A 57,671-nucleotide genomic window follows, 5' to 3' on the forward strand; every position below is an offset into this window, starting at 1 on the left:
TTACTCGATGCTTTGTTTTCTTTGTTTTTTTTACAAAATACAACATCACAACCACCCCGGGGGGGGGTGGGGGGGCCGCCCCCCGGGGGGGGGGGGGGGGGGGCGCGGGGGGGGGGGGGGCCCCCCCCCCCCCCCCCGGGACGTCCGAAGAGGACGAGCTGCATGAGTAGGGCCACCCGGGCCGGGGATGCGATCGGCTCGGTGCCGAAGGAGCGGCCGAGATCGACTACCAACGCGAACGCCGCATGAACAAGGAAGCGGGCCTCCGCGGGCGACAGCTCGCCGCGCACCTCGCGCACCAGTCGAGCCCACTCCTCCACGCTGAGCCGCTGAATATTTCGCAGCACCGCTCGTTCCTCCGCCGGAACATGCTGGAATTCCGTGTAATACACGAACGTCAGCGCACGCTCGGCGAACGAGCCTGCCACATACTGCTCGATCAGCGCGGTGATGGCCGCCTCGGCGTCGGGCGCGGCGGCCACCGCGGGACCGATCGCACCCGAAACCCGATCGGCGGCCCGCCGAAATGCGGCGGCCAGCAGATCGCTCTTGCCGCGGTAGAAGCGATACACCGCGGAAGCCGCCGAAAGTCCTGCGGCAGTGGCGATCTCTTCGACGCTGACATTCGGGTAACCGCGATCGTGGAAGAGCTCGACCGCCTTGCGCAGCAGCAGCTCGTGTTTGAACGAATCCGGGATCTCCACCGCGGGCACCGGGTCCGCCACCGCCTGCTCCGGCGGCAGTTCCGCTGCGCTGATCGCCATACCGGCCGAATTCAAAAGGCGGGCAAGAGATTTCGCGGGCAATGTCGCGTGATGGTCGGCGATGCTCGTGATCGCGCTCAACATGGCCGCGCGCAGCACTCTGACGTCGTTGTCGCTGAGCGCGGGGCGCACTGTCGCGAGCTGACCGCCGAGCGCGCCGACGACGGTCAGCTGCTGTTCGGTGAGCACCTCGAGGTCCTCCGGCTCGAGGTAGCGCCCTTCCCAGCGGACCAGGGTCACCGTGGCGCGATTCTCGATCGTCACGGCGATCAGCGAATCGAGCACCTCGCGCAGCCGCTGCTCGGGCGAGGTGTCCGCGGCAGCCTCAGGCAGCTCGACGGACTGGGTCATCGCGGTGCCCACCCGCAGCAATTCCTCCCGGAATAGCGCGTACTTGCTCGGATAGTGCCGGTACAGCGCCGCCGAGCTGATGCCGAGCCCGGAGGCGATGTCCTCCATGCTGACGCCGTGATACCCCAGCGCGCCGAAAGCCGCTGCCGATGCCGCGGCGATCTGGGCGCGCCGATTCTTCGGTCGACGCCGGATCTCGCGTGGTGCCGGGTCGCCGCTGACCGCCTTGCGCGCCGTACGGCGATTGTCGACACTCATGCCGACAATGGTAACGACCTGGCGGTCCCCATGATTTGCCCAGGTCGCGGTCAGACATCAGGCCCAGCGGACGCTAATGGTTTAACGTTTGATTTCTGCTTGATGTGGGAGGCTGAGCAATGAGTGCTCAACAAATCGCGATCGTCCTCTATCCGGGGATGACCGCGCTGGATGCGATCGGGCCGTACGAAGTGCTGCGGTTCGTGCCCGGCACCGAGATCAGGTTCGTCGGACACGAGCCGGGGCCGGTGATCACCGACAGCGGAGTACTCGCCCTCGGCGTGACGCATACCTTCGAGGAAACTCCCGCACCGCAGATCATCGTTATTCCCGGCGGTCCCGCCGCCACTGCCATCGCCAGCGATAAACGTGTCCTCGGCTGGTTGGAGGCGGCGCACGAAACCACCACGTGGACCACATCGGTCTGCACCGGCGCGCTGGTCCTCGCCGCCGCGGGGCTGCTCGACGGAAAACCCGCCACCACCCACTGGGCCGCACAGGGCGCGCTCGGCCTGCTGGGCGCCAAACCCCAGCGTGACCAGCGCATCGTGCACACGGACCGCATCGTCACCGCGGCGGGCGTTGCCGCAGGCATCGACCTCGCCCTCTGGTTGGTCGGTGAAACCCACGGCCGGGAACGCGCCGAAATCATCCAGCTCGACATCGAATACGACCCACAGCCGCCTTTCGATGCGGGCCACCCGAGCAAAGCCTCCGCCGTAGTCTGCCGCAAGGCGTTGGCCGACCAAGCCAGGATGGCCCCAGCCCTGCGGCGCAGCGAATCGTTCGTCCTGACCATCACTGGAGCTCAAAAAGCTCTGTGGCGCAGTACGATTCGACGCATCCGTAGCTGATTGCCCGTCCAGGCCCGAGATGCGGCGCGGCAGGCTGGTGCCGAAACCTCCACCACGCAGACGCTATCGCAGATGGGTCGAGTCCGCGGCGCCAGCGGCGCCGACTTGGGGCGTATTGAACAGGGAGTTCGAGCGTCCGCAGGTGTCAGTCCGAGCAGGACGGTCGGGCCGGTCCGATCCACTGTGATTCGGACCTGATTCGTCTTCCCAAATGTGGCAAAGGGCTTGGCGCGCAGCGTCTCATCGCTCTGCGATGATCACGCGTAGAGGGGCGGTCGACTGAACGCCGTGACCGATCCAGGACTCGAGCGCGACGAGGAGTCAACCGGTTGAGTGCATCGCAATCGAACGCCCAGGCCGCGACCTGTCCGGTTCCGCATCTCGACTCACCGGTGAACCCCGATACCGAACGTGTCCCGCTGTATGCCCCGGAGTTCGCTACCGATCCACATGTCGCCTATCGAGCATTGCGCGACCGCTATGGCTCGATGGTGCCGGTGGACGTCGCCCCTGGCGTGCCTGCCACTTTGGTGATCGGATACCGAACCGCGGTGCGGATCCTGCACGATCCGGAACGCTTTCCTGCCGATCCGCGCACCTGGGAGCGAGACCTCCCCAGCGATTGCCCGGTACTGCCGGTGATGGGCTGGCGTCCGAACGCGCAGCACAGTGCCGGCCTCGAACACCACCGCTACCGGCAGGTCAATACGGCCAGTCTGAATTCTGTCGATCGGCACGCCATGCATGCCACTGTCGAGCAGATCGCCGTGCCGCTGATCGACAGCTTCTGCGAAACCGGTACGGCCGACCTGATCAGCCAATACGCTTTTCCGCTCGTTTTCGATGCCGTCAATGCCTTGCTCGGCTGTCCGCCGGAAATCGGCCGCCGGATCGCGGCGGGCATCTCGGCTGTTATCGAGAGCGTCGACTCCGCGCAGGGCAACGCGATGCTCGCCGAGGCGTTGATGGAGTTGGTCGCGCTCAAACGCGAACAGCCGGGTGACGATGTCGCTTCGCGGGTGTTGCAGCATCCGGCCGCGCTCGATGACATGGAGGCGCTGCATCAGCTCGCCGCCCTCTACGGCGCGGGGAGTGAACCGCTACAGAATCTGATCGTCAAAACCATCCTGCTGATCCTGGTCGACGACCGGTTCGCGGGGGATGTCCTGGACGGCAGACTCTCGACCCGAGATGCTCTCGACGAAGTCTTGTTCAACGATCCACCGTTGGCGAATATGTGCTTTACCTACCCCAAGCAGCCGATTCTGATCGACGATATCTGGCTGCCCGCCAACCAGCCGGTCATCATCAGCATCGCCGCCTGTAATGATGACCCGGCGGTGAATACCGGCGACCGGGTGGGCAACCGCTCGCATCTGGCCTGGAGCATCGGACCGCACGCCTGCCCGGCCCAGTCGGTGGGCTACCAGATCGCCGAGGACGCCATCGACCAGCTGCTCGACGCATTGCCGGAGCTCAAACTGGCCATCCCCGCTGACGAATTGGTATGGCGGCCAGGGCCGTTCCACCGCGCCCTGACCGCGCTACCGGTCACGTTTCCCCCGTCATCGGCGTCGACGACGCTCTAACGCAGCGCGGCGTACCAATCGAGCAGGTCCGGGTTGTCGACGGCGCTGCGCTCGACGACGCGGGCCGGGTCGGCGCCTTGGAAGAGCTTCTTGATCGGGACCTCGAGTTTTTTGCCGGTTCGGGTATGCGGAATGCCGGGGGCGACAAGGATTTCATCCGGTACGTGGCGCGGGGAGACCTCGGTGCGGATGGCGGTGTTGATGCGTGTCTTCAGCTCGTCGGTGAGCTCGGCGCCGGGGGCGAGGACGACGAACAGCGGCATCCAGTAGCCGCCGTCGGGCTGTTCGGCCCCGATGACAAGCGCCTCGGTGATCTCGGGCAGGCGTTCGACGGATTGGTAGATGTCGGCGCTGCCCATGCGGATGCCGTGCCGGTTGAGCGTGGAGTCGGAGCGGCCGTGCACGACGACGCTGCCGCGGTCGGTGATGGTGATCCAGTCACCGTGGCGCCAGACGCCGGGGAACATGTCGAAATAGGCGTCGTGGTAACGGGTTCCGTCGGGATCGCGCCAGAAGCGCACCGGCATGGAGGGCATGGGCGCGGTGATGACCAGCTCACCGACTTCGTCACGGACCGGATTGCCGCCGGGGTCGAAAGCTTCTAGTGCGACGCCCAGGTAGGGGGCGGACAGTTCGCCGGGCCAGGTGGGCACCGTGCGCGCGCCGCCGATGAAGGCGGAGACCACGTCGGTGCCGCCGCTGATCGAGGCGACTTGCACGTGCTCGCCGACATTGTCGCCGAGCCACACGGCCGAGGAGGGCGGCAGCGACGAACCGGTGATGCCGACCTGGCGCAGCGCGGAAAGGTCGTGATCGGTGCGCGGCACCGCACCGGCCTTGATGCAGGCGAGCACATAGCCGGGGCTGGTGCCGAGCACAGTCGCGCCGACCTGAGCGGCGTGGTGCCACAGCGCATCCGGGGTGGGGTAGGTCGGGCTGCCGTCGTAGCAGACGATGGTCGCGCCGACGAGCAGACCGGCGATCTGGAAATTCCACATCATCCAGCTGGGGCTGGTGTACCAGAAGAAGGTGTCGTCGGGCCCGATATCCGCCTGCAGGGCAACGGCTTTGAGGTGCTCCAGCACGACGCCGCCGTGGCCGTGCATGATGCCCTTCGGCAAGCCCGTGGTGCCGGAGGAGAACACGATCCACAGCGGGTGGTCGAAGTCGACGGCCGCGGTCTCGATGACGGCGGCTTCGGTCTCGGCATTGGCGATGGCCTCGCGCCACGACAGCGTTTCCGGGACTTCCAGGCCCAGCTGGGCGACGGCGACGGTGGCCTTCAGCGTGCCGAGTCCGGCTTGCAGTGCCGCGATATCGTCGCGCTTGTCGTGGGCCTTGCCGCCGAAGCGGTATCCGTCGGCCGTGACGAGCACCGTCGGTTCCAACTGGCCGAGCCGATCGAGCGCGGCCTTGGGCGAATAGTCCTGCCCGCAGGCGCTCCACACCGCACCGATGCTCGCGGTCGCCAGGAACGCGATCACCGCCTCCGGGATATTCGGCAGATATCCCGCCACCCGATCGCCCGGCCGCACGCCCAGCGAGCGCAAAGTGCGCGCGAAGGCCGCGGTGCCGTCGATCAATTCGGTCCAGGACACCGCGCGCGGCGAACTATCCTCGGTGATCTGCACGATGGCGGGCCGGTCGGTGCGGAACTGGCGAACAACTTGGTCGACATAGTTCAGCCGAGTACCGGGAAACCACTGTGCGCCAGGCATTTCGGTGCTGGCGAGTACCTCGCCGCCGATCGCGCCGAGCTCGAAGTAGTCCCACACCGCGTGCCAGAAACCGGGCAGGTCGTCGACCGACCATTGCCACAGTGCCCGGTAGTCCGGCGCGGACACACCCGTGCGAGCCGTCACGAACTTCGCGAAGTCGGTGATTCTGGCATCGGCGATATCGCGCTCGGTCGGCACCCATTGTGGTTGCACCGCACTACCTCCTGGCTCGGCTCTTTGTTGAATCAGCTGTGGGGGGCCGCACGCCGCACGATCTGTTCGGCATGGCGCAGCACCGGCGCATCGACCATCCGGCCTTCGAAGGCGAAGACTCCCCGGTGTTTGGGCACCTCATCGAGTACCCGCCTGGCCCAGTCGATTTCGTCCTCGGACGGCGCGTATGCCGCCCTGATGACCGGAACCTGGCTCGGATGAATGGCCACCTTCGCGTCGAAACCGATCGCGACCGCGTCCAGCGATTCCGCCCGCAGTCCGTCGAGATCGCGGAAATTCAGGTACACCGAATCGAGGGCGAACTTTCCGTACGCCTTGGCCGCGAGCAGCGAGGTGGACCGAACATGCCGTGCCACATCGCGATAACTGCCGTCGGCATGCCTGCTCGAGTTCCCGCCGAGCCCGGCGACCAGATCCTCGGCCCCCCACATCACGCCGATCGCATTGCGCGCCATCGCGGCCCGGCCGACCGCGAGCGCGCCGAGCGGCGATTCGATGAGCGCGATCACGTCGTACTCCGACAGTGCGGTGAGTTGTTCGGCGGATTCGCATTTGGGCAGCATGATCCGTCGATACGCGGTGCGTTGCAGAGCCGCGAGATCCAAGTCGTGGTCCTCGGTGCCGACGGCATTGATTCGCACGACGGTGGTCTCGGGATCGAGCGGGGTCTCGGCCAGTGCCTCGCGCGCCGCCGTCTTGTCACCGGCGGCCACGCCGTCCTCGAGGTCGAGGATCACCACATCGGCTGCGGCCGCGGCCTTTTCGTAGCGTTCGGGGCGATCGGCCGGGCAGAACAGCCACGCCGGACCCGACATCTCCCAGCTCATGCCCGGCTCGGATCTTTGCGTACCAGCGTCTTGCGCACCGCCGTCGCGACGATGTCGCCATGCTGATTGCGTGCGGTGTGCGCGAAGGTGGCGATGCCCTCGCCGGGGCGGCTCTTCGACTCCCGCTTGTCGGTAACCACCGTCTCGGCGTACATGGTGTCGCCATGGAACAGCGGCTTCGGGAAGGCGATCTCGGAGAAGCCGAGGTTGGCGACGATGGTGCCCTGCGTCAGTTGCGCGACCGAAAGGCCGACCAGGGTGGAGAGGGTGAACATCGAATTCACCAGGCGCTGGTGGAACGGCGGCAATTGCTCGCTGAACGCCGCATCCAGGTGCAGTGCCTGGGTGTTCATCGTCAGCGTGGTGAACAGGACATTGTCGGCCTCGGTGATGGTGCGGCCCGGCCGGTGTTCGTACACCACGCCGGTCTCCAGCTCCTCGAACCACAGGCCACGCTGCACAATCCTGCGCGGCTGCGCCGGTGCGTTCACAGCCCCAGCTCCCGCCCGATCAGCATCAACTGCACCTCCGTTGTGCCCTCGCCGATCTCGAGGATCTTGCTATCGCGATAGTGCCTTGCCACAGCGTATTCGTTCATGAACCCGTAGCCGCCGAAGATCTGGGTGGCGTCGCGGGCGTTGTCCATCGCCGCCTCGCTGGCCACCAGCTTCGCGATCGCGGCCTGCTTCTTGAACGGCTTCCCCGCGAGCATCAGCGCGGCCGCGTCGTAGTAGGCGGTGCGTGCGGCGTGCGCGCGCGCCTCCATGCGGGCGATCTTGAAGGCGATGGCCTGATTGCGGCCGATGGGCCTGCCGAAGGCCTCGCGGTCCTTCGCGTAGCGCACGCTTTCGTCGACGCAGCCCTGCGCGGCGCCGACCGACAGCGCGGCGATGGCGATGCGGCCCTCGTCCAGGATGCGCAGGAAGTTCGCGTAGCCGCGGCCGCGTTCGCCCAGCAGGTTCTCCGCGGGCACCCGCACGTCGGTGAAGCTCAGGGGGTGGGTGTCGGAGGCATTCCAGCCCACCTTGTTGTAGGCGGGCTCGGCGACGAAACCGGGGGTGGTGGTCGGCACCAGGATGGTGGAGATCTCCTTCTTGCCGCCCGACTGGCCGGTCACCGCGGTGACCGTCACCAGTTCGGTGATGTCGGTGCCGGAGTTGGTGATGAACTGCTTGCTGCCGTTGATGATCCATTCACCGCTGTCGAGCGTGGCGGTGGTGCGGGTGCCGCCCGCATCGCTGCCCGCGCCGGGTTCGGTCAGCCCGAACGCGGCGAGAGCGCGGCCGCTGGTGAGCCGAGGCAGCCATTCCTGCTTCTGCTCGTCATTGCCGAAGCGGTAGATGGGCATCGCGCCGAGCGACACTCCGGCCTCGAGTGTGATGGCCACGCTCTGGTCGACCTTGCCGAGTTCCTCCAGCGCCAGGCACAGCGCGAAGTAGTCGCCGCCCATTCCGCCGAACTCCTCGGGGAACGGCAGGCCGAACAGGCCCATCTCCGCCATGCCCGCGACCACCTTGTAGGGGAAGGTGTGGTTCGCGTCGTGTTCTGCCGACACCGGCGCCACCACCGACTGCGCGAAATCACGCACGGTCATGGCAAGGTCGCGATAGTCGTCGGGCAGTGTGCCAGTGGACAGGAAGTCGGTCATCGGGTGTTCGGCGCGGATACTCCCTTGTTCATGGGGGAGAGGAAGCGCCATTCTCCTTTCAGAGGTTGGGTCGCGAGGATTTCTCGGTGGCGTCGGTCAGGTTGTCGAGTCGGCGGTATTGGTCTCGGTAGGCGCGGCGGGCGCGGCCTCGGCAGGCGCCGCGGTGATGCGCGCGAGGGGCTGGCCGAGTCGCACCTGGTTACCCGGCTCGACAAGCAGTTCGACGGTGCCCGCGATCGGCGCGGTGAGCGAATGCTCCATCTTCATCGCCTCCACGACCACCACCGGTGCTCCGGCGGCCACGACCGCGCCGGATCGGACCGGCGCCGCGATCACCGAACCCGGCATGGGGCTGACGATCTCGGCGTCGCCGACATGTTCATCGCCGCCGCGGACCTTGACCTCCGCCAACTCCCGCAGCGCGGTGACGCCGCCGGGTCCGGCCACCCAGAGCTGTTCGTCGTGTTCGGCGACGCGGTATTCGCGCCGCAGCCCGGCCAGTGTGAGGGTGAGCGCACCGGCGGTTGCCGAGCTCTGCGCGACGAAAGCGGCGGACAGCGAGGCCGATTCGCCGTCTCCGACCCGCACCACCGCCGCATCCGGCGTCCCGGTCAGGTACACGTGCTCGATGCGATCGCCACCGGCCAGCCGGATCGGTGTCGGCGCGGCAGCACCGATCCGCCACCCGGAGGGCACCGCCCATGGGTCGCCCGCCGTGCTGGGCCAGCGCCGCAGCCAGTGATAGGTCGCTGCCGCGATGAGGTCGTCATCGGTGACCGGCGCGGGGTGGAAGTCGGTGACCCGGCGATCGAGCAATCCGGTGTCGAGCTTGCCCGCGACCACATCCGGATCGGCCAGCAGAAAGCGCAGGAACTCGATATTGCTCGTCACGCCGAGCAGCACCGTATCGGCAAGTGCCCGATCCAGTTTCGCGAGTGCCGCGCCCCTGTCGCTGCCGTGCGCGATGACCTTCGACAGCATCGGGTCGTAGTCGCTGCCGACCACGGTGCCGATCCGCAGCCCCGAATCCACCCGCACGCCATGGCCTTCCGGCTCCGACAGGTCGAGCACGGTGCCGCCGGTCGGCAGGAATCCGCGGCCGGGGTCCTCGGCATACACCCTGGCCTCGATCGCATGCCCGACGAGCCGAATCTCGTCCTGCTCGACGATGAGCTTCTGCCCGGCCGCGATGCGAACCTGGCATTCCACCAGGTCGACGCCGGTCACCAGCTCGGTGACCGGATGCTCCACTTGCAGGCGGGTATTCATCTCCATGAAAAAGAATTCGTCCGGCCGGTCGGCGGAGACGATGAACTCGACAGTGCCCGCGCCGACATAGTTCACGCTGCGCGCCGTATTGCACGCGGCGGCGCCGATACGGGCGCGAGTGTGCGCGTCCAGCAGCGGCGAGGGGGCTTCCTCGACCACTTTCTGATGGCGGCGCTGCAGGCTGCATTCCCGTTCGCCGAGATGGATCACCTGGCCGAACTGGTCGGCGAGGATCTGCACCTCGATGTGCCGTGGTCGCGTGACGAACCGTTCCAGGAACAGGGTGTCGTCGCCGAACGCCGCACCCGCCTCGCGACGCGCGCTCGCCAGCGCGCTCGGAAGCTGTTGCGGCGCTTCGACCAGGCGCATGCCCTTGCCTCCGCCGCCGGCCGACGGCTTGACCAGCACCGGATATCCGATATCCGTGGCCGCGGCGATCAGTTCCTCGTCGGTGAGGCCGGGCCGGGCGATACCGGGCACCACCGGCACGTCGAAGGCCGCGACAGTGTTCTTGGCCGCGATCTTGTCGCCCATGATCTCGATGGCCCGCGCGGGCGGGCCGAGGAAGACGATGCCCGCCTCCGCCAGCGCCGCGGCGAAGGCGGCATTCTCCGAAAGGAATCCGTAGCCGGGGTGCACGGCCTGCGCTCCGGTACGCACGGCGGCCGCCACCACCTTGTCGATGGCGAGATAACTCGCCCTGGCCGGGGCCGGACCGAGTCGCATGGCGACATCGGCCTCGTGGACATGCCTGGCGTCGGCGTCGGCGTCGCTGTACACCGCGACGGAGCGAATTCCCAAGGCGCGCAGGGTACGAATGACCCGCACCGCGATCTCGCCGCGATTGGCCACGAGCACGGTGTCGAATTCGACGGGTTGAGAATTGTTCAGCATCGCGCTCACATCCGGAAGACGCCGTAGGAAACGGGTTCGAGCGGCGCCTGCGCGCAGACCGAAAGGGCAAGTCCGAGCACGGTTCTCGTATCGGCGGGGTCGATGACACCGTCGTCCCAGAGCCGCGCCGTCGAATAGTACGGATTGCCCTGGTGCTCGTACTGGTCGCGAATCGGCGCTTTGAACGCCTCCTCGTCCGCCGCCGACCACGGCTGTCCGCTGCTGTCGAGTTGATCGCCGCGGACCGTCGAGAGCACCGAGGCCGCCTGTTCGCCGCCCATCACCGAGATCCTGGCGTTCGGCCACATCCACAGGAAGCGGGGCGAATACGCGCGTCCGCACATCGAGTAGTTGCCCGCGCCATAGGAACCGCCGATCACCACCGTGAGTTTCGGCACCCGCGCGCACGCCACCGCGGTGACCATCTTGGCTCCGTGCTTGGCGATACCACCCGCCTCGTAGTCACGGCCGACCATGAACCCGGTGATGTTCTGCAGGAACAGCAGCGGGATCTTGCGCTTGTCGCACAGCTCGATGAAATGCGCGCCCTTCATGGCGGACTCGCTGAACAGCACGCCGTTGTTGGCGACGATGCCCACCGGATGCCCGTGGATGTGGGCGAACCCCGTCACCAGTGTCTTGCCGTATTCGGCCTTGAATTCATGAAAGCCGCCGTCGCCGTTCGATCCGCCGTCGACGAGCCGGTTGATCACCTCGCGGACGTCGTAGGGTGTGCGCAGATCGACCGGCACCACGTCATAGAGCTCGGATTCCGGCGCTGCGGGCGCGACGGTGGGCAGCACTTCCCACGGACCGGCCGGGCGCGGGCCGAGCGTGGCCACGATGCGGCGCACGATGCGCAGCGCGTCCTGGTCGTCCTCGGCCAGGTGATCGGTGACGCCCGAAGTGCGCGAGTGCAATTCACCGCCGCCGAGCTCCTCGGCGGTCACCACCTCACCGGTCGCCGCCTTCACCAGCGGCGGCCCGCCGAGGAAGATCGTGCCCTGATTGCGCACGATCACCGCCTCGTCGCTCATCGCGGGTACATACGCGCCGCCCGCGGTGCACGACCCGAGCACCGCGGCGATCTGCGGGATCGCCTTGGCGCTCATGGTCGCCTGGTTGAAGAAGATGCGGCCGAAATGCTCCCGATCGGGGAACACCTCGTCCTGGTGCGGCAGATACGCGCCGCCGGAGTCGACGAGATACAGACAGGGCAGCTGGTTCTGCAGCGCGATCTCCTGTGCGCGCAGATGCTTCTTCACCGTCATCGGGTAGTAGGTGCCGCCCTTGACGGTGGCGTCGTTGGCCACGATGACGCACTCGCGCCCGGACACCCGTCCGATGCCGGTGATGATTCCGGCGCCGGGGGAGTCGTCGCCGTACATCCCGGTGGCGGCCAGCGGGGAGAGTTCCAGGAATGGGCTACCCGGATCGAGCAGCTGATCCACCCGTTGCCGGGGGAGCAGCTTGCCGCGTGCCACATGACGTTCCCTGGCCTTCGCGGGCCCGCCGAGCGCGGCTGTCGCCAGCCGTGCGCGCAGGTCGTCGGTCAGCGCCTGATGCGCCGTGCGGTTGTCGACCGCCGTTTCTACTGCCGTCATCACGCTGTCCTGCCATCCAGTTAGTCGCCGATAACTGGAATTCAGGTTAATCTTGATTAACCGAGATGTCCAGGTCGGCCGAAAGGAGCGCGTGTGACCAGCCTCGAACCTGTCGCGCTCACCCGCAGGGAGCAACTGAAAGCGCAGCGCCGCGCGCAGCTGAAGGAGGCGGGCGCGCGGCTCATCGCCGAGCGTGGGTTCCTCGGCATGCGCCTCGACGACCTCGGCGCGGCCGTCGGCATCAGCGGTCCCGCGGTCTACCGTCACTTCCCCAATAAGGAAGCGCTGCTCGTCGAACTGCTCGTCGGTGTCAGCCAGCGGCTGCTCGACGGCGGGAAGGCGGTGGTGGCGCAGACGGGATCGGCGGACGAGGCGCTGGCCGGCCTCGTCGACTTCCATCTGGATTTCGCGCTCGGCGAGCCCGAGCTCATTCGGATCCAGGACCGCGACCTCGACAACGTGCCCGCCGCCGCGCGCCGCGAACTGCGTCGCACCCAGCGGCTGTACGTGGAGATCTGGGTCGCGGTCCTGCGTGACCTGCATCAGGATCTGCCCGAGGAGACCGCACGCGTACAAGCGCACGCGGCCTTCGGCCTGATCAACTCCACCCCGCACAGCGCGACCTCCGCCACCTCGACCCGCGCCCGCCCGGTTCTGCGCCGGATGGCGCTCTCGGCGCTGGGGTGAGGATTCACCGTGCGCTCCACCCGCCGTCCATGGTGTAGGAAGCGCCGGTCACCATGCCCGCGTCGGCGCAGGCGAGCCAGCCGACCAGGGCGGCGACCTCCTCCGGTTCGACGAGACGTTTGATCGCGCTCTCGGTCAGCAGCACCTGCTCGAGCACCTGCTGTTCGGCGATTCCGTGCGCCTTGGCCTGATCGGCGATCTGCTTGTCCACCAAGGGTGTTCTGACATAACCGGGATTGACGCAGTTACTGGTCACCCCGTGCCCGCCGCCCTCGAGAGCGGTCACCTTGGACAGCCCCTCCAGCCCATGTTTGGCCGTCACGTACGCGACCTTGTATTCGGACGCGCGCAGACCGTGCACCGACGAGATGTTGATGATCCGGCCGAACCCCTGCCGGTACATGTGCGGCAGCGCCGCGCGAATGAGCAGGAACGGCGCTTCGACCATGAGGGTGAGCAGGTCACGGAACCGCTCCGGTGCGAAATCCTCGATCGGGCTGATGCTCTGCACCCCGGCGTTGTTCACCAGGATGTCCACCTCGAGCGCCAGGTTCTCCAATGCGGCGACATCGAGAAGGTCCACCGCCCAGGCTTTTCCGTCGAGTTCGGCGGCCAGTGTTTTCGCGCCGACGTCATCGATGTCGGCGATGGTGACCCGCGCGCCGCGTGCGGCCAGTGCTCGGGCGCACGCCGCGCCGATGCCACTGGCGCCGCCGGTGATCAACGCCGAACGTCCTGTCAGATCGGTCATGAGGCCTCCACTCGGGTGGTTTCGGCTGGGGTCGAAGTGGCCGGCGCTGCTGCCGCCTCGGCCGCGAGGGTTTCGGCGTCGGCGAGGTCGACGCTCTCCAGGTCGATGCCGCTGGTCTCCCTGGCGAAGTAGACGGCGATCGCGGTGACGGCGGCGGCACCGGCCAGATACCAGGCGATCGGGACGGCGGAACCGAACGTGTCGAGCAGCCGCACGGCGATGATCGGCGCGAGCGACCCGGCCACGATCGAGGTGACCTGATATCCCAGTGACACACCGGAATAGCGCATCCGCGTCGGGAACATCTCCGCCATGATGGCGGGCTGTGCGGCATACATCAGTGCGTGGAACACCAGGCCGATGATGATCGCGGACATGATGACCGCGTTGTGCCCGCTGTCCATCATCGGGAACGCGAAGAAGCCCCAGGTGCCCGCGGTGATCGCGCCGACGAAGTAGACAGGCCGCCTGCCGAATCGGTCGCTGAGCCTGCCCGCCAGCGGGATGGCGAGCAAGTGCACCGCGTGCGCGGCAAGCAGCCACCAGAGGATCGTCTTGGTGTTGATGCCGACATGCACCTTCAGATAGGTGATCGTGAATGTGACGACCAGGTAGTACATGATGTTCTCGCCGAAGCGCAGGCCCATGGCGGTGAAAACACCACGCGGATAACGCTTCAGCACCTCGAGGACGGTGAACGAGCTGGCCTTGATCCGCTCGACCTGCTGCTGTGCCTCGACGAAGATCGGCGCGTCGGTGACCTTCGTCCGGATGTAGTAGCCGACGAGCACCACGACCGCGGACAACCAGAACGCGACCCGCCAGCCCCAGCTGAGGAACGCCGCGTCCGAGAGCGTCGAGGTCAAGGTCAGCAGCGCGACCGTGGCGAGCATGTTGCCCGCTGGCACGCCCGCCTGTGGCCAACTCGCCCAGAAACCGCGGCTCTTGCTTGGACTGTGTTCGGCGACGAGCAGCACCGCGCCACCCCATTCACCGCCGACCGCGAAGCCCTGGATGAATCGGAGCGTGACGAGCAGCGCGGGAGCCCAATAGCCGACTTGGCCGAAGGTCGGCAGGCAGCCCATCAGGAACGTCGCGCTGCCCACCAGCAGCAGGCTGAACTGGAGCAGCTTCTTGCGCCCGTAGCGGTCGCCGAAGTATCCGAAGACGATGCCGCCGAGCGGGCGCGCGGCGAAGCCGACCGCGTAGGTGACGAAGGCGGCGAGGATGGCGTCGAGGTCGCTGGTGTCCTTCGCGAAGAACACTTTGCTGAAAACCAGCGTCGCGGCGGTGCCGTAGAGGAAGAACTCGTACCACTCGACGACCGTGCCCGCCATCGACGCGGCCACCACTCGCCTGAGACCCGCCGGCACGCCGCCGGGATCGCTGCCCGTCGGCCGCAACGCATTTCGCACGCTCATCGAACTTCTCCTTCATGACCGGGGCCACATCTGGACGTCAAATGTGACGGCCCCCACAATTTCATGGTCAGACCGAGTATTCGTGCAGATATCTAGGACCGCAATGCCCAGATGTGCACGAGGTATCTGCGAGAATGCAGATATGAACCCGGTGCCTTCGGGACCCCATCGCCCGAGCGCGGATGATCTGCTGGTTCTGCTCGCGGTAGGCAGGTCCGGTCGCTTCGTGTCGGCGGCCGAAGAACTCGGCATCAACCACACCACGATCTCGCGCCGAATCGCCGCGTTGGAGCAGACACTGGGCGGGCGGGTGCTCGCCCGCGCCACCGGCGGCTGGGAGCTCACCGACCTCGGGCGGGAGGCGCTGGCCGCCGCCGAGGTCGTGGAGTCGGCCGTCAAGTCGCTCACGGTCGACGCGGGCGGTGCGCGGGTGCTGGAAGGCGTGGTCCGGCTTTCGGCGACCGACGGTTTCAGCGCCTACCTCGCCGCGCCCGCCGCCGCCGAAGTACGGCGGCGACATCCGAAGATCGCCGTCGAGATCGTGGCGACGACACGGCGCGCGTCCCAGCAGCGTTCGGGACTGGATATCGAGGTGGTGGTGGGTGAGCCGCAGGTGCATCGCGCGAAGGCGATGCGCCTCGCCGACTACTGCCTAGGGCTCTACGGATCCAGGGACTATCTGCGGGAACGCGGAACGCCACTCGACATCGATGATCTGGCGCGTCACCCGCTGGTCTACTTCATCGATTCGATGCTGCAGGTCGACGATCTCGATGTGGCCTCCAGCTTCGTGCCCGCGATGCGCGAATCGGTGACATCCACCAACGTTTTCGTGCATGTCGAGGCGACGCGGGCGGCGGCGGGGCTCGGCTTGCTGCCCTGCTTCATGGCCGACCGGCACGACGACCTGGTGCGCGTGCTCCCCGACGCGGTGTCGATTCGGCTCACGTATTGGCTGGTCACCCGCACCGAGACGCTGCGACGACCAGAAGTGGCCGCGGTGGTCGACGCGATTCGAATACGGGTGCGAGAACAGCGCGACGCACTGCTCGGCGTGCGGTGAAATCACCAGTCACAGCCGCGGCCCGATTCCGTTGTCAGGCAACGCGGGTGATGGTGCGGTCGATGTCGAGGGCGCCGTCGACCATGCGATAGACGGCATTCATCTGATGCAGGTGGGTGCGGTCGTGGGTGACGAGCAGGGTGGCGGTGCCGTGGTCGTGGACGGCGGTGAGGATCAGGTCGATGATGGCGGCGCCGCGTTCGGTGTCCAAGGCGCTGGTCGGCTCGTCGATGACCAGGAGCGCGGGGTCGTTCATCAGCGCGCGAGCGATATTGACACGCTGGCGTTGGCCGCCGGAGAGCTGAGCGGGGCGCTTGGCGTGCTGGTCGGCGAGGCCGACGGCGTCGAGGAGTTCCATTGCCTTGGTGCGGGTTTCGCGACGACGGGACGGTGGGGTGACAAGGCGCTGGCCCAGGCGTGACATCACCTCGAGTTGTTCGGTCGCGGTGAGGGCCGGGATCAGATTCGGCTGTTGGAAGACGATGCCGATGGACGAACGGCGCAGCGCGGCAGCCTCGCGTCGGCTCAGTGTTGCGAGATCGACTGTGCCGTCCGCTGTTTCGAGATGGATCTGGCCGGAGTCGGGCCGGATCAGTGTCGAGACGGCCGCGAGGAGGCTGGATTTGCCCGAGCCGGAGGGCCCGGTGATGGCAGCGATATCGCCGCCTGCCACGTTCAGGTTCACGTGGTCGAGCGCGGTGAGTCTGCCTGCGCCGTCCGGGTAAGTGAGGGTGATGTCGTCGACGGTGAGTGCGGTGGCGGTCATCGGGTGTTCGGCGCGGATACTCCCTCGTTCACGGGAGAGGAAGCGCCATCCTCCTTTCAGAGGTTGGGCTGGGAGGATTTGTAGGCGACGGGTGAAGCGGATTGCGCTGAGAATCTCCCGCCTTCACGCAGGAGAAGCGTTGCGGGTCTAGCGGCTTCGTGGGTCAGCGCGCCGCGTTGAGCGCGGTGAGCGGGTCGGTGGTGAACAGGAAGCGCAGGGCGAAGGCCGCGCCGAGCAGGCCGAGTGCGATCAGGGCCACCGCGGGCAGCAGGGTGGTCGTGAGTGCGAGGACAAACGGCAGCGCATCGCCCATGAACGCGGCTGCGGCAACCGTGATTCCGAGGCCGATCGCGACACCGGCGGCCAGTACTGTCGCGGCCTGCGCGAGTGCGTCGCGAACCAGGGAACCGGATGTCGCGCCGAGTGCTTTCAATGTCGCGATATCGGGAGCGCGCTGGACCGTCCACACAGTGAAGAAGGCCCCGATGACCAAGGCCGAGATGGCGAATAGCAGCACCGTCATCAGTGTCAGAGAACCGTTTTCGGCTTGGTATGCGCTCAATGCCGACAGCGACCCGGAGACGGTGGTCGTGCTGGTGTGGGCCGTGGTGTCGACAGCGGACATATTCGGGATGCCGGACACCGCGAGCACCGTGGCGGCGCCGCCGCGCGGGCTCACCGACTGCCAGTCCGCCAGCGTCGTCCAGACCACCGGAGTGTGGCTGTACCAGTCGTCGCCGCCGACGGACGCCACGGTGAAGGTTCCGGTGCCGAGGGTGACGTTGTCACCGGCCCGTGCGTCGAGAGCCTCGGCCGCGCCGGAGCTGAGCACCACCGTGCCCGGCTCGGTTGCGACACGATTGCCGAAAGCGGCTCCCGCGGCGCCGAACAGGGCAACCTGTGCGGACTCGGCGTCGCCGCGGCCGGTCACCGCCGCCTCGGCATGACTGATGCCGACCGGGTCGACGGCGCCGTCCCGGCCCGCGGCCGCCCGCCAGGTCTCGACCTGTCGGCTGGTCAGCGCGGAGGCGTCGAACGAGGGATCGGACCCGGTGTCGGCGAACACGATGGCGTCGGCGGAGATCGCCTCGATGGCCGAGATGTTCTGATGCGCGAGCCCGGCCGTGAGCCCGCTGAGGAAGCTCACCAGCACCGCCACCAAGGTGACGACCAGCGTGATGAGCAGGAAACGACCGCGTGCGGCCCGCAGATCCCGGAGTGCGACGAACATGCCTCCACCCTGCTGTGCGCCGGTCCCGCTGCCATCGCGCACGCGATGGAGCACGGGCCGATCGAACGTTGGCTGGTGTTTTACGCCTTTCGATGGATGCCGTTCAGGTTGCCGCACATAAGCTGGCAACGTGCACTCGTCGCCGCTCACCCCTGTCTTCACCGCGCTGCGGTTGGGGCTGCATGTGCTGGTGACAGCGTTGGCGGTGTTGACAGCCGTGCGGGCGCTGCTGCCGGGCGCCGAGCATCCGGCCGCGGTGCTCACGCTGACCGTGGCATTCCTGGTGACCTACTTCGCGGGCGCGCTACCCGGCTCCAGTCCTCGGGCGATCCGGCTCTGGCTGCTGACGCTCACGGTGCTGTGGCTCGGTCTGGTCGTGGTCGCGCCCGATGCCGGATACCTCGCCTTCGGTATGTTCTTCCTCTACCTGCACCTGTTGCCGCGTGCGTGGAGTCTGCTCGCGGTGGCGACCGCGGATGTGGTGGCGGTGGTGGGTTTCGGGCTGCACCGTGGCTGGTCGGTGGCGGGCGTGATCGGCCCGATCCTCGGCGCGGCCGTTGCGGTGGGGATCGGGCTCGGCTATCAGGCGCTATTCCGCGAGTCCGCCGATCGTCAACGGTTGATCGACGAATTGCTCAGCACCCGAGCGACTCTCGCGGATCAAGAGCGCACCGCGGGCAAGCTGGCGGAGCGGGAACGATTGGCGCAGGAGATCCACGACACGGTCGCGCAAGGGCTGAGCAGTATCCAGCTGCTGCTGCACGCGGTGGAACAGGCATCGCCGGATCATCCTGCACTGCACCGGATTCAGCTCGCCAGAGAGACGGCGGCCGAGAATTTGGCCGAAACGCGAAGGCTGATAGCCGAATTGACGCCCGCCGCGCTGGAGGGGCAGTCGCTGGCTCAGGCGTTGGAACGAATCTGCCTGCGGGCCGAGGGGCCAGGGCTGACCAGCCAGATGGTGATCGAAGGCGTCCCCGAACGGCTGCCCATGCCCGTCGAGGCCGCGTTGGTGCGCATCGCCCAGGGTGCTGTTTCGAATGTCGTCCGCCATGCCGCCGCGAGCCGGATGCGGCTCACCCTCACCTACGCCGACACCGACGTATATCTCGACGTGGTCGACGACGGCACGGGCATCGACCCCGACGTACTGGAGCGGGCCCCGTCGGGAACCTTCGGTTTGGCGGCTATGCGCAGCCGGGTGGAGCAGCAGGGCGGCACGCTGGCGGTCGAGTCCGAACCCGGCCATACCGCCGTCACGGCCTCGTTCCCGCTCGACCCGGGCCCAGTCGAGTCGAATTCCACTACGTCCCTGGCAGATTCAGCCGAATTCGGTTCGGCCGACCAGCGGGATCGCTCATGATCAGACTGCTCCTGGCCGACGACCACGCCATCGTCCGCGCCGGACTTCGTGCCCTGCTCGAGAGCGGTGACGAAATCACCGTTGTGGGTGAGTCGCCCACCGCCGAGGCGGCCGTCGCCTTCTGCACGACAACACCGGTCGACCTGGTGCTGATGGATCTGAGCTTCGGCCGAGGTCGCTCCGGCGTCGACGCGACCACCGAACTGCGCGCCCTGCCCACCCCGCCGAACGTCCTGGTAGTCACCAACTATGACACCGACGCCGACATCCTCGGCGCGATCGAGGCGGGTGCCTGCGGCTATATCTTGAAGGACACCCCGCCCACCGAATTGCTCGCCGCGGTCCGCTCGGCGGCCGCGGGGGAGAGTGTGCTGTCGCCCGCAGTGGCCTCCAAACTGATGACCCGGGTCCGCCGAGCCGACACGACGCTGAGCCCACGCGAGATCGAGGTGCTGCGCCTCGTGGCCGACGGCCGATCCAATCGGGAAATCGCCAAGGAGTTGTTCCTCAGCGAGACCACCGTCAAGTCCCACCTCGTGCACATCTACGCCAAACTCGGCGTCCGCTCCCGCACCTCCGCCGTCGCCCGCGCCCGCGAACAGGGCGCGATCTAGTCCGGGGTGTGTGGACAGCGGCGAGGTCGGGGCAGGGGCTTTAAGGTGTGATTCATGGCCTCACTATCGGATCCTGATGTGCGCGAATTCCTGTCCAAGGGCACCAAGACAGCGAAGGTGGCGTTGGTCGCCGCTGACGGTCGTCCGATCGTGACGCCGGTCTGGTTCGTTCTCGAGGGCGAGGAGATGGTGTTCAACACCGGCAAGGGCTCGGCCAAGGGCAAGGCTTTCGCTCGCGATCCCCGGATCGCCGTGTGCGTGGACCTCGAGGAGTCGCCCTACGGCTCGGTCCAGATTCAGGGCACCGTCACCCTGTCGGAGGACCTCGACGAACTCGTCCGCACCGCCACCGAAATCGGCGGCCGCTACATGGGCGCCGACCGGGCCGAGGAATTCGGCAAGCGCAACGGCGTCCCGGGAGAGCTCGTGGTGCGGGTGCGGCCGACCAAGGTCATCGCGCATTTCGACGCGACTGCCTGAGTCATGAGGGCCGAGGAGGCTGCATAGACTCGGCCGCATGACCGTGCACTTCATCGGGGCCGGACCCGGCGCCGCCGACCTCCTGACGGTGCGCGCCGTGCGGCTGCTGCAGACTTCACCGGTCTGCCTGTACGCGGGCACCTATCTGGACCCGGAGGTGCTCGCGCACTGCGCGCCCGACGCCGAACTGGTCGACACCCAGCATCTGGATATCGACCAGATCATCGGCCACCTCGTCCGCGCGCACGAAGCAGGCAAGGACGTCGCCAGGCTGTGCTCCGGTGACCCTTCGATCTACTCGGCGCTCACCGAGCAGACCCGCCTCCTCGACGCCCACCACATCCCGTGGGACGTCACCCCGGGCGTTCCCGCCTACGCCGCGGCGGCCGCCCTGCTAGGTGCCGAACTGACCGTCCCGGAACTCGTCCAATCGGTCGTGCTCACCCGAACCCAGGCTCGTTCGACGGCGATGCCCGAATCCGAGGCCTTGGCGAACTTCGCCCACACCGGCGCGACCGTGGTTCTGCATTTGGCCATCACCAGGATCCGCACGCTCGCGGCCGAACTGGTCGCCGACTACGGCGCCGACTGTCCGGCCGCGGTGGTGTATCGCGCGAGCCAGCCACAGCAATTGATCCTGCGCGGCACCCTCACCGACATCGCCGACCAGGTCGAAGCGGCGAATCTGAGGCAGGCCGCGATCATCCTCGTCGGCAGGGCCCTCACCGAAGCGCCGCTCTGCGCACGTTCACACCTCTACGATCCAGCACGCAGCCGCCCGGTCTCGAGTTGATCGACGGTCTATTCGTCGTCAGCGTCGAGCCAAGCCCCGTTGAGCAGATCGGCGGGTAGGTAGTCGGACTCGATCTCGATCGACATGCCGACAGCGCGAGCGAGGATCGCGATGGCCAGGGGTGCGGTCGCGACGAAGCCCACGGGATTTTCGGCGAGCTCCGGCACTTCCCAGTAGGTGCGGTGCATGGTCAATGCCTCGGCGAGAGCGTTGTTGAAATTCTCCGCGTCGCGCCGAAGCAGGTAATAGAACATCTGCACGGGGGGAAACGCGATGAGCAGCATGAAGTCCCGGGGTGCGTATCGCGCTGCCTCGGGCTCGGTCAGCCGCATGACCGTCTTGAACAATTCGGCCGGAACTTCCTCGTGCCGGAGAAATCGCTGCACGGTTTCCAGCCAGGGGTAGATATAGTCGTCGACCTGGACACCACTGGCGCGAATCGTGTACTGACCGACCGCGCACAGCTCCTGAATACGCTGCTGGTTCTGGGTGATGACCGCGAGCCACGCCGCGCCGATCCAGTCGGTCGGGCCGCTGCGGCGATTGGGGCCGAGCGCGGGCAGTTCATGCGGCGCGTCGAGGGTGTAGCGCACCGTGCCATCGGAGATCCGGGAGGCGGCGAAGACCGCGTTCGCCGCCTGCGATGCGAGTACGGCCGCATGCCACGTGTCTTCGTCGCAGGCTCGGGGGTCGACAGCCAGCAAGTACCGCAGCCGATCGGCCGTCCGGCGACGGACAGCGCTGAGCGCGTCGGCGTCGTTGTCGATGTCCTCGAGTGCCGAGGAAATCAACGTTCGACCGGTTTCGGCCTTGCGGCGGGCAAAGTCCAGGTCGATGTGGTGTCTGGGAACACTGCGCATCCCGCTGTACATCCTCACTCGAGGGGGAATCGTGGCTGGTAGTCGTATCCATCGAAGGGTCGGTACTTCCAGCCGTCGAACTCGTGATCTTGTCCGCTCTCATCGACCTGTGAGCGGACTTCAAGATAGTCCAGACGTCCGTCGCGTTTTGCTTTCCGCAGTTCATCCGCCAGCAGCGCCTCGTCGTCGGTTCGGCGTTCCATCGCCTGCAACGTGTCCTCGAAGTAGTCGGGATGGCCTTGTTGCACAACTCGAATGCCGTCATCAGTGTGCAAAGTCCGCTCACTGGCAGGGCCGGCGGGGGCCTTGGCTTCGTGGATGACGTAGTCGGGCGGATTTCCGTCCTGATAGTCGAGCTTCCATATCTGATCGAAGTTGCTGTTGCCCGGGGTGCCCTCCGAGTGCATCGGCTCGATCTCGGCGAACACCTTGCCGGTTTCGGCGTCGTAGGCCTGAACGGTTTTCCTGCTCGTATGGCTCGGGTCGAACTCTCCACCGTCGGCATGCCTGAACTCGATGCGCGTATCCGGGAACAGCGCGGCGAATTGGCCGTGCACGCGCTCTCGGATCGCGTGCGCGGAGACTTGTTCACCGAACCGTTCGGAGACTTTCGTCTGCGTGCGGATGGCGTCCGACCGTTCCTGGGAACCATCCGGGGTGTCTCGACGGGCCTTGGCCCAGGCCTCCATCGCTTCTTGCCGTCTCGATAGATGGCTGTCGATCTCGCGATAGTCCGCCGGACGCCAGCCCTGAGTACCTAGGTAGCCGCGGGGCGCGGCGTTGGTGTTGACGGGCTGCGGTCTGAGAATTCTGGACCGCTCTTCGTCGAATCCGAGCGACTCGGCCGGCGGGCGATCCGACTTGAACTTTGGCAAACCTTTCTCCAGATCGACCCGCGGCGGGCGCATTCCGTCGGCATCCGGACTGCGATTGGGATTGACCGCCAAGCTGACGCGACCGTCAGCTTCGGTGCGCAAATAGTAATGGCGCGCGATGTAGTCGGGGTCGGCGATTTTCTGGTTCGGTGACATGCCGGTCACCTGGCCCGGCCGTTCCCGCCAATCGAGGTCTCTCGTCGGCCTGAGATGTGTGACGACGCTCAGATGATCGATAGCGTCGTTGGTGTTGCGCGCGTCGTCGAACGAGTCCCGGAGCATGCGATCGGCTACGAGCCCGTCGGCCGCTTCGTGTCGGCCCGACCTCAGCGGCGTGCTGATGTGGTTTATTGCCCGCGCCGACCCACCGGTCGACGCGTTGGCGGCACTGCGCATGCGCTCGAGCACATCGTCCATCGTCTTGATGATGGCTCTGTTCACCATCATCTGATTGCGCCGAGATCGGTGCGAGCACCATGATTGCGCCGTGTACGTCGCCCTCGGCTGTACACCACGTTCGCGCCCCCGCAATTCCCCACGTTGGAAGGCTAATTGTGTCGATCCTTCGAGGACCGCGCCGATATTCCCAGCAGGGGGAAATTAGATTGGGCAAGGCGGTGTAAAGGAGGCTGACACGGTCGAACTCTGGGCGTGGGGGTCCTCGGCGTCGCCCGCTGCCGGTCGCCCTGGGCGTCGCCGTCACGTGCTCTTCGCAGGAAGTGTGAGAACGGCGACAGTGGGCTAGCAAACTTGCGATGAGCCCACTGCCTGGGGTGATGTGGTACCGCTATGGGTAATGGTTGGTCGGGTGCGGTGAGCGACGGTAGATTGTCTCGGTGATCAGCAGCGGAGTTCCCGGCAAGGCCGGTCGGTGGGTATCGGGCACGGTCGGGCCTATGTAACAAGATCGGCCTGATCGACAGATAGTGCCCATGGACATTTTGCCTGATTGATATGAGAACTGAACCCGGTGACGTAGGCGCCACGCTTGGAAAAGCGGGCGCCTTGTCCCGGTGTCGTCTGGGAGCGCTTGCGTGGTGTTCCGGAAGCGAGGTTACGGTTGGACCGGCTGGATTTCGGCGGAAACGGCGAAACTGAGGACGCACAAGGGAACGCTTCGCAGGCCGCTGCGGACTACTTCCCGTTGTCGCCCGCACAGCTGGGCATCTGGTACGCGCAGCACGTGGACCCGCAGGTCCCGATCAACATCGCCCAGTACGTCGACCTGCGGGGTGATCTCGATCTGGACGCGCTGCTGCAGGCGAGCATCGACGCGGCCAACGAGTCGGAGTCGGGATGGCTGCGGATCGTCGAGCGCGACGGTCAGCCGATGCAGGTCGTGGACAAGACCTTGTTCCCGGAGATCGGCTACCTCGACTTGCGCGGCGAAGCGGACCCCGAGGCCGCGGCCGCGGAGTGGATGCGGGCGGAGTACAGCCGGCCGCTCGATATCGTCAACGATCGCCTGATCGTGGCCGCCGCATTGCAGATCGAAGACCAGCGCTGGTTCTGGTACGCGCGGGTGCATCACATCGTGCTCGACGGCTTCGGCGCGATGACCTACATGACCAGGACGGCGGAGTACTACACCGCCGTGGTGAACGGGACCGAGGCGCCGCCCGCGAAGGCCACCGACCTGCGCGCGCTGTACGAGCTGGAGATGTCCTACCGGGACAGCACCCGCTTCCAGGGCGATAAGGAGCATTGGGCGCAGCGCGTCGCCGGTCTGGAAGAAGGATCGAGCCTCGCTGGGCGTTCCGCGCCGCCTGCCCCGGTCAATACGGTGTCGAGCGCGGCGTTGTCGCCGGAGCAGGACGCACTGCTCGCCGACGCCGTAGCACGCCACGACAACTCGCCCGCCGGTCTGCTGATCGCGGGCTTCGCGGCGTATCTCGCACAGCTGACGGGCACCCAGGACGTCATCCTGAGCCTGCCGGTGACGGCGCGAACCACAGCGGCAATGCGGCGCTCGGGTGGCGTGACCTCGAACATCGTGCCGCTGCGTTTGCAGGTCGGCTACGACACCACGGTCACCGACCTGCTGCGTTCGGTGACCGTCGAGGTATCGGGCGCGCTGCGTCATCAGCGCTACCGGCACGAGGACATCCGCCGCGACGCGGCGAGCTCCTCCGGTGTGGTGAGCACGGAGTTCTTCGGTCCGTGGGTGAACATCATGCTGTTCCACAACGAGGTCGCACTCGGCCCGATGGTCGGCGAGTTCAATGTGCTCTCGACCGGCAGCATCGAGGACCTCGGCGTCAATTTCTACCAGTCGGTCGCGGGCACCCGTTCGCACATCGACTTCGAGACCAACCCGAACCTCTACACCGAAACCGAAGCCGCGCAGCATCATTCGCGGTTCTTGGAGTTCTTCGGAAGGTTCCTCGCCGCCGACGCCGATGCGAAGGTGTGGCGCCTGCAGGCCACCACCGACGCCGAGCGCACCCGCACCCTGCACGAGTGGAACGACGCCGAGCAGCCGCTGCCGGAAACCACCCTGCCCGCCCTGCTCGACGCGCAGATCCCGCTGACTCCCGACAATGTGGCGCTCGATTTCGAGGGCGCGACACTGACGTACGCGGAGTTCGCCGCGCGGGTCAACCGACTCGCCCGGTTCCTGATCGCCGACGGCGTCGGCCCGGAATCGCTTGTCGCGCTCGGCATGCGCCGCTCGCTGGAACTGGTCATCGGCATGCACGCGGTGTTGAAGGCCGGTGGCGCGTACGTTCCGATCGACCCGGACCATCCCGCCGATCGCACCGCCTACATCCTCGACAGCGCGGACCCGGTCTGCGTGCTCACGCTGTCCAACGACGCGCTCGACCTGCCCGATTCGGTGCGCAGGGTCGAGATCGACACCCTCGATGTGGCCGCGTACTCCGATGCGCCGGTGACAGATTCGGACCGGCTCGCGCCGCTGCGCCCGGGCAACACCGCCTACGTCATCTACACCTCCGGCTCGACCGGCCGCCCCAAGGGCGTGGCGGTCACCCATCACGCGATCGTCAACCAGCAGCTGTGGATGCTGGACGAGTACCGGCTGACCGCCGACGACGTGTACCTGCAGAAGACCGCGACCACCTTCGACGTGTCGCTGTGGGGCTACTTCCTGCCGTTGCTCGTCGGTGCGAAACTGCTCATCGCGGCCCCGGACGGGCATCGTGATCCGCTGTATGTCGCGGACATGATCGAGCGGCACGGCGTCACGGTGACCGACTTCGTCCCCTCGATGCTGACGGTCTTCGTCGCGCACGCCACCGCGGCCCAATGTGCCACGCTGCGTAATGTTTTCGTGATCGGCGAGGCGCTGCCGCCGGAGACCGCCGCGGGCTTCCGCGCGATCACCTCGGCCGGACTGCACAACCTGTACGGGCCGACCGAGGCCGCGGTGTCGGTCACCTACTGGGAGGCCACCGCCGCCGACACCGTGACGGTGCCGATCGGCATTCCGGAGTGGAATGTCGAAGTCTACGTACTGGATTCGCGATTGCGGCCCGCCGCGATCGGTGTGCCGGGCGAGCTCTATCTCGGTGGACGTCAGTTGGCTCGCGGCTACCGCGGCCGCGCCGACCTGACCTCGGACCGCTTCGTCGCCAACCCGTTCGGTCTGCACGGCGACCGCATGTACCGCACCGGCGACCTGGTGCGCTGGAACTCCGTCGGCACGCTGGAATACATCGGCCGCACCGACTTCCAGGTGAAGTTCCGTGGTCAGCGCATCGAGCTCGGTGAGATCGAAACCGATCTGCTCGCTCATCCCGCGGTCAGCCAGGCCGCGGTGCTCGTTGTCGATACCGCGACCGGTCAGCAGCTGGTCGCGTATGTCGTGCCCGCGCCGGGTCATACGATCGATCCCACCGAGCTGACCAGGTTCGCCGCCGGACAGCTGCCCAGCTACATGGTGCCCGCGGCGATCATGGTGCTGGCGGCGTTCCCGCTCAACACCAGCGGCAAGCTGGACCGCAAGGCGCTGCCGGAGCCGGTGTTCACCGCCGACGCCGCCGGATTCCGGGCCCCGCGCACCCAGGCCGAGCAGGTCGTCGCCGGCATCTTCGCCGATGTGCTGAGCCAGGACCGGATCGGCATCGACGACAACTTCTTCGACCTCGGCGGCAACTCGCTGGTCGCCACCCAGGTGGTGTCGCGGATCGGTGCGGCGTTCGGCATCCAGTTGGGTGTGCGTGCGCTGTTCGAAACGCCGACCGTGGCAGGCATCGCCGCTCGCGTCGAAACCGCGACGCCCACCGAAGGTTCGCGGCCGGTGCTCGTCGCCCAGCAGCTGCCCGATCGGGTGCCGCTGTCGCTGGCGCAGCAGCGGATGTGGTTCATCAACCAGTTCGATCCGACGGTGCCGACCTACAACCTGCCCTTCGTGGTCCGGCTGCGCGGTCGTGTCGACGTCGACGCGCTGCAGCCCGCGCTCACCGATGTGCTGGCCCGCCAGGAATCGCTGCGCACCATCTTCCCCGAATTCGGCGACAGTGCCTACCAGCAGGTGCTGCCGATCGAGGACATCGACCTCGGCCTCACCGTGGCGCCGATCGAGGAGTCCGAACTTCTCGGCGTGCTCACCGAATTCGCGTCCACCGGCTTCGATGTCTCCCGCGAGCTACCCATCCGGGTGCGCGCCTATCAGATCACCGGCAGCTCGCGTAACGGCACCGCGGACTATGTCCTCGCGTTCGTCGTGCATCACATTGCGGCGGACGGCTTCTCGTTCGGGCCGCTGGCCCGCGATGTCGCCACCGCCTATCTGGCCCGCGCGGCCGGGGAGCCGCCCGCCTGGGCTCCGCTGCCGGTGCAGTACCGCGACTACTCCCTGTGGCAGCGCGAATTGCTCGGCGCCGAAACAGATCCCGACTCCATGGCCGCCCGCGAGATCGCCTACTGGCAGGGCGCGCTGGCCGGTCTGCCTGATCAGCTCGAGTTGCCCACCGACCGGCAGCGGCCGCCGGTGCAGAGTTTCCGTGGCGCCCAGTTCGGTTTCGAGATCGACGCCGAACTGCACGCCAAGCTGACCGGACTGGCTCGCGCTCAGGGCGCGACCCCCTTCATGGTGCTGCACGCCTCGCTCGCGCTGCTGCTCGCCCGGCTGTCCGGCACCACCGACATCGCCATCGGCACCCCCATCGCCGGACGTGGCGAGCAGGCCCTCGACGACCTGATCGGCATGTTCGTCAACACCCTCGTGCTGCGCTCGGAGGTCGAGCCTGCGCTCTCGTTCGCCGAATTATTGTCGCGGACAAGGGAAACCGACCTCGCGGCCTTCGCGCACGCGGATGTGCCGTTCGAGCGACTCGTCGACGTGCTCAACCCGACCCGCTCCCAGGCCCGGCACCCGCTGTTCCAGGTGATGCTGTCGTTCCAGGAGATGTCGCACGGCGCACTGGAGCTGCCAGGTCTGTCGGTCTCGGCCGATGAGCTCGAGGTCGACATCGCCAAGTTCGACCTGCTGTGGACGATGACCGAGCAGCGGGGCGCCCACGGCGAACCCGACGGTGTGTCGGTGGTCGTCTCCTACGCCACCGATCTGTTCGACGCCGACACCGTCTCATCGTTCGCCGATCGGCTGCTGCGAATCCTGCGGCAGATCATCGTCGAACCGGCGGCGGTCGTCGGTGATATCCAGCTGCTCGACGAGCGCGAATCCCAGCTGTCGCTGGCCGACTGGCACGGTGCGGTCCACGAGATCGATACGGCGGCAACGATCGTCGACCTGGTCAATGCCCAGGCGGCGGCGACCCCGGATGCGATCGCCGTGGTGGACCGTTCCGCCGAAGGCGCCCTGGACACTCCGGCGTCGCCCGCTGGCGAATCGCTGACCTACGCCGAATTCGGGGCACGGGTGCACCGCCTGGCCCGCCGCCTGATCGACGCCGGTGTCGGCCCCGATGTTCCGGTGGCGCTGGGGATCCGGCGTTCGATCGACCTGATGGCCGCGATCCACGCCGTGCTCGAGGCCGGTGGCGCCTATGTGCCGCTCGACCTCGACCAGCCGGCCGAACGCATCGCGCACATCCTCGAGACCGCCGCGCCCGCGGTAGTGCTGACCACCTCGCGGGATTGGTTCCGGCCCGAGGGGCTGCCGGTCCTGGTGATCGACGACATCGAGCTGTCCGGGTATGCCGATGCTCCGGTGACCGATGTCGAGCGCACCGCGCCGCTACGGCCGGAGCACCTGGCCTACGCGATCTTCACCTCCGGCTCCACCGGCCGCCCGAAGGGCGTCGGGGTGTCGCACGCCGCGCTGATGCACCAGATGCGCTGGCTCATCACAGAATTCGGTATCAATGCCGACGACGTCGTGTTGTTCAAGACGCCGTCGACCTTCGACGCCTCGGTGTGGGAGCCGCTGGCGCCGATGGCCAACGGCGCCCGGACGGTCATCGCGATGCCGGACGGTCATCGCGACGCCCAGTACCTTGCCGACGTCATCGCCGCGGACCGGGTGACGATCGCTTCGTTCGTGCCTTCGCTGCTGACGGTGTTCGCCACCAGCGTCGATGCCGACGCGTTGACCTCGCTGCGCACCCTGCTCGTCGGTGGTGAGGCCTTCACCAGCGATGCGGTGGACGCGTTCCGCAGGCTCGGCGTTCCCGATGTAGCGCTGGTCAACCTGTACGGCCCCACCGAGTTCACCGTCAACGCCACGCACGCGATCGCCGCCGACGAGGTGCGCGGTGCGGTCCCGATCGGCCGCCCGGTCTGGAACACCCAGGCCTATGTGCTGGATTCGCGACTGCACCCGGTGCCCCCCGGTGTCGCGGGAGAGCTCTATCTCGCGGGCGCGCAGTTGGCGCGCGGATATCTCGGCCGGGCGGATATGACGGCGGATCGCTTCGTCGTGAACCCGTTCGGCCCCGATGGAACGCGCATGTACCGCACCGGTGACCTGGTGAAGCGCGACGCCGGTGGTGTCATCGAATACATCGGCCGCACCGACTTCCAGGTGAAGCTGCGCGGTGTCCGCGTCGAGCTCGGCGAGGTCGAGTCCGCACTGCGGTCCTACCCCGAGGTCGCCCAGGCTGTGGCACTGGTGCGTTCGGACAACCGGCTCGGTGACCAGCTCGTCGGCTATGTCGTGCCCGTCGATGGCGGTGCGCAGGACCGAGCGGCATTCGATGTGGCCCTGCGCACGCATCTCGCCACTCGACTGCCGTCGTACATGGTGCCGGCCGTCATCGTGCCGATCGATGCCATTCCGCTCAGCCCGAACGGCAAGCTGGACCGGCGGGCGCTGCCCGCGCCGGTGTTCGAGGTCCGTGCCTTCCGCGCGCCGAGCACGCCGATCGAGGAGATCGTCGCGCAGGTGTTCGGCGAGGTGCTCGACCTGCCTCGCGTGGGTGTGGACGACGACTTCTTCGACCTCGGCGGCAACTCGCTGATCGCCACCCAGGTTGTCTCCCGCGTCGGCAACGCCCTCGATACCCGCGTGCCGGTTCGGATGCTGTTCGAGGCCCCCACAGTGGCCGCGCTCGCCGCCCGCGTGGAGTCGCAGGCCGGTGACGGCGCGCGCAAGGCGCTGGTGGTTCGGGAACGGCCGGAAGAGATTCCGCTCTCCCTCGCTCAGCAGCGCATGTGGTTCCTGAACCGGTTCGACACGCAGTCCGCGGTCAACAACATGCCCGTGGCGATCCGGCTGTCCGGTGATCTGGACGTGGCCGCGCTGCAGGTCGCGGTCATCGACGTGATCGACCGGCACGAGTCGCTGCGCACCGTATTCCCGGAGACCAACAGCGGCCCGGTACAGGTGGTTCTCGACGCGGCGCAGATCGTTCCCGACCTGACGCCCTACCGGGTCACCGAGGAGACGCTGGTCCAGCACCTGATCGACCTCGCGTCGATGGCTTTCGACGTCACCAGCGAAGTACCGTTGCACGCCCGCTTGTTCGAGATCAGCGAGACCGAGTACGTGCTCGGCATGGTGGTGCACCACATCTCGGCCGACGGTTGGTCGATGGCTCCGTTGTCGCGCGATGTCATCGTCGCCTACGCCGCCCGCACCTCGTGGGAGGCGCCGACCTGGGCCGAATTGCCGGTCCAGTACGCGGATTACGCGCTGTGGCAGCGCGAGGTACTCGGGTCGGAGACCGATCCGAACTCACTGATCTCCACCCAGATCCGTTACTGGCAGCGCGAACTCGCCGACCTGCCCGACGAATTGGTGTTGCCGTGGGATCATCCGCGCCCGGCCGCCGCGTCCTATCGGGGCGGTACCTACGCGTTCGTGATCTCCGGTGAGACCCAGCGCGCACTGGTCGAACTGGGGCGCCGCTACAACTCGTCGTTGTTCATGGTCATGCACAGTGCGCTCGCCGTACTGCTCGCCCGGGCCAGCGGAACCTCCGATATCGCCATCGGCACCCCGGTGGCAGGCCGCGGCGAGGCCGCGCTCGACGACCTGATCGGCATGTTCGTCAACACGCTCGTGTTGCGGACGAACGTCGACGGCGCAACCAGTTTCGCGGACCAGCTCGCCAAGGCCAGGGAAACCGACCTGCACGCCTTCGCGCACGCGGACGTTCCGTTCGAACGACTCGTCGAGGTGCTCAACCCGGCCCGTTCGCAGGCGCGCCACCCGTTGTTCCAGGTGATGCTGGCGTTCCAGAACATCAAGCAGGCCACCCTCCAGCTGCCGGGTCTCTCGGTCAACGGCATCGACTACGACGCGCAGCTGGCGAAGTTCGATCTGATGCTGACGCTGTCGGAAACCCAGGACGACCAGGGCGCCGCCGCCGGGATGTCGGCCGAGTTCTCTTATGCGCTCGACCTTTTCGACGAGCCGACGGTTGCCGGTTTCGCCAGGCAGCTCGATCGTATTCTTGCCGCCGCTATCGCCGATCCGGAAGTGCCGGTGGGCGATATCGACCTGCTCGCACCGCAGGAGCGCGCACAGGTGCTGGTGGACTGGAACGACACCGCACACGCGGTGCCCGCCGAAACGCTTGTCTCCCTGTTCGAGAACCAGGTTCGGCGCACCCCGGATGCCGTCGCGGTGGTTTTCGAGGGCGAGCAGCTGACCTACGCCGAATTCGCGGGCAGAGCACGTCGTTTGGCGCGCAAGCTGATGGCGGATGGTGTCGGCACCGAATCGCTGGTGGCATTGGCGATCCGGCGTTCGATCGACTTGGTCGTCGCGATTTACGCGGTGCTGGAGGCGGGCGCGGGATACGTTCCGCTCGATCCCGATCAGCCGGCCGACCGGATCGGTTATGTGCTCGACACCGCCCGACCGGTCGCGGTCCTCACCACCGAGCGCGACGGTTTCACCACCGAGCTGGCGCCGGTGCTGGCCATCGATACGCTCGAGCTGGACGGGTTCGACGCCGCGCCGATCACCGATTCCGAACGGGTGCAACCGATTCGGCTGGCGAACACGGCGTACGTGATCTTCACATCGGGTTCCACCGGCCGTCCCAAGGGCGTGGCGGTGAGTCACGGCTCGGTCGTGAACCGGCTGCTGTGGCTGCAATCGGCGCGTGTCCCGCTCGACCACACCGACGCGGTGCTGCAGAAGACCCCGCTGACGTTCGATGTCTCGGTGCCGGAGTTCTTCTGGCCGTTGCAGGTCGGCGCCCGACTGGTGGTCGCTCGCCCGGACGGTCATCAGGACCCGGCCTACATCGCCGATCTCATTCGGCGCGAAGGGATCACCTCCGCACACTTCGTGCCGTCGATGATGGCCGTGTTCGTCGCCGACCAGGGCGACGTGCCGACGCTGCGGCAGGTGTTCGCCTCTGGTGAGGCATTGCCGGTGGTGACCGCGCAGCGGATGCGCGAACTCACCGGCGCGCGGTTGCACAACCTGTACGGCCCGACCGAGGCCGCGGTCGAGGTCACCTTCCACGAGGTGACCGACGCGGACACCGTGTCGGTACCGATGGGCGCGCCCGTGTGGAACACCCGCACGCTGGTGCTGGACGCCAGGCTGCACCCGGTCGCCGTAGGCGTCGCGGGTGAGCTCTACCTGGCGGGTGTTCAGCTGGCTCGCGGCTATCTGGGACGCCCGGAGCTGACGGCGGACCGCTTTATCGCCAACCCGTATGGCGCGCCCGGTGAGCGGATGTACCGCACCGGCGACTTGGTCAAGTGGACCGCGAACGCGGAGCTGGAGTACCTGGGCCGCACCGACTTCCAGGTGAAGCTGCGCGGCCTGCGCATCGAGCTCGGCGAGATCGAGGCCGCGTTGCTCGCCCTCCCCGGCGTCTCGCAGTCGGTGGTGATGGTGCGCGGTGATGCGCACGCGGGTGATCAGCTGGTCGGTTACGTTGTCGCCGAACCGGACACGGCCGTCGATATCGATGCGGCGAAGGCCGCGCTGGCCACGTCGTTGCCCGGGTACATGATCCCCGCTGCGCTGGTCGTGCTGGCCGAGTTCCCGGTCAATGCCAGTGGCAAGCTGGATCGAAAGGCATTGCCCGCGCCGGTCTTCGAGGCCAAGCGTTTCCGTGCGCCGTCCACGCCGATCGAGGAGATCGTGGCCGACGTCTTCGCCGATCTACTCGGTGTCGCCCGCGTGGGCGTCGACGACGACTTTTTCGAGCTCGGCGGCAACTCGCTGGTCGCCACCCAGGTCATCGCTCGGATCGGCGCGGCGCTGAACGCCGAGATCGGTGTCCGGCTGCTGTTCGAGGCGTCGACCGTCGCAGGGCTCGCGGCCCGGGTGGAATCGCAGGCCGGGACCGGTGGGCGTGAACCGCTGACCGCGCGTACTCGTCCGGAACATCCGCCGCTGTCGCTGGCACAGCAGCGGGTGTGGTTCCTGAATCGCTTCGATGCCGACTCGGCCGCCGACAACATTCCGGCGGCGGTCCGGCTGCAAGGCAACCTGGATCTGCCCGCACTGCGTGGCGCGATCGCCGATGTGGTCGCGCGGCACGAATCGCTGCGCACCATCTACCCCTCGCACGACGGCGTCGCCTACCAGCGTGTGCTCCCGTCGACTCGGGCCGTTCCGGAACTCGACGTCGTCTCGATCGGCGAAGACGAGATGACCGGCGCGCTGCGCGAATTCGTCGGTCGCGGGTTCGATGTGACCGCTCAGTCGCCGGTGCGGTTGCGGGCCTATCAGCTCGGCGAGCAGGACTACGTGCTCGTCGTCGTCGTGCATCACATCGCCTCCGACGGCTTCTCCATCCGCCCGTTGGTCCGCGACCTGATGACCGCCTATGTGGCGCGCACCTCCGCCTCCGAGCCCGGCTGGCCGCCGCTCGCGGTGCAGTACATCGATTTCGCGCTGTGGCAGCGCGAAACGCTGGGATCCGAGAACGATCCCACCTCACTGATCTCCGAGCAGCTCGACTACTGGCGCGGTGCGCTGGCCGGTCTGCCCGACGAGCTGCGCCTCGCCGGTCGGCCGCGTCCCGCCGTCGCCTCGTACCAGGCGGGCACGCACCGCTTCCGGGTGCCGGGCGAACTGATCGACGAGCTGAACCGGGTCGCGCACGCGCACGGCACCACGCTGTTCATGGTGGTGCACAGCGCCTTTGCCGCGTTGCTCGCGCGGCTGAGCGGATCCGACGACATCGCCATCGGCATCCCGGTGGCAGGTCGTGGCGACCAGGCGCTCGACGACCTGGTCGGCATGTTCGTGAACACCCTCGTGCTGCGCGCGCAGGTCGATACGACAGCCTCGTTCGCCGATCTGCTCGCCCAGGTGCGTGAGCGGGACCTGCAGGCCTTCGCGCATGCGGACGTCCCGTTCGAGCGGCTGGTCGAGGTGCTCAACCCGGCCCGCTCGCAGGCTCGTCACCCGTTGTTCCAGGTGATGTTGACCTTCCAGAATCTCGGTCGCACCTCGCTGGAACTGCCCGGCCTCACGGTGTCCGAGCTGGGTATCGACGCGCCGACGGCCAAGTTCGACATGCAGCTCACGCTGAGCGAGGTGCCCGGCGGCACCGCCGAGATGGACGCCGAACTGGTCTACGCCACCGACCTTTTCGATGCCGCGTTCGCGAATACCTTCGCCGAGCGCTTCGTTCGGGTGCTGCGCGGCGTCGCCATCGAACCGTCGATCGCGGTCGGCGATATCGAGGTGCTCGATCCGTCCGAACGCTCGCGCGTGCTCGAGCAGTGGAACGCCACCGAATTCGCGGTCGACGCGGCGCTGACCTCGCCGGTGGGCGATGCGGCCGCGACGCTGGTCTCGCTGTTCGAAGCCCAAGTGGCGCGGACGCCCGACGAATACGCCGTCACGTTCGAGGGGACAAGTCTGTCCTACGCCGAGTTCGCCGCGCGGGTGCACCGGCTGGCGCGCTGGCTCAAGCGCAACGGCGTCGGCCCGGAATCGTATGTGGCACTCGGCATGCGGCGCTCCATCGATCTTGTCGTCGGCATGTACGCGATCAACGCCGCCGGTGGTGCGTACGTGCCGCTGGATCCGGATCACCCGGCCGAGCGCATCGACTACATCCTCGACACCGCGCGTCCGGTGTGCGTGCTCACCTCGGGCACGGATCTGGAAACCACTGTCTCGCGGCAGGTTCGGATCGATGAGCTCGATCTGTCCGGGTTCTCCGACGAGCCGCTGACCGACGCGGATCGGCACCGGCCGCTGCGGCCTGCCAACACCGCGTACGTCATCTTCACCTCCGGTTCGACCGGACGCCCCAAGGGCGTCGCGGTCTCGCACGCGGCGATCGTCAACCGGCTGGTGTGGATGCACGCCGAATACGGTCTCGCCGCCGATGATGTCGTGGTGCAGAAGACGCCTGCCACCTTCGACGTGTCGGTGTGGGAGTTCTTCTGGCCGTTGCAGGTCGGCGCGCGCCTTGTCATCGCGAAGCCGGACGGCCACCGCGATCCGGCCTACCTCGCGCAGCTGATCACCGACGAGCAGATCACCACGGTGCACTTCGTGCCGTCGATGCTCTCGGTATTCGTGAGCTCGATCGCGGCGTCCGCAAGCCCCTCCATGGGTACGCAGGCTCTCACCTCCGGGGCTGACGCTCCCGCCGAGACGCGTGCGGCCGAATGCACGAGCCTGCGTAATGTTTTCGCCTCCGGTGAGGCGTTGCCCGCGGTGACCGCGCAGCGGTTGCGTGAGCTGACCGGCGCCAGGCTGCACAACCTGTACGGTCCGACCGAGGCCGCCGTCGACGTGACCTTCCACGAGGTCACCGACGCCGACACCGTGTCGGTGCCGATCGGCGCTCCGGTGTTCAACACCCGGGTCTACGTACTCGATTCACGGCTGCGACCGGTTCCGGTCGGTGTTCCCGGCGAGCTGTACCTGGCGGGCGCGCAGCTGGCGCACGGGTATGTGGCACGCCCCGACCTGACCACCGAGCGTTTCCTCGCCGACCCGTTCGGCACGGCCGAGCGCATGTACCGCACCGGCGACCTGGTGGCCTGGACCGCCGACGGTGAGCTGGAGTACCTGGGCCGCACCGACTTCCAGGTGAAGCTGCGTGGTCTGCGCATCGAACTCGGCGAGATCGAATCGGAGCTCACGGCGCTGCCGAACATCGCGCAGGCCGTGGTGCTGGTGCGCACCGACGAGCGGACCGGCGATCAGCTGGTCGCCTATCTCATCGCCGCCGCACGCAAGACCGTGGACATCGACGCGGTGAAGATCGCGCTCGGCGGGCGGCTGCCCGCCTACATGATCCCGTCGGCCTATCTGGTCCTCGACGCGTTCCCGCTCAATGCTTCCGGCAAGCTGGATCGCAAGGCGCTGCCCGCGCCGACATTCGCGGCCAAGGTGTTCCGCGCGCCGAGCACGCCGGTGCAGGAGATCGTCGCGAGCACCTTCGCCGAGGTACTCGGCCTCGACCGGGTCGGCCTCGACGACGACTTCTTCGAACTCGGCGGCAACTCGCTGGTCGCCACACAGGTGGCGGCCCGGCTGGGCGAGGCGCTGGACGCGCAGATCCCGGTGCGTGTGCTCTTCGAGGCATCCACTGTCGCCGCGCTGGCTTCGCGGGTGGAATCGGCTGCCGGACAGAGCGGCCGGGCGCCGCTGGTGGCGCAGCCGCGGCCCGAGCTGGTGCCGCTGTCGCTCGCACAGCAGCGGATGTGGTTCCTCAACCGCTTCGACAATCGCACGGCGGTCAACAACATCCCGGTGGCCATCCGGCTGACCGGTGCGCTGGACACGGGCGCGCTCAACGCCGCCATCGCCGACGTGCTGGCGCGCCACGAGGCGCTGCGCACCGTGTACCCCGAGGTGGAGGGCACCGGTTACCAGCGCATCCTGACCGTGGACGAGGTGCGTTTCGAACTCGCACCCGAGCCGGTGACGGCTGCCGCGCTGCCCGCGCGCATCGTCGAGCTCGCAGGCGTGCACTTCGACGTGACCAGCGCGATTCCGTTCCGCGCGGCGTTGTTGTCGCTGGATGCGCGCAACCACGTCGTCGTGTTCGTCATGCATCACATCAGCGCCGACGGATTCTCGCTGCGTCCGCTGCTGCGCGATGTGGTGGTGGCCTACAGCGAGCGGTCCAGGGGCGAGGCCCCCGTCTGGGCCCCGCTCGAGGTGCAGTACGCCGACTACGCGCTGTGGCAGCGCGAGGTGCTCGGCAGTGCGGACGATCCGGAGTCGGTCGCGGCCGCCCAGATCGCCTACTGGACCGAGCAATTGCGTGATCTGCCTGATCAGATCGAGCTGCCCGCCGACCGGCCGCGTCCGGAGATCGCCACCAATGCCGGTGGTATGCACAACTTCTCGGTCGACGCCGAGCTGCACACGGCATTGACGGAGGTGGGCCGTGCCCACGGCGTCACCCTGTTCATGGTGGTGCACGCCGCGCTCGCCACGTGGGCGGCCCGGCTGTCCAACAGCACCGACGTCGCCATCGGCACCCCGATCGCCGGACGTGGCGAACGCGCGCTCGATGACCTGGTCGGCATGTTCGTCAACACGCTGGTGCTGCGCAACGAGGTCGACCCGGGCGCGAAGTTCAGCGATCTGCTCGAGCAGGTGCGTCGCACCGACCTCGCGGCCTTCGCCAACGCGGACGTGCCCTTCGAGCGGCTCGTCGATGTCATCAGCCCGGCTCGCTCACAGGCGCATCACCCGCTGTTCCAGGTCGCGCTGACCTTCGAGGCGGCCTCGGCCGCCGAGATGGGCACCGTCACACTGCCCGGGCTCGACCTCGACGTGGTCGAATTCGACGCGGGCACTGCGAAGTTCGACGTGCAGCTGACCGTGGGCGAGGCCGCCGACGGCGCGCTGAACCTGTCCTGGAACTACGCGACCGAGCTGTTCGATCCGGAGACGGTGGCTTCGTTCGCCGACCGCCTGGTGCGAATCCTGCAGAGCGTCGTCGAAGACCCGGCGATCGTCGTCGGCGATATCGACCTGCTCGGTGAGGCCGAGCGGCTCGATGTGTCGCAGCGCTGGGTGTCCTCGGGCGCCGACGGCGGCGCGGGCCGGTTCGCCGAGACGGACGCCACCCTGGCCGGGCTGTTCGATGCGGCCGCGCTGGCGCATCCGCAGCGCACGGCGGCGAAGTTCGGCGCCGACGCCCTGACCTATGCCGAGTTGGATCGGCGTGCGAATGTGCTGGCGCGCAGGCTGATCGCCGATGGTGCGGGTCCTGAGTCGCTGGTCGCGGTAGTCCTGCCGCGGTCGCTGGATCTGGTTGTCGCGTTGTTGGCCGTGGTGAAGACGGGCGCGGGTTATGTGCCGGTCGACCCCACCTATCCGGCCGATCGCATCGCCTATGTGCTGTCGGATTCGCGTCCGACCAGTGTGATCGTCGATTCGACGGTCGAGGTCGCGGTGCCCGAAGGCCTGCCGACCGTGGTGGTGGACGGGTTCGCCGTCGAGACCGGCAATATCGAAGACGCCGACGATGCGCCTATCACCGATGCGGACCGTAACGCACCGCTGACGCCGGACAGCGTCGCCTATGTGATCTACACCTCCGGCTCGACGGGGCGCCCGAAGGGTGTCGCGGTCGCGCATCGGAATGTGGTGCGGCTGTTCGCCAACACCGATCGCGACTTCGGCTTCCGCGCCGACGATGTGTGGACTTTGTTCCACTCCTACGCGTTCGACTTCTCGGTGTGGGAGCTGTGGGGTCCGTTGCTGTTCGGCGGCACCCTGGTCGTGGTCGATTACTACACGTCGCGCTCGCCGGAGCAGTTCCTCGAACTGCTGCGCACCGAGCAAGTCACCGTGCTCAACCAGACCCCGTCGGCGTTCTATCAGCTGGCGGAAGCGGATCGCAATGCCGCGCCGGATGCCGCGCCGTTGGCGTTGCGGTATGTGGTGTTCGGTGGCGAGGCGCTGGAGCTGCGCAGGCTCTCGGATTGGGTGGCCCGTCACGGAGACGGTGTCACCGCGCGGACCGGCCGTAGCGCGGGTTCCGCGCCGCTGCTGGTCAACATGTATGGCATCACCGAGACGACGGTGCACGTGTCCTACCGTGCGCTGGACGCGGCGACCATCGCCGCCGCTTCCGGCAGCGTCGTCGGCCGGGCGATCGCCGGGCTGCAGGTGTATGTGCTCGACAACCGGTTGCGGCCGGTTCCGGTCGGTGTCGCGGGTGAAATGTATGTCGCGGGTCCGCAATTGGCTCGTGGCTATCTCGGTCGTCCGGATCTGACTACGGCGCGGTTCGTGGCGAACCCGCTCGCCGATGCCGATTCCGCCGGTTCGCGCCTGTACCGTTCCGGCGACCTGGCGCGTTGGAATCGCAATGGTGAGCTCGAATACCTGGGTCGCGCCGATGATCAGGTGAAGGTCCGCGGTTTCCGTATCGAGCTCGGTGAGATCGAGTCCGCGGTGCTGGCGCAGCCGGGTATCGCGCAGGCGGCGGTTATCGTGCGTGAGGATCAGCCGGGCGACCAGCGGATCGTGGCCTACGTCGTCGCTGAGGACTCCACACCGGATGTCGAGGTGATCCGTGACGCGGCAGCTCAGCTGCTGCCGTCGTACATGGTGCCCGCGTCGTTCGTGGTGCTGGAACGGATTCCGTTGACGGTCAACGGCAAGCTCGATCGGCGCGCACTGCCGGCGCCTGCCGTGCAGGCCGCGGCGTTCCGCGCGCCGGTCACTCCGGTCGAGGAAACTGTCGCCGCGGTGTTCGCCGAGGTGCTCGACCTGGATCGGGTCGGCGTGGACGACGATTTCTTCGATCTCGGCGGCAACTCGCTGATCGCGACCAGGGTGGTGTCGCGCATCGGCGCCGCGCTCGGGACGACGGTTCCGGTGCGGGCGCTGTTCGAGGCCTCGACCGTGGAATCGCTTGCCGCACGGGTGGAATCGCATGCCGACGGCGCCGCACGTGCTCGCCTGGTCGCCCGCCCGCGCTCGGCGGACGCACTGGTGCCGCTGTCGTTCGCGCAGCAGCGCATGTGGTTCCTGAACAAGTACGACACCACGTCCGCGGCCTACAACCTGCCGGTCGCCATCCGGCTGACCGGCGCCCTCGATGTCGACGCGCTGCGGCTCGCGGTGGCGGATGTGGTGCGCAGGCACGAATCGCTGCGCACCCGCTACCCGGAGCACGGCGGCACCCCGGTTCAGGTGATCGTGCCCGCCGAGGACATCGTGCTCGACCTGCACCCGGTCGCGGTCGACCCCGCACTGCTGACCACCGCGGTGACCGAGTTCGTCACGGCCGGATTCGATGTGGCGGAGCAGGTTCCGCTGCGGACCAGGCTGTATACGGCCGGTGTCGAGGACTACGTGCTCGTGGTCGTTGTGCACCACATCGCGGCGGACGGTTTCTCCGTCGGCCCGCTGACCCGCGACGTGATGCTCGCCTACACCGCGCGCGCCGAAGGGAGTGCGCCCGGCTGGGCGCCGCTCACCGTGCAGTACGCCGACTTCGCGGTCTGGCAGCGGGAAGTACTCGGCGCCGAGAACGACCCCGAGTCGTTGCTGGCGCGTCAGGTGGCGCACTGGCAGCGTGCGCTCGACGGCGTTGCCGACGAGCTGCCGTTGCCGACCGATCGGCCGCGCCCGGCGGTCGCCTCGCATCGTGGCGCGACCGTGCAGCGCGAGCTGCCGAGGGACCTCGTCGCTGCGCTCGACGATCTGGCCCGCCAACGCGGCGCGTCGCTGTTCATGGTGATGCACAGCGCGCTCGCGGTGCTGCTCGCCCGACTGTCGGGCACCGAGGACATCGCGGTCGGCACCCCGATCGCGGGCCGCGGCGAACAGGCGCTCGACGACCTGGTCGGCATGTTCGTCAACACTCTGGTGCTGCGCACCGGGATCGAACCGGGTGAGTCGTTCACCGAACTGCTCGACCGGGTGCGTGGCACCGACCTGGACGCCTACGGCAACGCGGACGTGCCGTTCGAGCGACTGGTGGACCTGCTCGCGCCGGAACGCTCGCAAGCCCGCAACCCGCTGTTCCAGGTGATGCTCGCGTTCCAGAACCTGGACCGCGCGTCGCTGGAGCTGCCCGGGCTTTCGGTGTCGGCGCTCGAACTCGAAGAGAACGTGGCGCGCTTCGATCTGCAGTTCACGCTGTCGGAGAACGACGCGACCGGCATGACTGTGGCGCTGACCTACGCGACCGAGCTGTTCGACGAGTCGACGGCTCGCGATATCGCGCAGCGCTGGCAGCGGGTGCTCGAAGCCGTTGCCGCCGATCCGGCCGCACCGGTCGGCGCCATCGATGTGCTCGACGCGGCCGAGCATGCCGATCTCGTCGCTCGTACGGGCGCTCCCGCGGCGCCCGCGCGCACCCTGCCGGAGTTGCTGGCAGCAGCCGCGGCCCACGACCCGCAGGCGCCCGCGGTGGTGTTCCAGGGGACGAGTCTGTCCTATGCCGAACTGGACGAGCGGTCGAACCGCTTGGCCCGCATGCTGATTGCCGAGGGTGTCGGTCCCGAGGATCTGGTCGCCGTCGGTGTGCCACGTTCCGCGGATTCGGTGTTCGTATCCTGGGCGGTCGCCAAGACCGGTGCGGCATTCGTGCCGCTCGACCCGAGCTACCCGGCCGAGCGCATCACGCACATGGTCACCGATTCCGGTTCGGCCCTCGGTCTCACCGTCGCCGCCGTGCGCGAAGGTCTGCCGGAATCGGCACGCTGGCTGGTGCTCGACGCCCTCGATCTGGAGGCGTTCGACGGCGGCCCGATCACCGACGCCGACCGGGTCCGGCCGCTGCTGCCGCAGCACCCGGCCTACGTCATCTACACCTCCGGCTCGACCGGTGTGCCCAAGGGCGTCGTGGTCACCCACGCCGGTCTCGCCAACTTCGCTGCCGAGCAGGTCGAGCGGTATGCGCTCGACTCCAACTCGCGCGCACTGCATTTCGCTTCGCCGAGCTTCGACGCGTCGATCCTCGAGCTGATGCTCGCGGTCGGTCCGGGTGGTGCGCTGGTTGTGGTGCCGCCGGGCGTCTACGGCGGCGAGGAGCTCTCCGAGCTGATCCGGCGCGAGCGGGTCACGCACGCGTTCATCACGCCTGCCGCGCTGGCCACCTTCGACCCGAGCGGCCTGGACTCCCTGCGGGTGCTGATCTCCGGAGGCGAAGCCTGCCCGCCGGAACTGGTCGCGAAATGGGCCGCGCCGCTGGCCGATGGCTCCGCACGCAAGGTCTACAACGCTTACGGCCCGACCGAGGCCACCGTCGCGACCAACATGAGCGATCCGCTGGTGATCGGCGAGACGGTGACCATCGGCGGCCCGATCCGCGGTATGCAGTCCCTGATCCTCGATGCCCAATTGCGGCCCGTACCAGTGGGTGTCGCGGGTGAGCTGTACCTGTCTGGTATTCAGCTGGCGCGCGGCTACCACGCGCGAGCCGGGCTGACCGCCGACCGGTTCGTGGCCAACCCGTATGCCGAAGGCCACCGCATGTACCGCACCGGCGACGTGGTCCGCTGGACCCGCACGGGTGCGGTGGAATATGTGGGCCGCTCCGACTTCCAGGTGAAGATCCGCGGCTTCCGTATCGAACTCGGCGAGATCGATGCCGCGCTCGCGTCGCACGAGACCGTCGACTTCGCGGTCACCCTCGGGCACAAGAGCTCGGTGGGCGCCGTCACACTGGTGTCGTATGTGGTTGCCGCGCCGGGCGAGTCGATCGACGTGGCCACGCTGACCAGGCATGTCGAGGATCGGCTGCCCGCCTACATGGTGCCCTCGTCGGTGATGGTGATCGACCAGGTGCCGCTGACCGGGGCAGGCAAGCTGGACCGGAAGGCGTTGCCGGAGCCGGTATTCGCGACCGAGGTCGTGTTCCGTGCGCCGCGTACCCCCGTCGAACACACCATTGCCGAGGTCTTCGCCGAGGTGCTCGGCGTGGAACGGGTCGGTGTCGACGATTCCTTCTTCGCGCTCGGCGGCGACAGCATTGTGTCGATCCAGCTCGTGTCGCGCGCCCGGGCCCGTGGTGTCGTCTTCACGCCGCGGCACGTCTTCGAACAGCGCACCGTGGCAGGGCTCGCCTCGGTCGCGGAGACCGCCGAAGCCGCCGGGGCGACGCAGCCGGTGCTCGCCGAGCTGCCGGGTGGCGGCGTCGGCGCGATGCCGCTGACGCCGGTGGTGCGGTTCATGGCGGAGCGGCGCGGTTCGTTCGGCCGGTTCAATCAGACACTGGCGCTGGAGCTTCCGGTCGGCATCGACCGCGCGGGTATCGCGAAGACCGTCGGTGCGGTCATCGACCGGCACGACATGCTGCGGGCCCGGTTGCATCACGACGGTAGCGACTGGATCGTCGAAACCGCGGCGCCGGGCACCGTCGAGGTGGACGCGCTGATCGACAGGACCGAGTTCGACGCCGGTATCGGCGATGCCGAACTCGCCGAGATCGCGGGCGCGGCACTGGACGCCGCGCTGGATCTGCTCGATCCGGCCGCGGGCGTGGTGGTTCGGTTCGTCTGGCTGGAGCCGAACGACAGTGACCACAGCGGGCGACTGATCGTCGTCGGCCACCACCTCGTCGTGGACGGTGTCTCCTGGCGCATCCTGGTGCCGGACTTCGTCACGGCGTGGGGTCAGCTCACCGCCGGGCAGGAACCGGAGCTCGTCGCACCCGTCACGTCGATGCGTGCGTGGGCCGACGCCCTGCGGCGTGAGGCCGAAAGTGCCGAGCGGGTCGCCGAACTCGACTACTGGCGTTCGGTGGCCGGGGCGGCGGACCCGTTGCTGACCGATCGACCGATGGATCCGGCAGTCGACACCGCGGGCGGTATCGAGAAGCTCCAGGTCGAGGTGTCCCCAGCGGTCACCAAGGCCCTGCTCACCACGGTGCCCGCACTCTTCCACGGCGGCGTCAACGACGGCCTGCTCACCGCGCTCGCACTGGCGACCGCGAAATGGCGGGCCCGGCGCACCGGAACCAGAGCCGACGACTCGCTGTTGATCCGCCTGGAAGGCCATGGTCGCGAAGAGGATGTCGTCCCCGGCGCGGACCTGTCGCGCACCGTCGGCTGGTTCACCGCGATCTTCCCGGTCCGATTCGACCTGTCCGGCATCGACATCGATGCCGCGCTCGCAGGCGGCCCCGCGCTCGGCAAGGCCGTCAAGGCGGTCAAGGAACAGCTGCTCGCCGTCCCGGACAAGGGCGTCGGTTACGGGTTGCTGCGCTACCTGAACAAGCGGACCGCCACCGAACTGCCGGTCGAGCTGCCCGGCCAGGTGAGCTTCAACTACCTCGGTCGCGTCTCCGACGGCGATGTGCCCGAGGCGCTGCGCGGCTTCGGCTGGATCCCCGCGGCCGATCTCGGCGCGCTCGGCGGCGCCTACGACGCGGATATGCCCGCGATGGCGCCGCTGGATGTCAACGCCATCGTGGTCGGCGACAAGCTGACCGCGAACATCGGCTACCCGGCCACCCTGCTCGACGCCGCACAGGTTCGCGAATTCGCCGACCTGTGGATCACGGCGCTGGAAGCGGTCGCGCGGCACGCCAACTCGGCAGGCGCGGGCGGACACACACCGTCCGACTTCGGCCTGGTGCGCAGCACGCAGCGCGATATCGACGGCTGGGAGCAGCGATTCCCGGCCCTTGCCGATGTCTGGCCGCTGTCGGCGTTGCAGGCCGGTCTGCTGTTCCATGCCAGGCTGGCCGCCAGCTCGGTGGATGTGTACACCGCGCAGGCGGTGCTGACCCTCACCGGTCGGGTGGACGCGGCCAGGCTGCGTTCGGCCGCACAGGCTCTGGTGGATCGCTACGAAACCCTGCGCACCGCGTTCGTCACCGACAACGACGGCAACGCCGTGCAGGTGGTGCTCGACAGCGTCCGAGTGGCGTGGGCCGAGCACGATCGCATCGAGTCCGGCGAATCCGATGACCTCATCGTCGCCGATCGGATGCGGCGCTTCGATCTGACCGCGCCGCCGCTGATCCGGTTCACCCTGATCCAGGTCGCGCAGGATCGTTGGCAGTTCGCGGTGTCCAACCACCACATCCTGCTCGACGGTTGGTCGATGCCGTTGCTGATGCGGGATCTGCTGGTGCTCTATGCGGCACACGCCGACAGCACCGTGCTGCCCGCCGCCCGTTCCTACCGGCACTTCCTGGAATGGACCGCGCAGCAGGATCTTTCGGCCTCGGTGGGCGTGTGGCGCGAGTCGCTGCGCGGCGTCACCGAACCGACCCTGCTGGCCCGGCCCGATGCGGGCCGCGAGATCACCGCGCTGGCCGGGGAGTACCTCTTCGACCTCGACGAGTCGGCGACGACCCGGCTGACCACGCTCGCCGCCTCGCTCGGCGTCACGCCGAACACCGTGCTGCAGACCGCGTGGGGCATCCTCGTCGGCCGCATGACCGGTCGTGACGACGTGTTGTTCGGTACCACGGTTTCCGGCCGCCCCGCCCAGCTGGCCGGCGTCGAATCCATGGTCGGTCTGTTCATCAACACCGTCCCGGTGCGGGTGCGTTTCGATCCGTCCGAGCCCGTCCGGCAGTTGCTGACCAGGACCCAGGGTGAACAGGCGGACCTGCTCGACCATCACTACGTCGGCCTTGCCGAAATCCAGTCCGCCGCAGGCGTCGGCGGACTGTTCGACTCGCTGGTGGTGTTCGAGTCCTACCCGGTGGATTCCGAGGGCATCCAGGCGCAGGCCGCGGATATCGACGGCATGGCCGTGGTCGGCATCGAAGCCGCCGACGCGACGCATTACCCGCTGACGCTGATCGCGCAGTTGGACACCCGACTGCGGATTCGCGCGGGCTACCTGCGCGATCTGTTCGACGAGCAGACCGTGCGGCGGATCGCCGACCGGCTCGTCCGGGTGCTCACCACCATGATCACCGAACCCGGTATGGCGGTCGGTGATATCGAGCTGCTCGACACCGTCGAGCGTGACCTGGTGGTGTCGGGCTGGAACGACACCGCGCATGCGATGGATTCGGCTGTTCTGCTGGGCCGTTCCGCAAGCTCCACAGCCTTGACGCTGGTTTCGATGTTCGAGGCGCAGCTGGTGAAGTCGCCCGAGGCGACCGCGCTGACGTTCGAGGGGACAAGTCTGTCCTACGACGAGTTCGCGGGCCGGGTGTATCGCCTGGCGCGCTGGCTTATCGAACGCGGCGTCGGCCCGGAGTCGTATGTGGCACTCGGCATGCGACGGTCCATCGACCTGGTCGTCGGCATGTACGCGGTGACTGTGGCCGGTGGCGCTTATGTGCCGTTGGATCCGGATCATCCGGCCGAGCGCACGGAATACATTCTCGCCACGGCGGATCCGGTGTGTGTGCTCACCTCCGGCGACGATCTCGACATCGACACCGCGCAGGTCCGCATCGACCTGCTCGACCTGGAGGGCCTGTCGGACGAGCCGGTGACCGACGCACAGCGGCGTGCTCCGCTGCTGCCGTCGAACACCGCCTACGTGATCTTCACCTCGGGATCGACGGGTCGCCCGAAGGGTGTCGCGGTCAGCCACGGTGCGATCGTGAACCGCCTGGTGTGGATGCAGTCGGCTTACGGCCTGACCGATACCGACGCGGTGCTGCAGAAGACCCCCGCGACCTTCGACGTCTCGGTGTGGGAGTTCTTCTGGCCGTTGCAGGTCGGCGCGCGCCTGGTGGTCGCGAAGCCGGACGGGCATCGGGATCCCGCCTACCTGGCCGAGATCATCGCGACCGAACGGGTCACCGTCACCCACTTCGTGCCGTCCATGCTCGCGGTATTCGTCGCCGAGGCGGCGGCCGCGCGCTGCGCGTCGCTGCGACTGGTCTTCGCCTCCGGTGAGGCGCTGCCGCCCAAGCCCGCGCACCGGTTGCGCGAGCTCACCGGGGCGGCACTGCACAACCTGTACGGCCCGACCGAGGCCGCGGTCGACGTCACCTTCCACGAGGTGACCGAGGCCGATGTGGACACGGTGCCGATCGGTGCGCCGGTGTTCAACACCCAGGTGTATGTGCTGGATTCACGGTTGCGCCCGGTTCCTGTCGGTGTCGCGGGTGAGCTGTACCTTGCGGGCGCCCAGCTGGCGACGGGGTATGTCGCGCGGGCCGACCTGACGAGCGATCGCTTCGTGGCCAACCCGTTCGGCAGCGCGGGCGTCCGCATGTACCGCACCGGTGACCTGGTGTCCTGGACGTCCAGCGGTGAGCTGGAGTACCTGGGCCGCACCGACTTCCAGGTGAAGCTGCGTGGTCTGCGTATCGAGCTGGGCGAGATCGAGTCGGCGCTGACCGCGCTGGAGGAGGTCGCGCAGGCAGTCGTCGTGGTGCGCAGCGATCAGCACACCGGCGATCAGTTGGTCGCGTATGTCGTTGCGGCGCCCAATGGCCGCCTGGACATCGAGACGCTGCGCGAGGACCTCGGTAGGCAGTTGCCCGCCTACATGGTGCCGTCGGTGGTCATCGTTCTCGACGAGTTCCCGCTCAACGCCTCCGGCAAGTTGGACCGGAAGGCATTGCCCGCGCCGGTGTTCGAGGCAGCGGTATTCCGGGCGCCGACCACACCGGTCGAGGAGATCATCGCGGCCACCTACGCCGATGTGCTCGGACTGGAGCGCGTCGGCCTGGACGACGACTTCTTCGCCCTCGGCGGTAACTCGCTGAGCGCCACCCAGGTCGCCGCTCGGTTGTCCGCGGCCCTCGACACCGATCTCGGTGTCCGCGAGCTGTTCGAGGCGTCCACCGTCGGTGCGCTCGCGGCCCGCGCGGAGACCCGCGCCGGCGCCGGTGCACGGGCGGCGCTGGTCCCGCAGCAGCGTCCCGATCGGGTGCCGCTGTCGCTGGCTCAGCAGCGGATGTGGTTCCTCAACCGCTTCGATCCGGACTCCGCCGTCGACAACATCCCGGCCGCCGTGCGGCTTTCGGGTCTGCTCGACCGGCAGGCGTTGCAGATCGCGGTCGCCGACGTGCTCGCCAGGCACGAATCGCTGCGCACCTTCTATCCGGAGGTCGACGGCACCGCGTATCAGCAGACCGTCGCGACCGGCAAGGTGATCCCCGACTTCTACCCGGTCGATGTCACCGAAGCCGAACTGCCGCTGCGGCTTTCGGAAGTCGTGCTGACGGCCTTCGACGTCACCGCCGAGGTGCCGTTCCGGGCCAGGCTGTTCGAGATCAGCCCGACCGAACACGTGCTCGCCCTTGTGGTGCACCATATTTCGGCCGACGGCTTCTCCATGGGCCCATTGACCAGAGACATCATGACCGCCTACGCCGCGCGCGTCGACGGCGGCGAACCCGCATGGCGGCCGCTCGACGTGCAGTACGCGGACTTCGCGCTGTGGCAGCGCGCGGTCCTCGGCGCCGAGGACGACGCGGATTCGGTGATCGCCCAGCAGGTCGGTTTCTGGTCCGACACCCTGCGCGGGCTGCCGGAACAGCTGGATCTGCCTGCCGATCGGTCGCGTCCGGAGATCGCTTCCGGGCGTGGAGCGATCCACCGCTTCGAGATCGACGCGCAGACGCATGCCGGGCTCAACGGTGTCGCCCGCGGTCGCGGCGCGACGTTGTTCATGGTCGCGCACACCGCGCTGGCCGTGCTGCTCTCGCGACTGAGCGGCGAGCACGACATCGCCATCGGTACCCCCATCGCGGGTCGCGGCGAGCGAGCTCTCGATGATCTGATCGGCATGTTCGTCAACACACTCGTGCTGCGGACACCGGTCGAGGACGAGGTGAGCTTCGCGGATCTGCTGCGGTCGGTCCGTGCCACCGATATCGCGGCGTTCGGCCACGCGGACCTGCCGTTCGAGCGGCTGGTCGAGATTCTCAACCCCGTGCGGTCGCAGGCACGCAACCCGCTGTTCCAGGTCGCGCTGTCGTTCCAGAACACCGGTCAGAACACGCTGGAGCTGCCCGGGCTGACCGTCAGCGCCGTCGACCTGCCGATCGACGTCGCGAAATTCGATCTGCAACTGGTGCTGACCGAGAAGCCGACCATCGCCGACCCCACAACCAACGGGTCCGGCACCGAAACACCGGGTCTTACGGCGGAGCTGGTCTACGCCACCGACCTGTTCGACCCGGAGACGGTTGCCGCGATCGCCGATCGGTACCTGCGTATTCTGCGTACCGTCGCCGATCGACCCGACGTGCTTGTCGGCGACATCGACCTGCTCGACGCCGTGGAGCGCATCGAGGTGTCGCGTAATTGGGTGTCCTCGGGTGCGGACAGTGCCGTCGGCCGGTTCGCCGATCCGGATCTCACCCTGGTGGACTTGTTCGACGCGGCGGTCGCGGCATACCCGGATCGCTCGGCGGCCCGCTTCGGTGCCGACGCCCTGACCTATGCCGAGTTGGATCGGCGTGCGAATGTGCTGGCGCGCAGGCTGATCGCCGATGGTGCGGGTCCTGAGTCGCTGGTCGCGGTGATTCTGCCGCGGTCGCTGGATCTGGTTGTCGCGTTGTTGGCCGTGGTGAAGACGGGCGCGGGTTATGTGCCGGTCGATCCGACCTATCCGGCCGATCGCATCGCCTATGTGCTGTCGGATTCGCGTCCGACCAGTGTGATCGTCGATTCGACGGTCGAGGTGGCGGTGCCCGAAGGCCTGCCGAGCGTCGCGGTCGATGGTTTCGATGCCACCGAATTCGGCGATGCGCCTATCACCGATGCGGACCGTAACGCACCCCTGACGCCGGACAGCGTCGCTTACGTGATCTACACCTCCGGCTCGACGGGGCGCCCGAAGGGTGTCGCGGTCGCGCATCGGAATGTGGTGCGGCTGTTCGCGAACACCGATGCCGACTTCGGTTTCGGGCCGGATGATGTGTGGACTTTGTTCCACTCCTACGCGTTCGACTTCTCGGTGTGGGAGCTGTGGGGTCCGTTGCTGTTCGGCGGCACCCTGGTCGTGGTCGATTACTACACCTCGCGCTCGCCGGAGCAGTTCTTGGAGCTGTTGCGCACCGAGCAGGTGACCGTGCTCAACCAGACGCCGTCGGCGTTCTATCAGTTGGCGGAGGCGGATCGGAATGCCGCGCCGGATGCCGCGTCGCTGGCGTTGCGGTATGTGGTGTTCGGTGGCGAGGCGCTGGAGCTGCGGCGGTTGTCGGATTGGGTTGCCCGCCACGGTGATTCGTCGCCTGTGCTGGTCAACATGTATGGCATCACCGAGACGACGGTGCACGTGTCCTACCGTGCGCTGGACGCGGCGACCATCGCCGCCGCCTCCGGCAGTCTCGTTGGTCGCGCTATTGCGGGCTTGAGTGTGTATGTGCTCGATAACCGGTTGCGGCCGGTTCCGGTCGGTGTCGCGGGTGAAATGTATGTCGCGGGTCCGCAATTGGCTCGTGGTTACCTCGGTCGTCCGGATCTGACTACGGCGCGGTTCGTGGCGAACCCGCTCGCCGATGCGGATTCCGCGGGTTCGCGCCTGTACCGCTCGGGTGACCTGGCGCGTTGGAATCGCAATGGCGAGCTGGAGTATCTGGGTCGCGCTGATGATCAGGTGAAGGTCCGCGGTTTCCGTATCGAGCTGGGTGAGATCGAGTCCGCGGTGCTGGCGCAGCCGGGTATCGCGCAGGCGGCGGTTATCGTGCGTGAGGATCAGCCGGGCGACCAGCGGATCGTGGCCTACGTCGTCGCTGAGGACTCCACACCGGATGTCGAGGTGATCCGTGACGCGGCAGCTCAGCTGCTGCCGTCGTACATGGTGCCCGCGTCGTTCGTGGTGCTGGAACGGATTCCGTTGACGGTCAACGGCAAGCTGGACCGGCGCGCGCTGCCCGCTCCCGAGGTGCGGGCCAAGGCGTTCCGCGCGCCGGTCACTCCGGTCGAGGAAATCGTGGCCGCGGTGTTCGCCGAGGTGCTCGACCTGGATCGGGTCGGCGTGGACGACGATTTCTTCGATCTCGGCGGCAACTCGCTGATCGCGACCAGGGTGGTGTCGCGCATCGGGGCAGCGCTCGGGACGACGGTTCCGGTGCGGGCGCTGTTCGAGGCCCCGTCGGTGGAAGCACTCGCCGCGCGCGTGGGAACCAGGGTCGACCCGGTTCGCCGCGCGGAACTCGTCGCTGGTCCGCGGCCGGAGCAGATTCCGCTGTCGCTGGCCCAGCAACGGATGTGGTTCCTCAACCGGTTCGACAGCCAGACCGCGATCAACAACATCCCGCTCGCGGTCCGCTTGACCGGCGCCCTCGACGTCGACGCGCTGCGCCGCGCGGTCGCCGACGTGGTGGACCGGCACGAGGTGCTGCGCACCGTGTACCCGGAGACCACCGACGGCCAGGGCGTCCAGGTCGTGCTGTCGCCCGGAGCGCACCAGCCCGACCTGACCGCGGTCGAGGTGACCGAGGCCGAGATCGGTGGTCGCATTCGTGAGCTGGTGTCGGCCGGATTCGACGTCACGACCGAAGTTCCGGTGCGCGCCAGGCTGTTCCGCATCGCCGGTTCGATGGACGGCTCGCAACCCGACACCCATGTCCTTGTCTTCGTTGTGCACCACATCTCGGGCGACGGCTGGTCGGTGGGTCCGCTGGCCCGCGACGTGATGATCGCCTACGCGGCGCGGTCGCGCGGCGAGGCTCCCGGCTGGGCGCCGCTGCCGGTGCAGTACGCCGATTTCACGCTGTGGCAGCGGGAAACGCTCGGCTCCGAAGACGATGCGGCGTCGTTGATCTCGCAGCAGGTCGAGTTCTGGTCCAAGAGTCTGGCCGGCCTGCCCGATCAGCTGGATCTGCCGTCGGACCGTTCCCGTCCGGCCGTCGCGTCGAACCGCGGTGGCTTGTACGAGTTCACCCTCGACGCGCAGTTGCTGCACGGGCTGAACACGCTGGCCCGGACACAGGGTGCGAGCTTGTTCATGGTGGTGCACGCGGCCTTCGCGGCATTGCTCGCGCGCCTGTCCGGCAGCGACGACATCGCCGTCGGCACCGCGATCGCGGGCCGTGGCGAGGCCGTGCTCGATGACGCGATCGGTATGTTCGTCAACACGCTGGTGCTGCGCACGCTGGTCGACGGAGCCGAGTCGTTCGCCGATCTGACGGCGCGTACCAGGGAAACCGATCTGGCCGCCTTCAGCCATGCGGACCTGCCGTTCGAGCGGCTGGTCGAAATCCTTCGACCGGTTCGCTCGCAGGCACGTCATCCGCTGTTCCAGGTCATGCTGTCGTTCCAGAACACCGGGCAGGCGTCCTTCGAGCTGCCCGGTCTCGAGGTCGCCGGTGTCCCGCTCGAGGTGGTCACCGCCAAGTGGGATCTGCACCTGAACCTGACCGATCGTTTCGATTCGGACGGCTCCGCCGACGGCATGACCGCGGAGTTCGCCTACGCGACGGACATGTTCGATGCGCACACCATCGCAAGCGTGGCGCGGCGACTGGTCAGCCTGCTGAACGCGGTGGTTGCCGATCCGGACGTCCCGGTCGGTGACATCGACCTCCTGGACGCGCCCGAGCGCACCCAGGTGATCGAGCGTTGGAACGACACGGAATACGACGTCGTCACGTCGTTGGGTGAGAGTGCGACGGGCTCCGCGGCGGGGACGCTGGTGTCGATGTTCCAGGCGCAGGCCGCCAGGACCCCGAAGGCGACCGCGCTGACGTTCGAGGGGACGAGTCTGTCCTATGCCGAGTTCTCCGCTCGGGTGAATCGACTTGCCCGGCACTTGATCTCGCTGGGCGTCGGACCGGACACGATCGTCGCGCTCGGTATGCGCCGTTCCATCGAACTGGTGGTCGGCATGTACGCGGTGAGCGTCGCGGGCGGCGCCTATCTGCCGCTGGACCCGGATCATCCGGCCGACCGCACCAATTACGTGCTCGAGACCGCCGATCCGGTCTGCGTGCTGACGACCGCCCGGGACAGCGTCGACGCCGGGACCAGGATGTCGATCGAGATCGATGGATTCGATCTGTCGGCCTACTCGGATGCCGCGGTGACCGATGCCGAACGGCGAGCACCGTTGCGCCCGTCCAACATCGCGTACGTGATATTCACCTCCGGTTCGACCGGTCGCCCGAAGGGCGTGGCCGTGTCGCACGCCGCGATCGTCAACCGGTTGGTGTGGATGCAGGACGAGTACGGCCTCGATCGCGGCGATGTGGTGCTGCAGAAGACGCCCGCGACCTTCGACGTGTCGGTATGGGAATTCTTCTGGCCGTTGCAGGTCGGTGCACGACTTGTCGTCGCCAAGCCCGACGGTCACCGAGATCCGGTGTACCTGGCCCGGGTGATCGCCGAGGAACACGTCAGCACCGTGCACTTCGTGCCGTCGATGCTGTCGGTATTCGTGGAGGACGACCGCGCGGTCGATTGCGTGGACCTGCGCAACGTCTTCACCTCCGGTGAGGCGCTGCCCGCGGTGACCGCGCAGCGGTTGCGTGAGCTGACCGGCGTCTGGCTGCACAACCTCTATGGCCCGACCGAGGCCGCCGTCGACGTGACCTTCCATGAGGTCACCGATGCCGACACCGTGTCGGTGCCGATCGGCGCTCCGGTGTTCAACACCCAGGTGTACGTGCTGGATTCGCGTCTGCACCCGGTTCCGGTGGGTGTCGCCGGTGAGCTGTATCTCGCGGGCGAGCAGTTGGCACGAGGTTATCTGGGGCGTCCCGGCCTGACCTCGGACCGATTTGTGGCCAACCCGTTCGACGCTGACGGCGCCCGCATGTACCGCACCGGTGACCTGGTCACCTGGACCGCGAACGGTGAGCTCGACTACCTGGGGCGCACCGACTTCCAGGTGAAGCTGCGTGGTCTGCGCATCGAACTCGGCGAGATCGAGGCCGCGCTCACCGCTCAGGAGCCGATCGCACAGGCGGTCGTCGTCGTGCGCTCCGATCACCGGCTCGGCGACCAGCTCGTCGCGTATGTGATCGCCGCCGTTGGTCGGAACATCGACATCGACGGGGTGCGGACCGAACTGGCCGACGCACTGCCCACATACATGGTGCCTGCGGCGTTCGTGGTGCTCAGCGAGTTCCCGCTCAATGCATCCGGCAAGCTGGACCGCAAGGCGTTGCCCGCTCCGGTGTTCGAGGCGAAGGTGTTCCGCGCCCCGACCACGCCGATCGAGGAGATCGTCGCACGGACCTTCATGGACGTGCTCGGCGTCACCCGGGTCGGCTTGGACGACAACTTCTTCGAACTCGGCGGCAACTCCTTGCTGGCGACCCAGGTGACAGCGCGCCTCGGCGCGGCGCTGGACACCAAGCTGGCGGTCCGTGATCTGTTCGATGCCTCGACGGTGTTCGAACTGGCTGCCCGGGTCGAACGCAACGCCGGATCCGGCAGGGCCCGGTCACGGCTCGTCGCGGGCGAACGGCCGGAACGTGTTCCGCTCTCGTTGGCCCAGCAGCGGTACTGGTTCCTCAACCAGTTCGACACCAGTACCTCCGCGGTGGACAACATTCCGCTCGCGGTCCGCTTGTCGGGTGCACTCGATGTGGCCGCGCTCAGCCAGGCGATCGGTGATGTGCTCGCCCGCCACGAGTTGCTGCGCACCACCTACCCGCGCTCGGCCGATGGTCCGCACCAGGTGATTCACCCGGTGGCGGGGACCGTGCCCGCGCTCGTCCCGGTCGAGGTGGCCGAGGCGGATCTGGTGCACAAGGTGATCGAGTTCGCCCTCACCACCTTCGATGTCACCGTCGAGGTGCCGCTGTCGGTGGTGCTGTTCCGCGTCATCCCGGATGGGCCCGCGACGGAATCCGACACCGTCGAGCATGTGGTCGCGTTCTCCGTGTACCACATCGCCGCCGATGGGGCGTCCATGGGGCCGCTGGCCCGCGATGTGATGGCGGCCTACTTCGCCCGGGCGAACGGCGAGGTCCCGCAGTGGGAGCCGCTGCCCGTGCAGTTCGCCGATTTCGCGCTGTGGCAGCGGGCGGTGCTCGGTTCCGAGGACGATCCGGACTCGCTCATCTCCACCCAGATCCGGTACTGGTCGCGCGAACTCGCTGGTCTGCCCGACGAATTAGTGCTGCCGTCGGACCGGCCGCGCCCGCCAGCGCAGTCGTTCCAAGGCAAGGCGTTCCGGTTCGAGATCTCGCCGGATCGGCACGTGCGCTTGCAGGAGCTGGCGCGGGCAGGCAATGCGTCGTTGTTCATGGTGGTGCACGCGGCGTTGGCGGTATTGCTCGCGCGGTTGTCCGGGACCGACGACATTGCGGTGGGTACCCCGATCGCGGGTCGTGGTGAGCGTGAGCTCGACGATCTGATCGGTATGTTCGTCAACACCTTGGTGTTCCGCACCAACGTCGACGGTGGTGCGCGATTCAGCGATCTGCTCGCGGATGTGCGGGAGCGCGATCTGGAGGCGTTCGCGCACGCCGATGTGCCGTTCGAGCGGTTGGTCGAGGTGCTCAATCCGGTGCGTTCGACCGCCCGCAATCCGCTGTTCCAGGTGGGCCTGGCGTTCCAGAATCTGGCCGAGGCGACATTCGAACTTCCCGGGTTGACTGTCAGTGCGGTCGATTTCGAGTTGCAGCTGGCCAAGTTCGATTTGCAGCTGACCATGCACGAGACCCAGGACGATGCGGGTGAGCCTGCTGGTATTTCGGCTGAGTTCACGTATGCGCTCGATCTGTTCGATGAGCGTACGGTTGCGGCGTTCGCCCAGCGTCTGGATCTGATCTTCGCGGCGGTCATCGCTGATCCCACCGTGTCGGTCGGCGATATTCCGCTGCTCGATGAGCGGGAAACCGAACTGTCCCTGCGGGAGTGGAACGGCACCGAGCGCGACCTCGGCACGGCGACCACTGTGGTCGATGTGTTTGCGGCGCAGGTGCGTGCGACGCCGAACGCGGTGGCGATCGTGGACCCGGCGGATGGTGTGTCGCTGACCTACGCGGAATTCGCTGGTCGGGTGCACCGGCTGGCGCGCAGGTTGGTCGAGCTGGGTGTCGGCCCGGAAACGCTGGTCGGGCTCGGCCTGCGGCGTTCGGTGGATCTGGTCGTCGCGGCGTACGCGGTCCATGAGGCGGGCGGCGGGTATGTGCCGCTGGACTTGGACCAGCCCGCCGAGCGGATCAACTATGTGCTCGAGTCGGCGGCGCCGATGTGTGTGCTGACCACCTCGCGCGATGGGTTCGATGGTGGTGCGCTGCCGACGCTGTCCATCGATGAGCTGGATCTGTCCGGGTATTCGGACGCGCCGATCGCGGAGACCGAGCGAGTCGCGGTGTTGCGGCCGCAGCACCCTGCCTACGTCATCTTCACCTCGGGATCGACAGGACGGCCGAAGGGTGTGGCGGTGCCGCACGCCGCTGTGGTGAATCAGATCCGCTGGATCACCGGCGAATACGGTATCGGTGCCGACGACGTCGTGCTGTTCAAGACCCCGGCGACCTTCGATGTGTCGGTGTGGGAGCTGTTCGGCCCGCTGAGCACGGGTGGCCGGATCGTTGTTGCGAGCCCGGACGGTCATCGCGACCCGGCGTATCTGGCCGATGTGATCGCCGCACAGCGGGTCACTATGACCTCGTTCGTGCCGTCGATGCTGACTGTGTTTGCGGGCAGTGTCGAGGCCGCCGGTGTCGGTGCGGCGTCGTTGGCGTCGTTGCGGGTGCTGTTTGTCGCCGGTGAGGCTTTCACCGCGGACGCGGTCGCCGCCATTCGCCGGGTCAGCTCGGCGGCACTGTACAACCTGTACGGTCCAACGGAATTCACCGTGCACGCGACGCATGGCCCGGTGGCCGCGGGGGTCGTGGGTGCTGTTCCGATCGGTCTGCCGGTGTGGAACGCGCAGGCATACGTGCTCGATGGGCGACTGCATCCGGTGCCGCCGGGTGTCGGGGGTGAGCTGTATCTGGCGGGTGCCCAGCTGGCCCGTGGTTACTTCGGCCGGGCCGACCTGACTGCGGATCGTTTCGTGGCCGACCCGTTCGGCGCTCCTGGCGCGCGGATGTACCGCACCGGCGACCTGGTCACTCGGGACAACACCGGCGCCATCGAGTACCTGGGCCGCACCGACTTCCAGGTGAAGCTGCGCGGTCTGCGCATCGAGCTCGGCGAGGTCGAAACCGCGCTCACTACGTTCGATTCTGTGGCCCAATCGGTCGCCATGGTGCGCTCGGACGCGCGCACCGGCGATCACCTGGTCGGCTATGTCGTGCCTGCCGTAGGCGCGGTGATCGAGGTCGAGCAGCTGCGCGCGCACCTTGCGAGGGTGCTGCCGTCGTACATGGTGCCTTCGGCGTTCGTCGTGCTGGATGCGCTGCCGTTGAGCGTCAACGGCAAGCTGGATCGAAAGGCATTGCCGGAGCCGGAGTTCGAGTCGCGGGCGTTCCGTGCTCCGTCGACGCTGATCGAGGAGATCGTCGCGGGTGTGTTCGCGGATGTGCTCGGGATCGAGCGTGTCGGCGTCGATGACGACTTCTTCGCTCTCGGCGGCAACTCCCTGATCGCCACCCAAGTCACCGCACGCCTCGGCGAGGCGTTGAATACGGGTGTCCCGGTGCGGTTGTTGTTCGAAGCGCCGACTGTGGGCGCTCTTG

Annotated in this window: 22 protein-coding genes (1 of these 22 cut by a window edge); 9 read left to right on the plus strand and 13 right to left on the minus strand. The window is 67.5% G+C overall.

The genetic code is table 11. The features are described from left to right. Nucleotides 1-1,373 (minus strand): TetR/AcrR family transcriptional regulator (locus ACFU4Z_RS24580; protein WP_379066846.1); only part of this gene is annotated, 1,373 nt, incomplete at its 3' end. A gap of 119 nt (nucleotides 1,374-1,492) precedes the next feature. Here ACFU4Z_RS24580 and ACFU4Z_RS24585 point away from each other — a divergent pair. Both ACFU4Z_RS24585 and ACFU4Z_RS24590 read left to right on the plus strand, forming a co-directional pair. Beyond that, the gene (locus ACFU4Z_RS24585) at nucleotides 1,493-2,227 is read left to right on the plus strand and encodes a DJ-1/PfpI family protein (RefSeq protein WP_379066848.1); all 735 of its coding nucleotides are present in this window, start codon (nucleotides 1,493-1,495) and stop codon (nucleotides 2,225-2,227) included. A 329-nt stretch (nucleotides 2,228-2,556) separates the two neighbouring features. Continuing rightward, nucleotides 2,557-3,816, plus strand: a complete 1,260-nt coding sequence (locus tag ACFU4Z_RS24590; RefSeq protein ID WP_379066850.1) for a cytochrome P450 — start codon at nucleotides 2,557-2,559, stop codon at nucleotides 3,814-3,816. Here the strand turns inward: ACFU4Z_RS24590 and ACFU4Z_RS24595 are convergent. The 6 genes from ACFU4Z_RS24595 to ACFU4Z_RS24620 form a co-directional block, all read right to left on the minus strand. After that, complete coding sequence (locus tag ACFU4Z_RS24595) at nucleotides 3,813-5,747, minus strand: acetoacetate--CoA ligase (RefSeq protein ID WP_379066852.1); 1,935 nt, start codon at nucleotides 5,745-5,747, stop codon at nucleotides 3,813-3,815. The genes ACFU4Z_RS24590 and ACFU4Z_RS24595 overlap by 4 nt on opposite strands. Before the next feature lie 32 nt (nucleotides 5,748-5,779). Continuing rightward, a complete protein-coding gene (locus ACFU4Z_RS24600) occupies nucleotides 5,780-6,595 on the minus strand; it encodes an HpcH/HpaI aldolase/citrate lyase family protein (RefSeq protein WP_379066854.1) in 816 nt (271 codons plus the stop codon). Continuing rightward, nucleotides 6,592-7,086 carry a MaoC family dehydratase gene (locus ACFU4Z_RS24605; protein WP_379066856.1) on the minus strand — a complete coding sequence of 165 codons (495 nt, stop codon included), beginning with the start codon at nucleotides 7,084-7,086 and terminating at the stop codon, nucleotides 6,592-6,594. Before ACFU4Z_RS24605 ends, ACFU4Z_RS24600 begins: the two co-directional genes overlap by 4 nt. Beyond that, nucleotides 7,083-8,243 carry an acyl-CoA dehydrogenase family protein gene (locus tag ACFU4Z_RS24610; RefSeq protein ID WP_379066915.1) on the minus strand — a complete coding sequence of 387 codons (1,161 nt, stop codon included), beginning with the start codon at nucleotides 8,241-8,243 and terminating at the stop codon, nucleotides 7,083-7,085. Before ACFU4Z_RS24610 ends, ACFU4Z_RS24605 begins: the two co-directional genes overlap by 4 nt. Nucleotides 8,244-8,339: 96 nt before the next feature. After that, on the minus strand, nucleotides 8,340-10,406 hold the full coding sequence (locus ACFU4Z_RS24615; RefSeq protein WP_379066858.1) for an acetyl/propionyl/methylcrotonyl-CoA carboxylase subunit alpha: 2,067 nt from the start codon (nucleotides 10,404-10,406) through the stop codon (nucleotides 8,340-8,342). Between the two features lie 5 nt (nucleotides 10,407-10,411). Further along, nucleotides 10,412-12,010 (minus strand): carboxyl transferase domain-containing protein, encoded by a 1,599-nt coding sequence (locus tag ACFU4Z_RS24620; RefSeq protein WP_379066860.1) that lies wholly within the window; start codon nucleotides 12,008-12,010, stop codon nucleotides 10,412-10,414. Between the two features lie 93 nt (nucleotides 12,011-12,103). Between ACFU4Z_RS24620 and ACFU4Z_RS24625 the strand changes: the two genes are divergently transcribed. Then, entirely contained in the window at nucleotides 12,104-12,697 is a 594-nt protein-coding gene (locus ACFU4Z_RS24625) for a TetR/AcrR family transcriptional regulator (RefSeq protein ID WP_379066862.1), read from the plus strand. Nucleotides 12,698-12,701: 4 nt separating this feature from the next. Here ACFU4Z_RS24625 and ACFU4Z_RS24630 read toward each other — a convergent pair whose 3' ends face one another. Both ACFU4Z_RS24630 and ACFU4Z_RS24635 read right to left on the minus strand, forming a co-directional pair. Beyond that, complete coding sequence (locus ACFU4Z_RS24630) at nucleotides 12,702-13,448, minus strand: 3-hydroxybutyrate dehydrogenase (protein WP_379066864.1); 747 nt, start codon at nucleotides 13,446-13,448, stop codon at nucleotides 12,702-12,704. Beyond that, nucleotides 13,445-14,869 (minus strand): MFS transporter, encoded by a 1,425-nt coding sequence (locus ACFU4Z_RS24635; RefSeq protein WP_379066866.1) that lies wholly within the window; start codon nucleotides 14,867-14,869, stop codon nucleotides 13,445-13,447. The genes ACFU4Z_RS24630 and ACFU4Z_RS24635 overlap by 4 nt, the downstream gene beginning before the upstream one ends. A gap of 142 nt (nucleotides 14,870-15,011) precedes the next feature. On the opposite strand from ACFU4Z_RS24635, the gene ACFU4Z_RS24640 reads away from it, so the two are divergent. Then, complete coding sequence (locus ACFU4Z_RS24640; RefSeq protein ID WP_379066868.1) at nucleotides 15,012-15,932, plus strand: LysR family transcriptional regulator; 921 nt, start codon at nucleotides 15,012-15,014, stop codon at nucleotides 15,930-15,932. Between the two features lie 34 nt (nucleotides 15,933-15,966). On the opposite strand, the gene ACFU4Z_RS24645 is transcribed toward ACFU4Z_RS24640, so the two are convergent. Further along, nucleotides 15,967-16,698, minus strand: a complete 732-nt coding sequence (locus tag ACFU4Z_RS24645; RefSeq protein ID WP_379066870.1) for an ABC transporter ATP-binding protein — start codon at nucleotides 16,696-16,698, stop codon at nucleotides 15,967-15,969. A gap of 163 nt (nucleotides 16,699-16,861) precedes the next feature. Beyond that, a complete protein-coding gene (locus tag ACFU4Z_RS24650) occupies nucleotides 16,862-17,929 on the minus strand; it encodes an ABC transporter permease (protein ID WP_379066872.1) in 1,068 nt (355 codons plus the stop codon). A gap of 130 nt (nucleotides 17,930-18,059) precedes the next feature. Here ACFU4Z_RS24650 and ACFU4Z_RS24655 point away from each other — a divergent pair, with 130 nt between their 5' ends. The 4 genes from ACFU4Z_RS24655 to cobM are packed head-to-tail and all read left to right on the plus strand — an operon-like array spanning nucleotide 18,060 to nucleotide 21,179. Continuing rightward, nucleotides 18,060-19,292, plus strand: a complete 1,233-nt coding sequence (locus ACFU4Z_RS24655; RefSeq protein WP_379066875.1) for a sensor histidine kinase — start codon at nucleotides 18,060-18,062, stop codon at nucleotides 19,290-19,292. Then, nucleotides 19,289-19,906: a LuxR C-terminal-related transcriptional regulator gene (locus ACFU4Z_RS24660; RefSeq protein WP_379066877.1), complete on the plus strand. Its 618-nt coding sequence runs from the start codon at nucleotides 19,289-19,291 to the stop codon at nucleotides 19,904-19,906. Before ACFU4Z_RS24655 ends, ACFU4Z_RS24660 begins: the two co-directional genes overlap by 4 nt. A 54-nt stretch (nucleotides 19,907-19,960) precedes the next feature. Further along, complete coding sequence (locus ACFU4Z_RS24665) at nucleotides 19,961-20,386, plus strand: PPOX class F420-dependent oxidoreductase (RefSeq protein WP_379066879.1); 426 nt, start codon at nucleotides 19,961-19,963, stop codon at nucleotides 20,384-20,386. A gap of 37 nt (nucleotides 20,387-20,423) precedes the next feature. Then, entirely contained in the window at nucleotides 20,424-21,179 is a 756-nt protein-coding gene (gene cobM / locus ACFU4Z_RS24670) for a precorrin-4 C(11)-methyltransferase (RefSeq protein WP_379066881.1), read from the plus strand. Nucleotides 21,180-21,187: 8 nt separating this feature from the next. Here the strand turns inward: cobM and ACFU4Z_RS24675 are convergent, their stop codons facing one another. Then, nucleotides 21,188-22,039, minus strand: a complete 852-nt coding sequence (locus ACFU4Z_RS24675) for an immunity 49 family protein (RefSeq protein ID WP_379066883.1) — start codon at nucleotides 22,037-22,039, stop codon at nucleotides 21,188-21,190. Between the two features lie 14 nt (nucleotides 22,040-22,053). After that, nucleotides 22,054-23,331 carry a hypothetical protein gene (locus tag ACFU4Z_RS24680; protein ID WP_379066885.1) on the minus strand — a complete coding sequence of 426 codons (1,278 nt, stop codon included), beginning with the start codon at nucleotides 23,329-23,331 and terminating at the stop codon, nucleotides 22,054-22,056. Nucleotides 23,332-23,974: 643 nt separating this feature from the next. Here ACFU4Z_RS24680 and ACFU4Z_RS24685 point away from each other — a divergent pair. Next, the coding region annotated (locus ACFU4Z_RS24685; RefSeq protein ID WP_379066887.1) for a non-ribosomal peptide synthase/polyketide synthase crosses the window boundary (this coding region is incomplete at its 3' end): on the plus strand, nucleotides 23,975-57,671 show 33,697 of its 36,030 nt. The annotated region continues 2,333 nt past the right edge of the window.

Origin of the sequence: Nocardia sp. NPDC057440, assembly GCF_042802915.1 — a bacterium.
In the GTDB taxonomy this organism is placed as follows: Bacteria; Actinomycetota; Actinomycetes; order Mycobacteriales; family Mycobacteriaceae; genus Nocardia.

Bases quoted from the DNA above. Each gene is read 5' to 3' on its own strand.
- ACFU4Z_RS24585 (WP_379066848.1), top strand. From the start codon at position 1,493: ATGAGTGCTCAACAAATCGCGATCGTCCTCTATCCGGGGATGACCGCG.
- ACFU4Z_RS24600 (WP_379066854.1), bottom strand. From the start codon at position 6,595: ATGAGCTGGGAGATGTCGGGTCCGGCGTGGCTGTTCTGCCCGGCCGAT.
- ACFU4Z_RS24610 (WP_379066915.1), bottom strand. From the start codon at position 8,243: ATGACCGACTTCCTGTCCACTGGCACACTGCCCGACGACTATCGCGAC.
- ACFU4Z_RS24615 (WP_379066858.1), bottom strand. From the start codon at position 10,406: ATGCTGAACAATTCTCAACCCGTCGAATTCGACACCGTGCTCGTGGCC.
- ACFU4Z_RS24620 (WP_379066860.1), bottom strand. From the start codon at position 12,010: ATGACGGCAGTAGAAACGGCGGTCGACAACCGCACGGCGCATCAGGCG.
- ACFU4Z_RS24630 (WP_379066864.1), bottom strand. From the start codon at position 13,448: ATGACCGATCTGACAGGACGTTCGGCGTTGATCACCGGCGGCGCCAGT.
- ACFU4Z_RS24635 (WP_379066866.1), bottom strand. From the start codon at position 14,869: ATGAGCGTGCGAAATGCGTTGCGGCCGACGGGCAGCGATCCCGGCGGC.
- ACFU4Z_RS24640 (WP_379066868.1), top strand. From the start codon at position 15,012: ATGAACCCGGTGCCTTCGGGACCCCATCGCCCGAGCGCGGATGATCTG.
- ACFU4Z_RS24645 (WP_379066870.1), bottom strand. From the start codon at position 16,698: ATGACCGCCACCGCACTCACCGTCGACGACATCACCCTCACTTACCCG.
- ACFU4Z_RS24650 (WP_379066872.1), bottom strand. From the start codon at position 17,929: ATGTTCGTCGCACTCCGGGATCTGCGGGCCGCACGCGGTCGTTTCCTG.
- ACFU4Z_RS24660 (WP_379066877.1), top strand. From the start codon at position 19,289: ATGATCAGACTGCTCCTGGCCGACGACCACGCCATCGTCCGCGCCGGA.
- ACFU4Z_RS24665 (WP_379066879.1), top strand. From the start codon at position 19,961: ATGGCCTCACTATCGGATCCTGATGTGCGCGAATTCCTGTCCAAGGGC.
- cobM (WP_379066881.1), top strand. From the start codon at position 20,424: ATGACCGTGCACTTCATCGGGGCCGGACCCGGCGCCGCCGACCTCCTG.
- ACFU4Z_RS24675 (WP_379066883.1), bottom strand. From the start codon at position 22,039: ATGCGCAGTGTTCCCAGACACCACATCGACCTGGACTTTGCCCGCCGC.
- ACFU4Z_RS24680 (WP_379066885.1), bottom strand. From the start codon at position 23,331: ATGGACGATGTGCTCGAGCGCATGCGCAGTGCCGCCAACGCGTCGACC.